This is a genomic window from Microlunatus sp. M237 (genome assembly GCF_056896895.1).
Window position 1 is genome coordinate 111146 of sequence record NZ_JBXHBL010000003.1, and the last position, 57671, is coordinate 168816.

General features: G+C 70.4%; 49 protein-coding genes (2 of these 49 running past the window's edge). 30 read left to right on the plus strand and 19 right to left on the minus strand.

Translation table 11 applies throughout. The annotated features are described in order from the left end of the window. Together AC1XX3_RS11640 and AC1XX3_RS11645 are read left to right on the plus strand one after the other, a co-directional pair. A protein-coding gene (locus tag AC1XX3_RS11640; RefSeq protein WP_483321307.1) for a sulfatase-like hydrolase/transferase crosses the window boundary here: on the plus strand, positions 1-111 show its final stretch. The gene continues 1344 nt to the left of window position 1, outside the view; the window shows 111 of its 1455 coding nt (coding positions 1345-1455); its start codon lies beyond the left edge, outside the window; it ends in the stop codon at positions 109-111. Next, positions 108-2006, plus strand: coding sequence for a glycoside hydrolase family 2 protein (locus AC1XX3_RS11645; RefSeq protein ID WP_483321309.1), 1899 nt, complete (start codon positions 108-110; stop codon positions 2004-2006). Before AC1XX3_RS11640 ends, AC1XX3_RS11645 begins: the two co-directional genes overlap by 4 nt. Here AC1XX3_RS11645 and AC1XX3_RS11650 read toward each other — a convergent pair. From AC1XX3_RS11650 to AC1XX3_RS11675, 6 genes are all read right to left on the minus strand, one after another. Further along, positions 2003-3043: a LacI family DNA-binding transcriptional regulator gene (locus tag AC1XX3_RS11650; protein WP_483321311.1), complete on the minus strand. Its 1041-nt coding sequence runs from the start codon at positions 3041-3043 to the stop codon at positions 2003-2005. The two genes, AC1XX3_RS11645 and AC1XX3_RS11650, sit on opposite strands and share 4 nt — an antisense overlap. A gap of 242 nt (positions 3044-3285) precedes the next feature. Then, complete coding sequence (locus tag AC1XX3_RS11655; protein WP_483321312.1) at positions 3286-4185, minus strand: class I SAM-dependent methyltransferase; 900 nt, start codon at positions 4183-4185, stop codon at positions 3286-3288. A gap of 83 nt (positions 4186-4268) precedes the next feature. Further along, complete coding sequence (locus AC1XX3_RS11660) at positions 4269-5693, minus strand: glycoside hydrolase family 32 protein (RefSeq protein ID WP_483321313.1); 1425 nt, start codon at positions 5691-5693, stop codon at positions 4269-4271. A gap of 125 nt (positions 5694-5818) precedes the next feature. After that, positions 5819-6130: a hypothetical protein gene (locus AC1XX3_RS11665; protein WP_483321314.1), complete on the minus strand. Its 312-nt coding sequence runs from the start codon at positions 6128-6130 to the stop codon at positions 5819-5821. A 29-nt stretch (positions 6131-6159) separates the two neighbouring features. Beyond that, the gene (locus AC1XX3_RS11670; protein ID WP_483321315.1) at positions 6160-7848 is read right to left on the minus strand and encodes a sodium:solute symporter family protein; all 1689 of its coding nucleotides are present in this window, start codon (positions 7846-7848) and stop codon (positions 6160-6162) included. Positions 7849-8000: 152 nt separating this feature from the next. Then, complete coding sequence (locus AC1XX3_RS11675; protein WP_483321316.1) at positions 8001-8417, minus strand: hypothetical protein; 417 nt, start codon at positions 8415-8417, stop codon at positions 8001-8003. A gap of 149 nt (positions 8418-8566) precedes the next feature. On the opposite strand from AC1XX3_RS11675, the gene AC1XX3_RS11680 reads away from it, so the two are divergent. After that, the gene (locus AC1XX3_RS11680; protein ID WP_483321317.1) at positions 8567-9067 is read left to right on the plus strand and encodes an EVE domain-containing protein; all 501 of its coding nucleotides are present in this window, start codon (positions 8567-8569) and stop codon (positions 9065-9067) included. Between the two features lie 21 nt (positions 9068-9088). Here AC1XX3_RS11680 and mgrA read toward each other — a convergent pair whose 3' ends face one another. After that, entirely contained in the window at positions 9089-10093 is a 1005-nt protein-coding gene (gene mgrA / locus AC1XX3_RS11685) for an L-glyceraldehyde 3-phosphate reductase (protein ID WP_483321318.1), read from the minus strand. Between the two features lie 98 nt (positions 10094-10191). Between mgrA and folP the strand changes: the two genes are divergently transcribed. The 9 genes from folP to AC1XX3_RS11730 all read left to right on the plus strand — a co-directional run bounded on the left by folP (position 10192) and on the right by AC1XX3_RS11730 (position 20806). Further along, positions 10192-11085, plus strand: coding sequence for a dihydropteroate synthase (gene folP, locus AC1XX3_RS11690; RefSeq protein WP_483321319.1), 894 nt, complete (start codon positions 10192-10194; stop codon positions 11083-11085). Positions 11086-11166: 81 nt separating this feature from the next. Continuing rightward, the gene (locus AC1XX3_RS11695; RefSeq protein WP_483321320.1) at positions 11167-12477 is read left to right on the plus strand and encodes an SWIM zinc finger family protein; all 1311 of its coding nucleotides are present in this window, start codon (positions 11167-11169) and stop codon (positions 12475-12477) included. After that, the gene (locus AC1XX3_RS11700; protein WP_483321321.1) at positions 12478-13476 is read left to right on the plus strand and encodes a DUF5691 domain-containing protein; all 999 of its coding nucleotides are present in this window, start codon (positions 12478-12480) and stop codon (positions 13474-13476) included. Continuing rightward, positions 13473-14597, plus strand: coding sequence for an ATP-binding protein (locus AC1XX3_RS11705; protein ID WP_483321322.1), 1125 nt, complete (start codon positions 13473-13475; stop codon positions 14595-14597). Before AC1XX3_RS11700 ends, AC1XX3_RS11705 begins: the two co-directional genes overlap by 4 nt. Then, positions 14594-17002, plus strand: a complete 2409-nt coding sequence (locus AC1XX3_RS11710) for a DUF5682 family protein (RefSeq protein ID WP_483321323.1) — start codon at positions 14594-14596, stop codon at positions 17000-17002. The genes AC1XX3_RS11705 and AC1XX3_RS11710 overlap by 4 nt, the downstream gene beginning before the upstream one ends. Further along, positions 16999-18357: a VWA domain-containing protein gene (locus AC1XX3_RS11715; RefSeq protein ID WP_483321324.1), complete on the plus strand. Its 1359-nt coding sequence runs from the start codon at positions 16999-17001 to the stop codon at positions 18355-18357. The genes AC1XX3_RS11710 and AC1XX3_RS11715 overlap by 4 nt, the downstream gene beginning before the upstream one ends. A gap of 13 nt (positions 18358-18370) precedes the next feature. Beyond that, positions 18371-19792, plus strand: a complete 1422-nt coding sequence (locus AC1XX3_RS11720) for an NAD-dependent malic enzyme (RefSeq protein ID WP_483321325.1) — start codon at positions 18371-18373, stop codon at positions 19790-19792. Positions 19793-19796: 4 nt separating this feature from the next. Beyond that, the gene (locus tag AC1XX3_RS11725; RefSeq protein WP_483321326.1) at positions 19797-20246 is read left to right on the plus strand and encodes a VanZ family protein; all 450 of its coding nucleotides are present in this window, start codon (positions 19797-19799) and stop codon (positions 20244-20246) included. Next, positions 20243-20806: a YqgE/AlgH family protein gene (locus AC1XX3_RS11730; RefSeq protein ID WP_483321327.1), complete on the plus strand. Its 564-nt coding sequence runs from the start codon at positions 20243-20245 to the stop codon at positions 20804-20806. The genes AC1XX3_RS11725 and AC1XX3_RS11730 overlap by 4 nt, the downstream gene beginning before the upstream one ends. 28 nt (positions 20807-20834) lie before the next feature. Here AC1XX3_RS11730 and AC1XX3_RS11735 read toward each other — a convergent pair whose 3' ends face one another. Genes AC1XX3_RS11735 through AC1XX3_RS11755 form a run of 5 tightly spaced genes read right to left on the minus strand, consistent with a single transcriptional unit; the run spans position 20835 to position 26331 of the window. Beyond that, positions 20835-22127: a DUF58 domain-containing protein gene (locus tag AC1XX3_RS11735; RefSeq protein WP_483321328.1), complete on the minus strand. Its 1293-nt coding sequence runs from the start codon at positions 22125-22127 to the stop codon at positions 20835-20837. 28 nt (positions 22128-22155) lie between these two features. Further along, positions 22156-23106 (minus strand): AAA family ATPase, encoded by a 951-nt coding sequence (locus AC1XX3_RS11740; RefSeq protein ID WP_483322090.1) that lies wholly within the window; start codon positions 23104-23106, stop codon positions 22156-22158. A gap of 32 nt (positions 23107-23138) precedes the next feature. Then, entirely contained in the window at positions 23139-24323 is a 1185-nt protein-coding gene (locus AC1XX3_RS11745; protein WP_483321329.1) for a DUF4350 domain-containing protein, read from the minus strand. Further along, entirely contained in the window at positions 24320-25039 is a 720-nt protein-coding gene (locus AC1XX3_RS11750; protein ID WP_483321330.1) for a DUF4129 domain-containing protein, read from the minus strand. Before AC1XX3_RS11750 ends, AC1XX3_RS11745 begins: the two co-directional genes overlap by 4 nt. Then, positions 25036-26331 (minus strand): hypothetical protein, encoded by a 1296-nt coding sequence (locus AC1XX3_RS11755; RefSeq protein WP_483321331.1) that lies wholly within the window; start codon positions 26329-26331, stop codon positions 25036-25038. The genes AC1XX3_RS11750 and AC1XX3_RS11755 overlap by 4 nt, the downstream gene beginning before the upstream one ends. Before the next feature lie 194 nt (positions 26332-26525). Between AC1XX3_RS11755 and mtrA the strand changes: the two genes are divergently transcribed. From mtrA to AC1XX3_RS11805, 10 genes are all read left to right on the plus strand, one after another. Further along, a complete protein-coding gene (gene mtrA / locus AC1XX3_RS11760; protein WP_483321332.1) occupies positions 26526-27272 on the plus strand; it encodes an MtrAB system response regulator MtrA in 747 nt (248 codons plus the stop codon). Positions 27273-27392: 120 nt separating this feature from the next. Continuing rightward, positions 27393-29030 (plus strand): MtrAB system histidine kinase MtrB, encoded by a 1638-nt coding sequence (mtrB, locus tag AC1XX3_RS11765; protein ID WP_483321333.1) that lies wholly within the window; start codon positions 27393-27395, stop codon positions 29028-29030. Continuing rightward, a complete protein-coding gene (locus tag AC1XX3_RS11770) occupies positions 29030-30838 on the plus strand; it encodes an LpqB family beta-propeller domain-containing protein (RefSeq protein ID WP_483321334.1) in 1809 nt (602 codons plus the stop codon). Before mtrB ends, AC1XX3_RS11770 begins: the two co-directional genes overlap by 1 nt. 127 nt (positions 30839-30965) lie before the next feature. Continuing rightward, a complete protein-coding gene (locus AC1XX3_RS11775; RefSeq protein ID WP_483321335.1) occupies positions 30966-31727 on the plus strand; it encodes a ComF family protein in 762 nt (253 codons plus the stop codon). A gap of 22 nt (positions 31728-31749) precedes the next feature. Then, positions 31750-32538: an SDR family NAD(P)-dependent oxidoreductase gene (locus tag AC1XX3_RS11780; protein ID WP_483321336.1), complete on the plus strand. Its 789-nt coding sequence runs from the start codon at positions 31750-31752 to the stop codon at positions 32536-32538. Then, positions 32538-33497 carry an aldo/keto reductase gene (locus tag AC1XX3_RS11785; protein WP_483321337.1) on the plus strand — a complete coding sequence of 320 codons (960 nt, stop codon included), beginning with the start codon at positions 32538-32540 and terminating at the stop codon, positions 33495-33497. Before AC1XX3_RS11780 ends, AC1XX3_RS11785 begins: the two co-directional genes overlap by 1 nt. Positions 33498-33823: 326 nt before the next feature. Further along, positions 33824-34465 (plus strand): ribosome hibernation-promoting factor, HPF/YfiA family, encoded by a 642-nt coding sequence (gene hpf / locus AC1XX3_RS11790; protein WP_483321338.1) that lies wholly within the window; start codon positions 33824-33826, stop codon positions 34463-34465. A 110-nt stretch (positions 34466-34575) separates the two neighbouring features. Continuing rightward, positions 34576-35820 (plus strand): winged helix-turn-helix domain-containing protein, encoded by a 1245-nt coding sequence (locus tag AC1XX3_RS11795; protein WP_483321339.1) that lies wholly within the window; start codon positions 34576-34578, stop codon positions 35818-35820. A 149-nt stretch (positions 35821-35969) separates the two neighbouring features. Further along, positions 35970-38954 carry a preprotein translocase subunit SecA gene (gene secA, locus AC1XX3_RS11800; RefSeq protein WP_483321340.1) on the plus strand — a complete coding sequence of 995 codons (2985 nt, stop codon included), beginning with the start codon at positions 35970-35972 and terminating at the stop codon, positions 38952-38954. A gap of 135 nt (positions 38955-39089) precedes the next feature. Then, complete coding sequence (locus tag AC1XX3_RS11805; RefSeq protein WP_483321341.1) at positions 39090-40127, plus strand: DUF3048 domain-containing protein; 1038 nt, start codon at positions 39090-39092, stop codon at positions 40125-40127. 69 nt (positions 40128-40196) lie between these two features. On the opposite strand, the gene AC1XX3_RS11810 is transcribed toward AC1XX3_RS11805, so the two are convergent. Continuing rightward, positions 40197-40829: an Rv3235 family protein gene (locus AC1XX3_RS11810; RefSeq protein ID WP_483321342.1), complete on the minus strand. Its 633-nt coding sequence runs from the start codon at positions 40827-40829 to the stop codon at positions 40197-40199. Between the two features lie 152 nt (positions 40830-40981). On the opposite strand from AC1XX3_RS11810, the gene AC1XX3_RS11815 reads away from it, so the two are divergent. Further along, the gene (locus AC1XX3_RS11815) at positions 40982-41470 is read left to right on the plus strand and encodes a phosphoribosyltransferase (RefSeq protein ID WP_483321343.1); all 489 of its coding nucleotides are present in this window, start codon (positions 40982-40984) and stop codon (positions 41468-41470) included. A 33-nt stretch (positions 41471-41503) separates the two neighbouring features. On the opposite strand, the gene AC1XX3_RS11820 is transcribed toward AC1XX3_RS11815, so the two are convergent. The 3 genes from AC1XX3_RS11820 to AC1XX3_RS11830 form a co-directional block, all read right to left on the minus strand. Further along, positions 41504-42259: a GntR family transcriptional regulator gene (locus AC1XX3_RS11820; protein ID WP_483321344.1), complete on the minus strand. Its 756-nt coding sequence runs from the start codon at positions 42257-42259 to the stop codon at positions 41504-41506. A gap of 74 nt (positions 42260-42333) precedes the next feature. Next, positions 42334-43659, minus strand: coding sequence for a hypothetical protein (locus AC1XX3_RS11825; RefSeq protein ID WP_483321345.1), 1326 nt, complete (start codon positions 43657-43659; stop codon positions 42334-42336). Between the two features lie 13 nt (positions 43660-43672). After that, positions 43673-44197, minus strand: coding sequence for a hypothetical protein (locus AC1XX3_RS11830; RefSeq protein WP_483321346.1), 525 nt, complete (start codon positions 44195-44197; stop codon positions 43673-43675). Between the two features lie 225 nt (positions 44198-44422). On the opposite strand from AC1XX3_RS11830, the gene AC1XX3_RS11835 reads away from it, so the two are divergent. From AC1XX3_RS11835 to pruA, 4 genes are all read left to right on the plus strand, one after another. Beyond that, a complete protein-coding gene (locus AC1XX3_RS11835) occupies positions 44423-46552 on the plus strand; it encodes a WS/DGAT/MGAT family O-acyltransferase (protein WP_483321347.1) in 2130 nt (709 codons plus the stop codon). Beyond that, positions 46549-47031 (plus strand): DUF6912 family protein, encoded by a 483-nt coding sequence (locus tag AC1XX3_RS11840; protein WP_483321348.1) that lies wholly within the window; start codon positions 46549-46551, stop codon positions 47029-47031. The genes AC1XX3_RS11835 and AC1XX3_RS11840 overlap by 4 nt, the downstream gene beginning before the upstream one ends. A gap of 26 nt (positions 47032-47057) precedes the next feature. Then, positions 47058-47861 (plus strand): non-homologous end joining protein Ku, encoded by an 804-nt coding sequence (gene ku / locus AC1XX3_RS11845; protein WP_483321349.1) that lies wholly within the window; start codon positions 47058-47060, stop codon positions 47859-47861. Between the two features lie 81 nt (positions 47862-47942). Further along, positions 47943-49562 (plus strand): L-glutamate gamma-semialdehyde dehydrogenase, encoded by a 1620-nt coding sequence (gene pruA / locus AC1XX3_RS11850; protein WP_483322091.1) that lies wholly within the window; start codon positions 47943-47945, stop codon positions 49560-49562. A 22-nt stretch (positions 49563-49584) separates the two neighbouring features. On the opposite strand, the gene AC1XX3_RS11855 is transcribed toward pruA, so the two are convergent. Then, entirely contained in the window at positions 49585-50055 is a 471-nt protein-coding gene (locus AC1XX3_RS11855; protein WP_483321350.1) for a DUF2505 domain-containing protein, read from the minus strand. Positions 50056-50171: 116 nt separating this feature from the next. On the opposite strand from AC1XX3_RS11855, the gene AC1XX3_RS11860 reads away from it, so the two are divergent. Continuing rightward, positions 50172-55049, plus strand: a complete 4878-nt coding sequence (locus tag AC1XX3_RS11860) for an NAD-glutamate dehydrogenase (protein WP_483321351.1) — start codon at positions 50172-50174, stop codon at positions 55047-55049. Between the two features lie 33 nt (positions 55050-55082). Beyond that, entirely contained in the window at positions 55083-55916 is an 834-nt protein-coding gene (locus tag AC1XX3_RS11865) for a PHP domain-containing protein (protein ID WP_483321352.1), read from the plus strand. Here AC1XX3_RS11865 and map read toward each other — a convergent pair. Next, on the minus strand, positions 55913-56707 hold the full coding sequence (map, locus tag AC1XX3_RS11870; RefSeq protein WP_483321353.1) for a type I methionyl aminopeptidase: 795 nt from the start codon (positions 56705-56707) through the stop codon (positions 55913-55915). The two genes, AC1XX3_RS11865 and map, sit on opposite strands and share 4 nt — an antisense overlap. 67 nt (positions 56708-56774) lie before the next feature. Between map and AC1XX3_RS11875 the strand changes: the two genes are divergently transcribed. Beyond that, positions 56775-57077 (plus strand): helix-turn-helix transcriptional regulator, encoded by a 303-nt coding sequence (locus tag AC1XX3_RS11875; protein WP_483321354.1) that lies wholly within the window; start codon positions 56775-56777, stop codon positions 57075-57077. Between the two features lie 2 nt (positions 57078-57079). Here the strand turns inward: AC1XX3_RS11875 and AC1XX3_RS11880 are convergent, their stop codons facing one another. Next, positions 57080-57671, minus strand: the 3' portion of a protein-coding gene (locus AC1XX3_RS11880; protein WP_483321355.1) for an alpha/beta fold hydrolase. Its footprint extends 260 nt past the window's final position; the window shows 592 of its 852 coding nt (coding positions 261-852); its start codon lies off the right edge, out of view — the gene reads right to left on this strand; the stop codon is at positions 57080-57082.

Sequence of the window (57671 nt, forward strand, 5' to 3'; positions counted from 1 at the left end):
CTGTGGTCCGACCCGGAGCACCGGCTGCAGCGGGCCGAGCTGAACGAGATGCTGGTCGACGTGCTGGTCGCCACCGAGGACCGCGGCGCGCCGCGGCTGGCGGACTGGTGACCGGGCCCGCGGTGGTCCCCAGTGCGGCGTCCAGCGAGATGGACCCCAGCGAGGTGGACCCCGGCTATCCACGTCCGCAGCTCGTCCGCCAGCAGTGGCATGATCTGGGCGGCACCTGGCGGTTTGCCTATGACGATGCTGACCGGGGCCTGTCAGAGCGCTGGTTCGAGCGCGACGAGCCCTTCGACCGCGAGATCACGGTTCCGTTCCCGCCGGAAAGCAGCAGGTCGGGTATCGGCGACACCTCCCAGCACCCGGTGGTCTGGTATCGGCGGTCGCTGGTTCTGACCCGCCCCATTGACGGCAACCGTGTCCTGCTGCACTTCGGTGCCGTGGACTACGCCGCCTCGGTCTGGGTCGACGGCGCGCTCGCCGGCAGTCACGAGGGCGGCCACACGCCCTTCTCGTTCGATCTCACTGACCTGTTGGCGGACGGCGACACCCATCAGCTCGTCGTACGGGCTGAGGACCGCAGTGACGATCCGAGCCAGCCGCGCGGCAAGCAGGACTGGCTGCCGCGCCCCCACGGGATCTGGTATCACCGGACGACGGGGATCTGGCAGCCGGTCTGGTGGGAGCTCGTGCCGGCCGCCCACCTGATCGACGTTGTCTGGTCCCCGGACATCGCCGCGGCCCGGGTGGGTCTGCAGGCCCGCTTCTCCCTCCGGCCGCCGGATGGGTCGCTCCTGCGGGTCCGGCTGTCGACCGGCTCCGAGGTGCTCGCCGAGCAGAGCATTGCTCTCAGCTCCGACGACGCCCGGCTCGACCTTTCGCTGGCCGCCGCCCGGCACGGCCAGGAGCGGGCTCGCCTGCTGTGGTCGCCGGAGAACCCGGTGCTGATCGACGCCGAGCTCGCGCTGCTGGACCGCACCGGCGCTGTGCTGGACCTGGTCCGGTCCTACTTCGGTCTGCGCCAGGTGGGCCACGGAGATGGACGATTCCTGCTGAACAACCATCCGTACTTCCTGCGCCTGGCGCTGGAGCAGGGCTACTGGCCGGACTCTCTGCTCGCCGCACCCAGCATCGAGGCGCTGCGGCAGGAGGTCGAGCTCACCAAGGCGCTGGGGTTCAACGGGGTGCGAGTGCACCAGAAGGTGGAGGATCCCCGCTTCCTCGCTCTCTGCGACCGCCTCGGGCTGCTGGTCTGGGGAGAGATGCCCAGCGCGTACGCGTTCGAGACGCGAGCTGTCGAGCGGGTGGTCAAGGAGTGGTCGGAGGTGGTGCTGCGCGATCGAAGTCACCCCTGCGTGGTGACCTGGGTGCCGCTGAACGAGAGCTGGGGGGTGCCAGACATCGCCACCAGTGCCCGTCAGCAGCACTACGCGACGGCGCTGTATCACCTGACGGCCGCGCTGGACCCGAGCAGGCCGGTGATCTCCAACGACGGCTGGGAGCACACCGAGAGCGACATCTGGGGCGTGCACGACTACGCCGGAGCGGGTGAATCGCTGCGGGATCGGTACCGCGACCCGGACGCCATCGGTCGCGCATTGCGCGAGAGACGACCGGGACGGCGCCGGGTCCTGCTCGGGAATCCCGAGGACAGGGGACAGCCGGTGGTGCTGACCGAGTTCGGTGGGCTGAGCTTCGCGCCGGAGGAGGGTCAGCAGTGGTTCGGCTATGCGACGGTGACGTCGCTGGAGGAGTTCGAGCAGCGGCTGGCGGACCTGGTGGGGGCGGTCCTGGACAACCCAGAGCTGGCTGGCTTCTGCTACACCCAGCTCACCGACACGGAGCAGGAGCGTAACGGGCTGCTGACTGAGGACCGACAGCCGAAGCTGCCGCTCGAGCGCGTCCACGCCATTCTGTCCCGGCCCGCCCGTGCCGTGCCGTCCGAAGAGATCGACGCCAGCCGCCGGGCCGCGCGCACGCTGGCCGAGGGAGGGACCGGCTAGTCGCCGCGGGCGGTGGTGACCGTAGCACCAGCCGCGCTGCTGTCGCGGATGACGAGCTGATGGTCGACGATGACCTCGGTGCCTTTGCCGACGAGATGGCCTTCCAGCCTGCGAATGAGGAGGTCGACGGCCGCCTCGGCGATGTGCGCCTTGTCGGGCGAGACCGTGGACAGCGGCGGATAGGAGTACTGGGTCTCCTCGATGTCGTCGAAGCCGACGACTGCGAGCGCGCCCGGGACGTCGATGCCCCTGAGCCGGGCGGCGTGGAGCGCGCCGAGCGCGAGCAGGTCGTTGCTGCAGAAGACAGCGTCCGGTGGGTCGGCCAGGTCCAACAGGCGGTCCATCCCCTGGCGGCCCTGAGCCCGGTGGAAGTGCTCGCTGGCGACGACGAGCTCGGTGTCGACGACCAGACCCGCCGCAGCCATTGCCGCCCGGTACCCGGCCACCCGCGGGTCGCCGGTGCCGGACCGACCTGGTATCTCGGCCCCGATCAGGGCGATACGACGTCGACCGACCGCGATGAGGTGATTGGTCGCTTCGCGCGCGGCCGCGACATTGTCGATGGTGACGTGGTCGATCTGCGGCGGGTGTTCGCGTTCGCCCAGCAGCACCATCGGGGTCCGGCTGGCGGCGGTGGCGATCTCCTGCACGCCGAGCGCCAGAGGACTGAAGATGAGTCCGTCGATGGCCTGCGGTCGCAGGCCGCCGGCGACCGTCCGCTCGCGTGACTCCATCCCTTCTGTCTGGTCCATCAAGATGGTGTAGCCGCGTTCCTCCGCCGCACTGGTGATCAGCCGGGCCAGCTCCGCGAAGTAGGGCACGGCCAGGTTGGGCAGGGCCAGCGCGATGATGCCGGTCCGTCCGCCGCGCAGTCCTCGAGCCGCACTGTTCGGGGCGTAGTTGAGGGTCGCGATGGCTTCGAGCACACGCTGGCGCATACCCGGAGACACGTGCACGTAGTTGTGCACCACGTTGGAGACCGTCTTGACCGAGACCCCCGCGAGTTCGGCGACATCGACCAGCCGGGCGGCGCGCATGCCGGGGATCGTATCGCAGCCCCGGCGGCGACCACCGACCATCAGTCGGCGCGCGCCGCGGCTGGTGCTTCGCCAGCCGGCCGACCGGTCGTTGGAGCTGCTCGGCGCGGTCGGCCACGACCGAGTTGGGAGAATGCTCGGACGGACAGCGGCCGAGCTGGTAGCCCCGTTGTCACCGCGGGAACGCGGCGCAGGTGTCTTTAGAGAAGGCCTGGGATCTGGTCCGTGACGCGCTGCTGGTCTCAGTCCAGTTGGAGGTGCCAGACCACCACGGCCGGGTTGTCCCAAGCGGCACGAGAGGCTTCGGGAACCAGCCCGAGCAGGGACCAGGGCCACCCATCCCAGTCGCCGATCTCGCCCGTCGGCTCCGGTGGCGGCCCAGCGGGCTCGGGCTCGGGCTCGGGAGAAGATTGTTGTTCCTCGAAACGCCGGACCGAGAAGCCCACCGCGAGGCAGGCCCGGAGAAGATCACCGATACGGTGTCGGTTCGCCGTCGCCCGCTGCGGTTGTCCGCGGTCACCGAAGGTTGTTGGCACCGAGCCACGCAGCACCAGTTCGGGGTGTACGTCAGAGATGATCAGGTGCCCACCGGTGCAGAGCACGCGGGCGAACTCCTCGATCACCGGTGCCAGCACGTCGACGTGAGTCAGGGCCAGCCCGCAGACGACCAGGTCCATCGAGCCCTCTCGGAGGGGAAGCCGCTGCAGATCACCGAGGACGAGCCGAGCGCCGGGGACGCGCCGACGCGCCTGTGCCAACATCTCAGGCGACGTGTCGACCCCGATCACCCGATGGCCGCGCTGCATGAGATGCGCGGCAAACCGCCCAGTCCCGCAGGCGGCATCCAGTACAGTGCCGATCGGCAGCGCGTCGGTGATGCCATAGACGATCGGCTCATCGAGATCGAACAGCCCATTGCCCGGCTCGTCGTAGCTCGCCGCCCATCGTTGGTAGGCGGTGCCGGTGGCATCCGGTTCAACCAGCACACCTGGGTGCCCAGCCAGCGCCTCGTCGTCGAGCAGCCGTCGCACCTCATCCAGCCGGCGGCGAACGAAATCCTCGTCGTAGTCGCCCGCCCACGCCCGCAGGAGGGCAAGACCTTCCATCCCCATCAGGTAAGCCAGCGGATGCTGATAGATCATGCGGGCTCCTTTGGCCATGGCGCGATCGTGTCCGGGGCTGTCCCTGGTGTCAATCGAGTTATCCGCCGCCGTACGCAGCCTGCTCAGCGGTTCGGTGACAGAGCCACCACGGTGAGCTTGCAGCTGTCCGGGGTGAGCGGACTCAGCGCCACAGTGGTGATCGGGCCCAGTGAGAGATCACTGGTGCTGCAGACCCGGCCGTCGTCGCCGAAGATCTCGATCAGCCCGCCGTCCACCATGATGCTCACCCGCGTGGTGTTCGGGGGCTCACCCACCCAGTCCCGTCCCCGGCGACTCCAGATCGAGGTATCGGCGAACCGCGCCAGGCTCACCGTGGTCACCTGCGCTGCGTCATCAGTGAGAACGATCTGCGCCGCGGCGAGATCCGTCGTGGACCCAGCAGTGAGGGCCAGTTCCAGGGTGGTGGACGGGTGCATCGTGACGCTCGTCCTTCCTGCCTGGAGCTGTCCGAGCTGGATCCGCGGCAGCGCAGCCAGCTCAGCGACCGGGCGCTGGGTCAGGCGGCCGTCGAGGAGCTCCAGCGAGCGGGGCAGTGATCCCGCTCCCACGGCCGGCTGGCCGGTCGAGCCGGGGTCCAGATGGGTCCGCAGCCAGCCGATCATGATCCGGCGACCATCTGCGGCGGTGTAGGACTGGGGGGCGTAGAACAAGCGGTCGCCGAGGTCGAGCTGCCCGTAGCGGGTGGGGGTGAAGCGACCGGCCGGATCGAACGTGCCGCTCATCCAGAGGACGTCGTACGCCGCGTCCGTGGCGTCGGGGTCCGTGGGGCGGGTGTACCACGACATGATGATCACCGTCTCGTCCGGCGCTGCACCGGGCGGGGTGAACACGTCCGGGCACTCCCAAACCTCCCCGGGGATGCCGGTGTGGCGACCGTCGACCACGACGCCTTCGTACGTCCATGAGCTGAGGTTGTCGCCGTCGGAGAGGAAGCTGATCAACGAGCCACCGAAGCCGTCACCGCCGGCTTGTCCCGGGATTCGCGTACCAGTGGTGACGGTGTCGACTCCCGCAGCCAGGATCTGGCGCCACCGATTGCCGACCCGCATCACTGTGTGGTCGCGGTGATCGGTGAGTCCGAGGGCCACCGGGATGTCGGCGACCGGGTTCGCCGGGGACTTGACCCAGCGGTTCAGCGCCCGATCGGTGCTGGTCGCGATGGCGGGAAGCTGGCGGTTGTCCAGATTCGCTGAGTAGAGGAGCACCACCTCGCCGTTGTCCAGCGTGATGGCGCACCCCGAGTAGACCCCGTCCCGGTCGTAGTCACCGGCATCGCCGGGGAAGAGGGCGATCGGCTGCTCGGCCCAGGTGAGGAGGTCGGTGCTGATCGCGTGGCCCCAGTGCATGTTGCGGTGGAACGGGGCGTCGGGGTTGTGCTGGAAGAAGAGATGGTGCACACCGTCGCGTTCGAGCAGACCGTTCGGGTCGTTCATCCAGCCGCGGGCCGGGCTGAAGTGAAAGGCATAGCGAGGCCCGGCGCCGGACATGGAGTTCTCCTCTCGGCGCCGAACTTTCGATCAAGACGCCGGCGCACGGCCGAGGTTACGGGACATCGGCATGGCGCGGTCAGGTGCCGGGGAAAACCGCGAGCGTACTGAGCAGGCGTGGAGCATCAGTCGGTCGGGGCGATGTCCTTGGGCACCTCGGCGCCCTCCTCGTTCTTCGCCACCACGATCCGGATCGGGCGGAGTCGGGACCACAGGATGAATGCGGCGGCGAAGAGGATCATCACGATCCCGGCCCAGAGGTTGGCGTTCACGCCACCGGTCTTGGCAGCCTCGGCGTCGTTGAAGAAGAACAGGCCCCAGACCACCAGCACCACCCCGTACAGCCCGATCAGCAGGCCGATGAAGTTACGGATGTCGAACCCGCCGACCTTCTCCACGTGCGCCCCTTCAGGGACGGTGGGGACTTGCTCGCTCACGTCTGGCTCCTCTTGATCGGCGTGCGGGTTCAGGCGAAGGCCACGTTGAGGACGATGATCAGCCCCAGGGCCAACCCCGCCATCGGCAGCGGACGTCGCCACGGCGGCAACGACTTCTCGTCGGGGTCGACCAGGTCGGCCCGAGGTGTCTCGGAGTAGACCAGACCGCGTAGCTCGGCCACCGGCTTGGGCTGGGTGACCAGCGAGACCACCACCATCAACACTATGTCCACCACGAACGCGGCACCGGCGGCGACGAACGCCGCGCCCTGGCCGGGCAGCGAGATCACACCGGTCTCGGCCAGGATGAAGATGAACACAGCTGACAAGGTGCCGGCGACCAGCCCGATCCAGCCGGCCGTGGGTGAGGCGCGCTTCCAGAACATGCCCAGCAGGAAGGTGGCGAACAATGGCGCGTTGAAGAACCCGAACAGCGTCTGCAGATAGTCCATCAGGTTCGAGAAGTTCGAGGCGATCAGCGCAGTGAAGATGGCGATGATGCAGGCCGCAAGGGTGGCCAGCCGGCCGACCTTCAGATAGAAGTCGTCGGGCTTGTCCTTCTGGATGTATTGCTGCCAGATGTCGTAGCTCATCACGGTGTTGAAGGCGGAGATGTTGGCCGCCATACCGGCCATGAACGCGGCCAGCAGACCGGCGATGGCCACGCCGAGCAAGCCGTTGGGGAGGATGTCGCGCATCAGCAGCAGAAGGGAGTCGTTGTACGTCAACCCGGTGGCGGCGGCGGCAGCCTCGTCGGTGACGGACAGTCGCTTGAACTCGGCCAGCTCACTCACCAGAACCGCCGCCAGCATGCCGGGGATGATCACGATGAACGGGACGAACATCTTCGGGAACGCGCCGATGATCGGCGTCATCCGCGCCGAGGTGATGTCCTTGGACGCCATCGCCCGTTGCACCTCGACGAAGTTGGTCGTCCAATAGCCGAAGGACAGCACGAAGCCAAGACCGAAGACGATGCCGATGACGCTCAGCACGCTGTTGCTGAATCCGGACAACGCCGTACCCGGCCAGGCGTTGAGCTGCTCGGCTCCTCCCGCGCCATCGTTGGCGACCCGGTCCAACATGCCCTGCCAGCCGCCGACCTTGTGCAGGGCGATCAGGGTCAGCGGCAGCAGCGCAGCGACGATGACGAAGAACTGCAGCACCTCGTTGTAGATGGCCGCACTCAGACCGCCCAGAGTGATGTAGGCCAGCACGATGGCGGCGGCCACGACCAGTCCCAGCCACAGCGGCCAGCCCAGCAGCCGGTTGACGATGGTGCCGAGCAGATAGAGGTTGACGCCGGCGATCAGGAGCTGCGCGACCGCGAAGGAGATCGCGTTCACGAGGTGGGCGCCGGTGCCGAATCGGAGCCGCATGAACTCCGGTACCGATCGAACTTTGGAGCCGTAGTAGAACGGCATCATCACCACACCCAGGAACAGCATCGCTGGTACGGCGCCGATCCAGAAGTAGTGGAAGGTGGGATAGCCGTACTGAGCACCGTTGGCTGACATGCCCATCACCTCGACGGCGCCGAGATTGGCCGAGATGAAGGCCAGACCGGTGACCCAGGCCGGCAGCGAACGCCCGGAGAGGAAGAACTCGATCGAGTTGGACACCCCCCGCTTGGCATACCAACCCACCCCGAGGACGAAGAGGAAGTAGAGGGCAATCAGGAGATAGTCGATCAGGTTGGCGTCGAGCCGGATCTCCACGAGGAACTCCCTGTCCCGGCCACAGGCCGTCAGTAGCGACCGAACCGGTCTACTCCTCGCTCGGTACGCCCGTCAACCCACCGGGCGGGCGGTGAGCACCAGTCGCCACGTCGGACGGCGGTCCCGGAACGCCCGAGCAGGTGCTCAGTCGTTCACCCGAACGCCAGCAGATCTCCGCGCCCGTCGCCCGTCACCGGTCCATGGACCTTCACCAGCGCGCTGACCGTACGACCCTGGAGGTCGACCAGGCGCATCATGTCCGGCTCGTAGTCGCTGCGGTCGCCCACCCGGACCAGACCCGGTGGCCGGGGAAGACCAGGCTGCCGTCGCGGAGCCAGCCGGCGGGGGGTTGTGCCCGCCCGCCGTCGGGCACGAACCACCCCGGCACCACGTCCATCGGACATATCACCGCGCCGGTCCAGCACCACCGACAGCACAAGGAGGGCGACAACAACGGCGGCGCAGACCGCGACCAACCGCGGCGACCTGGAGCGGCCGGGTCCGGTGCGGCCTTCCGGGCCGGCGCCCAGCCACTCCGGTTCGCCGGCGTCGTCGCCTGGTGACGTCACCCTCGCATTGTGCAGCGCCGGGCCGGGTCCTGCAGGCACGGCGGTCCGCCGCCGGACGCGGAGATCACCCGATAGCCTCGACCCAGCGCGGTGGCGGGACGCGACCGCAGGTGCAGGACCCGGAGATCAGTTGTGGGCAAGGAGATGCTGTGGCACTGGCCGTGACCCGAACGAACCTCGGTGCGTGGGTGCTCAAGTGCAACCCCAGCACCTGGGATCTGGCGGCCTATTGGGGGTCGGGGCAACGGCTGATCGATTCCTGGGGCGTGTTCGGCAACTACCGCAGCGAGCTGGTCCAGGTCGGTGACAAGGCGCTGTTCTGGGTCTCCGGGAACGGCAGCACCGGCTTCGCCCGGGGGTTCTGGGGTGCGGGTCATGTCACCGCGCCGGTCCGGCAGCTGCCCGACGTCGACGAGCCGGGGTTCTGGACCTCTCACGGCGCTCGGCTCAAGCTGCGGTTCGCGCTCGGCCTCGACGTGACGCTGTTCGAGGAGCCGGTCACGGTCGCGGAGCTGCGCTCCCACGGGCTCGGCGAGCTCGAGGTGATCCGGCAGCCGCAGATGGCGAACCCGTCCTTCGTTTCGGTCGACCAGCTGGGCGTGATCGACACCCTGCTGCCCGACTGGCCGGAGCAGCCGGGACGCTCCTGAGCTCCCGGCTGCCCCGCGGGGTCAGCGCCCGGTGCCGGTCACCGCGTACGGCTCGATGGCGGCGATCTCGTCGTCGGAGAGCGGGTCGAAGCTCAGCGCAGCCACGTTCTGCTCCAACTGCTGCACGCTGGATGCCCCGATGATGGCCGAGGTGACGCCCTCGTGCCGCAGCACCCAGGTCAGCGCCAGCTGGGCCAGCGTCTGGCCGCGCTGCTCGGCGATCGACTGCAACGCCTTGGCCCGCTCGAGATAGGTGGCGCTGATGGCCGCCTCGGACAGGAAACGGCTGGTGGCGGCACGGGAGTCGCCGGGCACGGTCCCGCCCAGGTAGCGGTCGGTCAGCAGCCCTTGCGCCAGCGGTGAGAAGACGATGCAGCCCGCGCCGACTTCCTCGATGGCCGGCAGCAGACCGTCCTCGAGGCCGCGGTTGAACATCGAGTACACCGGCTGGTGGATCAGCAGCGGCACCTTGTGCTCGGCGAGCGCGGCCGCCGCCGCCCGGGTCTGGTCGGGGTCATAGCTGGAGATGCCGACGTACAGCGCCTTGCCCGAGTGCACGGCCGTCGCCAGGGCACCCATCGTCTCCTCGATCGGGGTGCTGGGATCGGGGCGGTGGGAGTAGAAGATGTCGACGTAGTCCAGGCCGGTCCGCTTCAAGGACTGGTCGAGCGAGGCGAGCAGGTATTTGCGCGAGCCCCACTCGCCGTACGGGCCGGGCCACATGTCGTAGCCGGCTTTGGTGGAGATGATCATCTCGTCGCGGTACGGGTGCAGGTCGTCGGCGAAGATCCGACCGAAGTTGGTCTCGGCGCTGCCGTACGGCGGACCGTAGTTGTTGGCCAGGTCGAAGTGGGTCACCCCGAGGTCGAAGGCCCGGCGGAGGATGGCCCGCTGGGTGTCGATGGGGCGCTCGTGGCCGAAGTTGTGCCACAGGCCCAAGGAGAGCTCGGGGAGCAGCAGGCCGCTCCGGCCGGAGCGGCGGAAGGTCATGTCGGAGTAGCGCTGAGGATCAGCGGCGTAGGTCATGGCTGTGCATCCTACGAGAGGCCGAACCACCGGCCGGCGGTGTCTTGGCACCTCGCACGTCCAGCGGTGCGCTGCGCTACGCCGCCTACGATCGGCGGGTGACCATCTATCTCCCTGCGCTGCGCCATCCGGTCCGCCGGATCGGGCGGCGTACGTTCGACTTCTCCCGCCAGGTGATCGTGATGGCCATCGTCAACCGGACCCCCGACTCCTTCTTCGACCAGGGCTCGACCTTCGCCCTCGACCGGGCAGTCACGGCCGCCCTGGCCGCGGCCGAGGCGGGAGCCGGGTGGGTGGACGTCGGCGGCGTTCCGTTCTCGCCCGACACCCCCGAGGTCAGTGCCGCCGAGGAGCTGGACCGCGTCCTGCCGGTGGTGGCGGCCGTCGCCGAGGCCAGTGATGTGGTGATCTCCGTCGATACGTTCCGGCCGGAGGTGGCGGCCCGTGCGATCGAGGCCGGCGCCGCTGTGGTCAACGACACCACCGGGCTGCAGGATCCGGCCATGGCCGAGGTGGTGGCGTCCTCGGACGCGACCGTGGTGATCACCCACAGCGTGGCGCCGGCGCGCCAGCACCTCCGGCGGCCGACGTACACCGACATCGCGGTGGAGGTCCGCGACTTTCTGCTGGCCCGGGTCGAGCTGGCGGTGAACGCCGGCATCGGTGAGGAACGGATCGTCATCGACCCGGGCCACGACCTGAACAAGAACACCCTGCACACGCTCGAGCTGACCCGACGACTCGACGAGATCGCAGCGATCGGGCTGCCGCTGCTTGCCGCGGTGTCCAACAAGGACTTCATCGGCGAGTCCACCGGTCTGGCCAAGGACGATCGGATGGCCGCATCGATCGCCGCCGCGACGGCCTGCGTGCTGCAGGGCGCCCGGATCCTGCGGATGCATGACGTCGCCGCGGCCGTGCAGGCCGCGGCCATGGCCGAGGCGATGCTGGGCATCCGGGAACCGGCGTACCTGCAGCACAACATGTCCTGAGCCCGCCGGCTCCCGTGGCCGGTCGGTGAAACGCCGCGCCGGCCTCGGTCGGTGTCGGCGCCGCGAACTACGCTGACCGCCATGGCGGTGTGGGAACTGGAACGGGTGGTCGCTCTCGCCCCCGACGCGGCCGCCGCCACGGCAGCGCGTCGCCTGGCCACCCCCCGGCGGTGGAGCGGCCACGGTGCGACTGCGACCGCGGTCTGGGGCCGGTGCCAGGGGAGTGGGACCAGCCCGTACCGGGTGGTGGTCGACCTCCGTGGCGAGAGCCCCGTGGCCCACTGCAGCTGCCCGAGCCGCAAAGTGCCGTGCAAGCACGCGCTCGGGCTGCTGCTGTTGTGGTCGGCCGGTCGGCTGCCGGCGGCCGAGCCGGAGTCGTGGGCTGCCACCTGGCTCAGTGGACACGCAGACCAGGCCGGGCCGGCGGCTGCGGCACCGCCCGATAGCGAGGCTGCGGCCAAGCGCGCAGCGGCTCGCCGACAGCGAGTGAGCGACGGACTGGACGACCTCGACCGCTGGCTGGCGGACCAGGTCCGGCACGGACTGGCCGGGCTGGAACGGGCCGGGTACGCCCACTTCGACGCGATCGCCGCCCGGATGGTCGACGCGCAGGCCCCCGGCGTCGCGAGCCTGCTGCGCGCGATCCCGGCCACCATGGCGGCGCCGGACTGGCCGTCGACGGTGCTGGAGCAGCTGGCCGCGCTGCGGCTGCTGGTCCAGGCCCATCGACGCCTCGATGAGCTGCCGGCGGCGCTGGCGGCGACGGTACGCTCCCGGGTCGGCTATCCGGTCAGTAAGGAGACGGTGCTGGCCGAGCCCGGGGTGGCTGACCAGTGGGCGGTCCTCGGCGGGGTGGACACCGTCGAGTCCCGGCTGCAGACCCGTCGCGTCTGGCTCCGTGGCCGACACACCGGCCGGTACGCGCTGTGGCTCACCTTCGCCCCGCCCGGACAGGCACTTGACGCCTCGATGCGGCCGGGCACCACCGTGGACGCAGACCTGCACTTCTATCCGGGCTCGGGTCAGCTGCGCGCGCTGCCCGGCCAGGTCAACGCCACCGAGCCCGACGTCCTCGCCCCGCGGGGCGGCACCTTCGCCGAGGTTCGTGCCGTCTTCGCCACCCTGCTGGCCGAAGACCCCTGGGCGGAACGACTGCCGGCAGTGGTCGCGCTGCAGCCGGTGCCGGCGGCGCAGCCGAACCAGCCGTGGTTGGCCTACGACGATGCGGGGGAGCACGCCGCCCTGGTCGGACTGACCGCTGACCCGTGGCCGCTGCTCGCCCACGCCACCGAAGCCTGCGTGTCGGTGTTCGGGGAGTGGGGGTCTCGCGGCTTCCGCCCGCTGAGCGTGCTGCCCGACCACGCCCGCCGGTTCAGCCAGGAGGTGGTGTAGATGAGCGGCTGGAGCGAGCTGGTGGCCGTCGCGCTGCTGGGCACCGACCGTCGGCCGCTGCCCCGCGACCTGTCCGAGCCGTGGCGCGTCGTCGAGGCGCGGCTGGACGACGCCGACCCGCCGGCCCGGTTGCTCGACCTCGCCGCCATCCATCACGCGACCCAGCACCGAGCCGTCCACCCCGAGCCGTCCCACCCCGGGCCGTCCCAGCCCGGGGCTGCGCTGCCGCGCGAGCTGGAGCAGGACCCGCCGGCCCCACAGCCGGCGCAGAATCTCCTCGCCGAGCTGCTGACGGGCGACCTCGAGCTGGTCGATCTGTGGCTGCGGCGCTGTGTGGCGGCCGGCCTTACCGCCGCGCCGGCGACGTGGACGACACTGGCCACCCGTTGCGCCCGCAGCCGGACCGGGAGCGGCGAGGCGCCCGAGCCGGCGCTGGTCCGCGCGGCGCTGGGGGCGCGCGGGCGCTGGTTCGTGGCGCAGAACCCGCAGTGGCGACGACTGGCCCGACCGGTCACCGGGGCCGCGGACCAGGCATCGCGCTGGCGCGAGACGGTCGGGGGTCTCGACCTCCCGGCGGCGGAGCGCACGGCGCTCGCGGCAGCCACCGGCGACGAGCGACAGCGACGGCTGGCCGAGCTGCTGACCGCCCGGCTGCTGCCCCCGGCCGCCTGGTGGGAGCTGGCCCTGGCCTGTGAGCCGCCGTGGTCGGTGGAGGTTCAGGTGGCGGCCTTGGGCGTGCTCGGGTCGGGCCAGCTCGGACGGGGGACCACCCGGTCCGCCCGCCGGCTGGGGTGCCGGCTCCCGCTCGCGTCGCGCCTCCGGGTGGCGGCTGCCGCCGACTACTTCTTGTCCGGCCAGGCGCGCCCGCCCGCCGGCCCGCTCAGTGGTGTTCGGGAGGCGTTCGACGCCCTGGACCGTACGCTGGCCGCGCGCGAGGAGATCGAGCGGGCCTTCGCCTCGCCGCCAGACGATCCAGTGGAGCCCGAGGAGCACCGATGACCGACGCACCAGCACCAATCGCCAGTCCGAGCGTGGGGTCGAGTGAGCTGCTCCGGCCGCATGCCGAGCAGCTGTTCGCCGCCGAGCTGACCGCGCTGGCCGCGGCTGACGACCGGCCGCGCCCGCCGCACTGGCGGCTGTCGCCGTGGGCGGTGGTGGACTATCTGGTCGGAACCACGCTGCCCGACGGCACCGTGATCACCCCGAAGTACGTCGGGTCGCGGCGGCTGATGGAGGTGGCGGTGGCCACCATGGCGACCGACCGGGCCCTGCTCCTGCTCGGGGTGCCGGGGACCGCCAAGTCGTGGGTCTCCGAACACCTCACGGCGGCCATCTCCGGCGACTCGACGTTGATGGTCCAGGGCACCTCGGGCACCGCCGAGGAGGCCATCCGCTATGGCTGGAACTATGCCCGGCTGCTGGCCGAAGGACCGAGCGAGCGCGCCATGGTGGCGTCGCCGGTGATGCGCGCCATGCGGGCCGGCTCGATCGCGCGGATCGAGGAGCTGACCCGCATCCCGGCCGACGTGCAGGATGCGCTGATCACCGTGCTCTCGGAGAAGACACTGCCGGTGCCCGAGCTCGGGATCGAGGTGGCCGCGGTGAAGGGCTTCAACGTGGTGGCGACCGCCAACGACCGCGACCGTGGGGTCAACGAACTGTCCTCGGCTCTGCGTCGCCGGTTCAACACCGTGGTGCTGCCGCTGCCGGCTTCGGAGGAGGACGAGGTCGCCATCGTGTCCAGTCGGGTGCAGGAGCTGGCTCGGTCACTCGAGCTGCCGGCCGTGCCGACCGCGGTCGACCAGATCCGCCGCGTGGTGACGGTGTTCCGCGAGCTGCGTTCCGGGTTGACGGCCGACGGGCGTACCAAGATCAAGTCGCCGTCTGCCACGCTGTCCACCGCCGAGGCGATCTCGGTGATCACCAGCGGAATGGCTCTGTCCGCACACTTCGGCGACGCGACGCTGCGCGCCAGTGACATCGCGTCCGGCATCGTCGGTGCGGTGATCAAGGACCCGGTGGCCGACCAGGTCGCCTGGGATGAATATCTGGAGATCGTGGTCCGCGAGCGTCAGGACTGGTCGGAGTTCTATGCCGCCTGCCGAGACGTGTCCGGATGAGCGTGACGCTGGAGTCGAGCGCCCCACAGCTCGAGGTGTTCGGCATCCGACACCATGGGCCCGGTTCGGCCCGCTCGCTGCTGGCCGCGCTGGCGGCGTACGAGCCGGATGTGGTGTTGATCGAGGGACCGGCCGACGCAGACCCACAGCTGGGGTGGGTGTCGGAGGCGGGGATGGAGCCGCCGGTGGCGCTGCTCGCCTATGCCCCGGACCGCCCCAGCACCGCCGCGTTCTGGCCGTTCGCGGTGTTCTCGCCGGAGTGGCAGGCGATCCGCTGGGCGCAGCAGCACCAGATCGAGGTGGGCTTCTGCGACCTGCCGGCGGCGATGACCCTGGCCGGACCCGGTCGGGTCGACAGCTTCCCGGCCAAGCCGGACCCGGCAACGGAGGAGGAAGCTGATGATCATCCGGCAGCGGGCGGTGACGACCATCTGCTGACCGAGACACCCGATGATCATGGCCGGACCCGGCAGGACCCGTTGTCCGCGCTCGCGGCGGCCGCCGGCTATGACGACGCGGAGCGCTGGTGGGACGACGTGGTGGAGTCACGGACCGACGGCAGCTCACCGTTCCCCGCGCTGGTGGAGGCGATGGCGGAGCTGCGGCGCGAGCTGCCGGAGACCGATCGGCGCCATGCGGCGCAGGAGGCGCGCCGCGAGGCGTACATGCGTTCGGTGATCCGCGGTCGGCTGAAGGCCGGCCGGCGCCGCGTCGCTGTGGTCTGTGGCGCCTGGCACGCTCCGGTCCTCACCTGGCCGTTGCCACCGGCGGCCGCTGACGCTCGGACCCTGCGGGGGACACCGAAACGCAAGGTGACGCTCACCTGGGTGCCGTGGACCCACCAGCGGCTCGCCTCGGCCAGCGGCTACGGCGCCGGCATCACCTCACCCGGTTGGTACCACCATCTGTGGACCGCCCCGGACCAGCCGGTGGTGCGCTGGCTGACCAAGGTGGCGACCGCTCTGCGCCGGCAGGACCTGATGGTGTCCAGCGCCCACGTCATCGAGGCGGTCCGGTTGGCCGAGACGCTGGCCGCGCTGCGCAGCCGGCCACTGGCCGGCCTCAGCGAGGTGACCGAGGCCACCCGGTCCGTGCTCTGCGACGGCGACGACCGCGCCCTCGGTTTCGTCACCGACGAGCTGGTGGTGGGCCAGGCCCTCGGGTCGGTGGCCGACGGGGTTCCTACCGTGCCACTGGACGCCGATCTGGCTGCCCGGTGCAAGACGCTGCGGGTGCGTCGCGAGGCTTCGGTGCGGGTGCACGACCTCGACCTGAGAACGCCGCACGACCAGGCGAAGTCGCAGCTCTTCCACCGGCTCCGGCTGCTGGAGCTGGACTGGGTGATGCCGGCGGAATCGGGCGTCCAGGGACGGGGCACCTTTCGGGAGACCTGGCAGTCACAGTGGCGCCCGGAGCACGCCCTCGCCCTGGTCGAGGCCTCGGTCTGGGGCACCACCGTGGAGGCGGCCGCGACGGCCATGATCGACCGGACCGCGGAGCGTGGTTCGCTGGCCGATCTCACCCGGGCGGTCGGCAGCTGTCTGCTGGCCGGGCTGCCCGAGGCACTGGACCGGCTGCTCACGGCGCTGACCGCCAAGGCGGCACTGGACGCCGACGTGGTGCACCTGATGGAGGCGCTGCCGCCGCTGGCCACAGCGCTGCGCTACGGCGACGTCCGGCGTACTGACACCTCGGCGCTGCGCCAGGTCAGCGAGGTGCTGACGGTCCGGATCTGCGCCGGTCTGGGTCAGGCGGTCAGCGGGCTCGACGAGGATGCGGCCGCGGCACTGCGGCGCCACCTCGACGCGGTGCACAGCGCAGTCGGTCTGCTGGCCGCCACCGGCGAGGACGCGCCCCGGGACCGCTGGCTGGCCACGCTGGCCTCGGTGGTGGAGCGGGGAAACGTTCCCGGCCTGCTCGCCGGACGGATGCTGCGGATCCTCTCCGACGCCGAACGGCTGCCGGATGTCGCCGTCCGGGTGGAGCGCGCGCTCTCCCACGGTGTGGCCCCGGCGGCCAAGGCGGCGTGGGTGGACGGGTTCTTCGCCGACGGCGCCCTGCTGCTGGTGCACGACACCGCGCTGCTGCGGCTGCTGGACGACTGGGTCAGTGGTCTGAACGAGGCTGAGTTCACCGACGTGCTGCCGTTGGTCCGGCGTACGTTCGGCACTTTCGCCGACCCCGAGCGACGAGCCATCGCCGGCCGGGTGGCAGCAGTACGCTCCGGCGGCCGAGGACGCGACGGACGTCACCACCCCGGCGGCATCGACCCTGGCGGCATCGCCCTGGGCGGCACCGACGCGGGCGGCACCGACCCGGGCGGAGGCGACCTGGACGGGCCCGACTCCGCACTGACCGGTCCCGCGCTGGCGACGGTGCTGCAGATCCTGACGGGTCGCCGATGAGCACCGCCAGTTCGGACGCATCGTCGACGGGCACCGACCGTTCTGGCGGGTCGCCGGCCGACGCCGCAGCGCGCCAGGGCGCCGACGACCTGGAACCCGCCGCGGCCGGCCAGGCGCGGCTGCGCCGCTGGCGGCTGCTGCTGGGGGAGCCTGCTGCCGAGGAGCTCGGCGCCGCGCTGACGGCACAGGAGCAGGCGATGGACGCCGCCCTGGCCGCGCTGTACGACCCCGACGCCGAGGACGGTTCGTCATCGCGGCGGGCCGGCGGGCTCGGGTCGTCCGCGCCGCACCTCGCCCGCTGGCTGGGCGACATCCGGAGCTACTTCCCCACCGGGGTGGTGCAGGTGATGCAGCGGGACGCGGTGGAACGGCTGGATCTGACCTCGCTGCTGCTCGAGCCGGAGCTGCTGGAGTCGGTGCAGCCGGACGTCAACCTGGTGGCCACGCTGGTCAGCCTCAGCTCGGTGATGCCAGAGACCACCAAGGCCACCGCCCGGATGGTGGTGGGCAAGGTGGTGGCCGAGATCGAACGCCGGATCGCCACCCGGACTCGGGCCGCGGTGACCGGCGCCGTGAACCGGGCCACCCGTACCCGGCGACCCCGGATGCGCGACATCGACTGGAACGCCACCATCGCCAAGAACCTGGCGACCTATCAGCCGGAGCTGAAGACGGTGATCCCCGAGCGGCTGGTGGGTTATGGCCGTAGCAGCCAGGTGATGGGCAAGGAAGTGGTGGTGGCCATCGACCAGTCCGGCTCGATGGCCGAGTCCCTGGTGCACGCCGCCGTGTTCGGGGCGACGCTGGCCTCGATCCGCGCCATCCGCACCTCACTGGTCGCCTTCGATACCCAGGTGGTCGACCTTAGCGATCGGCTGCACGACCCGGTCGAGCTGTTGTTCGGCTGCCAGCTGGGCGGCGGCACCGACATCAACCGGGCGGTGGCCTACTGCCAGCAGCTCATCACCCGGCCGGAGTCCACCTTGCTGGTGCTGATCTCGGACCTGTTCGAGGGCGGCATCGCCGACGAGCTGCTGCGCCGGGTGGCCCAGCTGCTGGCCGACGGGGTCACCGTGGTGGTGCTGCTTGCGCTGTCGGACTCCGGCGCTCCCGCGTACGACCACGACCACGCGGCGGCGCTGGCCGCCCTGGGGATTCCCGCGTTCGCCTGTACGCCCGACGCCTTCCCCGACCTGCTGGCCGTCGCGCTGGCCGGCGAGGACGTGGCGGCGTGGGCCTCTCGGACCGCCGCCGAAGCCTCGTCCGCGGGGACCGCCGCTGGGCCCGCTCCGCGCTGGCGCGGGACCGCCGGAAGCGCGCCGGATGGACCATCGGTGAGCACGGGTCAGCCGTGAGAGTATCGACGCTGTGACCCCCCTTCCTTCCGTGTCCTACTCGATCACCGTTCGGCTGGAGGTGCCCGCCGGTGGCGCCGCGGTCAGCCAGCTGACCACGGCTGTCGAGGGTGCGGGTGGCGCCGTCACCGCGCTGGACGTGACCGCCTCGGGTCACGAGCGGCTCCGGATCGATGTCACCTGCGCGGCCCGGGACACGACCCACGCGGACGAGCTGGTGGAGGCCATGCGCGGCGTGCCCGGCGTCGACATCGGCAAGGTCAGCGACCGTACCTTCTTGATGCACCTCGGCGGCAAGATCGAGATGAACTCCAAGCACCCGATCCGCAACCGTGACGACCTGTCGATGATCTACACCCCCGGCGTGGCGCGGGTCTGCCTGGCCATCGCCAAGAACAAGGAGGACGCCCGGCGGCTGACCGTGAAGCGCAACAGCATCGCGGTGATCACCGACGGGTCAGCCGTGCTCGGGCTCGGCAACATCGGACCCGAGGCGGCGCTGCCGGTGATGGAGGGCAAGGCCGCGCTGTTCAAGCGGTTCGCCGACATCGACGCCTGGCCACTGTGCCTCGACACCCAGGACGTCGACGAGATCATCACCGTCGTCAAGGCGGTCGCGCCCGGGTTCGCCGGCATCAACCTGGAAGACATCTCGGCGCCGCGCTGTTTCGAGATCGAAGCCCGGCTGCGTGAGGCGCTGGACATCCCCGTCTTCCACGACGACCAGCACGGTACGGCGATCGTGGTGCTGGCCGCGCTGTACAACGCGCTGCGGGTGGTCAACAAGAAGATCGAGAACGTGCGCATCGTGATGTCCGGTGCGGGCGCGGCCGGCACGGCGATCATCAAGCTGCTGTTGACCGCCGGGGTGCAGCATCTGGTGGTCGCCGATATCGCCGGCGTGGTGCACGCCTCCCGTCCCGGGATCGCCGGCGAGCTGGCCTGGCTCGCCGAGCACACGAACCGGCTCGGCGTCACCGGCACGCTGAAGGAGGCCGTTGTCGGTGCTGATGTGTTCATCGGTGTCTCGGCTCCGGGAGTGATCGAGGCCGAGGACGTGGCGAAGATGGCCGATGACGCGATCGTCTTCGCACTCGCCAACCCCGAGCCCGAGATCGACCCGGCCGAAGCCACCCGGTATGCGGCCGTGGTGGCGACCGGCCGGTCGGACTTCCCCAACCAGATCAACAACGTGCTGGCCTTCCCGGGAGTGTTCCGGGGACTGCTGGACGCCCACTCGAACCAGATCTCCTCCTCGATGCTGTTGGCGGCGGCGCAGGCGCTGGCCTCGGTCGTCACCGACGAGGAGCTCAACGCCTCCTACATCACCCCGAGCGTGTTCCACGCCGAGGTGCACCAGGTGGTGGCCGCTGCGGTTCGCCGAGCCGCGGGCGGACCGGCCGAGCTGCCGACCGACACCGAAGTCGCCCTGTAGGCAGATGTCGACGACCTCTTCGACGACGCCCATCGGCGTCCGGTCCCGGACCCGGCGCGCCCGGGTCCTCAGTGCCCTCGCCGTGCTGGCGATCGCGATCCAGCTCTGGGGTCTCTATCGGACGGCCGGACCGCCGCAGCCGGTCGCGTTCCCCGGGCTGGACAAGCTCGAGCACGCCGCCGCCTTCGCCGCGCCGGTGCTGCTGCTGCTCGCCGCTCGGCAGGCGGCCCGCGGCGCCGTCAGCCGCCGGTTCGTGACCATCGTGGTGGCGGTCTTCGTCGTCCAGGCCGTGGTCAGCGAGCTGGCGCAGGGCAGCTTCTATCGCTATCGCAGCCAGGACCCGTTCGACGTGGTCGCGGACCTGGTCGGCATCGTCCTCGGACTGCTGGGTTATCGCCGGCTGGTGCGGGGTCGGCGCGATCGGGAACGAACGAGCACCGAGCGGCAGCCGTGAGCGCAACCGAGCCCGGCCCCGGCGAGATCCTCATCTCCAGCGTGCTGCTGGCCGACGGGGTGTTCAACTCGACAGTGGTGCTCATCCTCGACGCCGACGAGGATGGGGCGCTGGGCGTGATCTTGAACGAGATCTCGCAGACCCCGCTGGAGTCGGTGCTGCCGGATTGGGTCAGCGCCGTGTCGCCGCCGCCGTTGCTGTTCCACGGCGGACCGGTGTCGCCCAACGGCGCCATCTGCCTGGCCAGCGTGGCCCGGTTGGGCGAGGAGCCGCCAGGTTGGCGACCGCTGTTCGCCAACGTCGGCCTGCTGCACCTGGACACGCCGATCGAGATCGTCACCGGGGCCTACCGCGACCTGCGGATCTTCGCCGGCTACGCAGGCTGGGACCCCGGCCAGCTGCAGAGCGAGCTGGCGGAAGGGATGTGGCACGTGGTGCCCGCCGAGTATGACGACGTCTTCGGCAGCCGGCCGTTGGATCTGTGGCGGACCGCGCTGCGCCGGCAGCGGTCCGAGCTGGCCCTGTTCTCCACCTGGGTGGAGGACCCGGACCTGAACTGAGCGCCGGTCTCGTTGTGGTGCGCTGCGCTCAGAGCCGGCCCGCCCGCTTGAGGGCCAGGTAGTGGTCGGCCAGCTCGGGCGCGAACCGCTCGGGCGGGGCCTGCACCACCGACAGCCCCAGGTCGGTCAGGGTCTGGGCCGTATGCGCTCGGCGCGCGCGGTCGACCTGCGCCGCTGCCGCGGCGTAGACCTCGCCCGCGTCACCGCGTAGCTCTGCCAGCTCGTCGATCCGCGGGTCCGACACCGCCGCCACCACGATCTTGTGCTTGCGCCGCAGCGGCCCCAGGACCGGCACCAGGCCCTCGGTGACCACGGCAGCATCCAGCCCGGTGACGATCACCACCAGCGATCGCTGGGAGACTCGTTGGAGGATCTCGGCCACCATCAGCCGGTGGTCGGTCTCGGCCAGCACCGGTTCGATGTCGGCCATCGCGTTGACGAAGCTGTTCAGCACGGTGGCGGCCGACGAGCGCAGCACACTGGCCCGGACGTCACGGTCGACCACCAGCAGGTCCACCCGGTCCCCGGCCCGGGAGGCGAGGGTGGCCAGCAGCAGGCAGGCGTCCATGCTGTGGTCGAGGCGCGTCTCGTCGCCCACCCGGCCGGCAGACGTACGCCCGGAGTCGAGCACGATCAGCACGTGCCGGTCCCGCTCCGGTCGCCAGGTCTTGACCACCACCGTGGTCGAGCGGGCGGTGGCGCGCCAGTCGATGGAGCGTACGTCGTCGCCTGGGACGTACTCCCGCAGGCTGTCGAACTCGCTGCCCTGGCCGCGCTGCAGGATGGCCGACCGCCCATCCAGCTCCCGCAGCCTCGCCACGCGGCTGGGCAGGTGCTTGCGGGAGTGGAACGGGGGCAGCGCCCGGACGGTCCAAGGCGCGCTGCGCTGCCGCTGTCGTCCGGCGACGCCCATCGGGCCGATCGCCCGCAGGACGACGGGGCCGGCGGCCCGGTCACCGCGCCGGGTCGGGTGCAGCACCGTGCTGAGCCGTCGCCGGGACCGGGCCGGCACCGTGATGGTGCTGACGCCGTTGCGGGCCCCGGCCGACGGCGTCCAGGCGTCTCGCACCCGGCAGGTGATCGACCGCCGCCCGTTGTTGACGAGCTCGACCTCGGTGACTGCCTCCTCACCGAGGCGGACCGAGGTGTCACCGCTGCGCCGCACCCGCACGGCCGCGGGGGAGGGACAGAGCAGCACGTCGACCACGACGACGGCGAGCAGCACCCCGGTGGTCAGCAGCACCCCGGTCCAGGTGCCGACGACGGCGGCGACCACCACGCCGACCAGGGCCAGCGCGGCGGCGCGCCAGGTCAGCACCACGGGCGGGTCCCCGCGCTGGCAGGCGTGCTCACCGGGGCACGGCCACGGTGGCCAGGATGGACTCGATCACCGAGTCCGCCGTGACGCCCTCCAGCTCGGCCTCGGGCCGCAGGCTGACCCGGTGCCGCAGGGTCGGGAAGGCCAGCGCCTTGACGTCATCGGGGGAGACGTAGTCGCGGCCCGACAGCCAGGCCCATGCCTTGGCGGTGTTGAGGACCGCGGTCGCACCCCGCGGCGACACCCCGATCTGCAGCGACGGGGACACTCGGGTGGCTCGGACGACATCGACGATGTAGGCCAGCACCTGGGGGTGGACGATCACCGCGCCCATCTCACGGCGCGCCTGCTGCAGGTCCGCCACGCCGGCGACCGGCGTCAGCCCGGCCGCGTCGAGGTCGCGCGGGTCGAACCCGCGGGCATGCCGGCTGAGCACCTCGATCTCGGCGTTGCGCTCCGGCAGGTCGATCCGCACCTTCATCAAGAACCGGTCCAGCTGCGCCTCGGGCAGTGGGTACGTCCCCTCGTACTCCACCGGGTTCTGGGTGGCGGCGACGATGAACGGGTCGGGTAGTGGTCGGGGGGTGCCGTCGACCGAGACCTGCCGCTCCTCCATCGCCTCCAGCAGCGCTGCCTGGGTCTTCGGCGGCGTCCGGTTGATCTCGTCGGCCAGCATCAGGTTGGTGAAGACCGGCCCCTCGCGGAAGGTGAACTGCGAGGTCCGGGCGTCGTAGATCTGGGAGCCGGTGATGTCGCCCGGCATCAGGTCCGGAGTGAACTGCACCCGCTTGGTGTCGATCTGCAGCGCCTTCGCGAAGCTGCGGACGAGCAGCGTCTTCGCGGTGCCGGGGACTCCTTCGAGCAGCACATGGCCACGGCAGAGCAGAGCGATGACCAGCGCCGTGACGGCGGCCTCCTGGCCGACGACGGCCTTGCCGACCTCCTGGCGCAGCGCGCTCAGCGACTGCCGGGCGGGGGACATCGAGGTGCGGGGAGTGGTGCTGGCGTACTGGGTCACGGTTGGCGAGCCTCCTGCTCGAGTTGGTCAAGCTGTCGGGCGAGTTCGACGAGGTCCTCGTCGGTGGTGGGAGCGGGCCCGGCCAGCAGCGCAGCGATGTGCGGGGCGGGTCGGCCGGTGCGGTCGGCGAGGGTCTGGGCCAGCAGGTCGACGTCGCTGCGGTGCCCGAACCGGGCAGCCAGGCGTTGGGTGGCCCCCTCGCGCAGGGCGCGGGCAGCGCGGTCACGGGCCCGTAGCCGGTGGTACAGCCGACCGTGGCCCTCGACAGTCTCGGCGGCGCGGACCACCACCGGCAACCGCTCGGACATGATCGGCCCGAGCCGTCGGCCGCGCCACAGTCCGAGCACGAGGACGGCCACGAACCCCTGTGCCACGCCCACCTGCCACCAGTCGGGCAGTATCGTCGGCCGCTCGGCCGCCGGGCCGTCGGTGCGATCGGACAAATCCGGTCGCGGCACGGTGAGCCAGACCAGCCGCTCGGTGCTGCCGAGCCGGGCCGTGACGAAGGAGGCGTTGCCCGCCTCCGCCAGCTCAGCGTTGCTCCAGCCGCCGGCCAGGACGTCGACGTCGCCGCCGGTCCCGGGCACCCGGAGATAGGCGTAGGCGTCGGCGGCGGCGAAACAGGTGGCGGCCGGAACCGCCGCGGTGACCCGATAACCGCGGGCGTCGGTCTGCAGTGAGCCGGCCCGGGTGGCGTCCGGCTCCGGGCAGCCGGCCGCCCGGGAGGCAGCGGAGGAGCCGCCGGCCCGCAGGGGCAGCCCGAACGCCGCCAGCGCGGAGCTGTTGGGCTGCAGCAGGACCAGCCGGGCGCGGGGCGCGGTGAGCAGCCGACCTGCCTCCGCAGCGGTCAGCCACTGGCTCTGCGCCACCACCAGCGTCGTGGTCGGATCAGTCTCGGCTGCGGCCTGCGCCACGTCGTTGACCCGGCGCAGGTCGACACCCTGGTCGCGAACCAGCTGGGCCACCGCCGCGGCCCCACGGTCGGTCGTCGAGCGTGGGTCGTCGGCGCCGCGGCTGCCGGCCCGGCCGAGGAATGTCAGCACCGTGACGAGAAGGAGGAGGACCACAGCCAGCACCGCGAGGGCCCAACGGGTGGACCGGGCTCGCAGCACCCGACGCCAGCCGGGTCCGGCGGTGCCGGTGCTGGGTCCGGAGGGCTGCTGGTCGGCGGGCCGGGTCATCGGGGAACCCCGCTTGCGGTGAGGTCGGGGCGGTCGGAAACCGCGGCATCATCGATCGCCAGATCCGCCGCCGTCGCCGCAGCGACGACCGCCGAGTCCAGGCCGACCAGCCGGGCGTACGTCTGTTCGTCGGCGGCCACGTCGCCATACATCACGGCGGAGAAGATGTCGGCTGCGGTGACCAGCTCGTCCTGTACCGCGGGCAACGCCGCACCTGCCAGCCGGGCCGCCTCGAAGGCGGTCCGGGCGGGGCGGACGCGCAAGATGGTGCGTTCCTCGAGGTCGCGGACCAACCCGCGGAACCGATCCCGGACGGCGAGCTGCCAGCTGCCGACCGCGGCATGGCCGTCGGCCATCGATCGGTAGTCGGCCGGGGTGGCCAGCGCGTCCGCCGCCACGGCGACGTCGCGGCGGCCGGTACGCCAGCGGGGAACGCCGACCTTCCAGGCCACCAGCGCAACCGCCCCGAGCAGCAGCAGCACGGCGATCAGGAACGCCCAGTTGATGCCCGAGTCGTCGCCCGGCTGACGACCGCCCAGGAGCGCGTCGATCAGCTCGAGCAGCCGGGTCACCGCCGCCTCCGCACGTCGAGCCAGATCAGTCAGCCAGGCCGGGGTGCCGCCGTACTTGGCCTTCGCCAGCTCCTCCTCGGCGAGCCGGCGGGCGGTGTCGGGGTCAAGGCCGATCGGCACCTCGAGCGGCATGGGCCAGGTCATGGCCGCACCTCCGGTGTCGGATATGCCGGCTGCCCAGACGGGGGCGGATATGCCGGCTGCCCAGACGGGGGCGGATATGCCGGCTGTCCCGGCGGGGGCGGATATGCCGGCTGTCCCGGCGGGGGCGGATATGCCGGCTGTCCCGGCGGGGGCGGATATGCCGGCTGTCCCGGCGGGGGCGGATATGCCGGCTGTCCCGGCGGGGGCGGGTACGGGTAGGACATCATCGGCGGATAGTCCGGCTGTGGGATCGGGACGCAGTCGAAGCGCAGCGCCAGGTCGAGTCCCTCGCGACGCATCCGCAGGTCGAGATAGAGCAGGGTGTGCACGGCTGAGACGTACGCCAGCAGCGCCGACATGGCCGCGAGCACAGCGAAGGCCAACACCCCGACGATCGTCCACGGACTGGTGAGCACGGTGACCAGGTCACCGCCGATCGACGTGGCGAACAGCAGCACGACCAGCAGCGCGCCGATGCCCAGCACCGAGACCACAGCGATGGCAACCAGACCTGCACCGCCGAGCACGGCGATCACCCGAGGGATCTGGCGCAGCCCGATCAACCGGAAGGAGCGGATGAACGATCCCAAAATGGTGGTCGGTACCGCCGGCTTGCCGATCCAGGCCGGAGCGCGGGCGCCCTCGGTGGCCAATGCTGGCACGGTGAGCGCGAGGTAGCCGTAGGTCAAGAGGGACAGCGCAACGGTCAGCAGCGACACCAGCACCGCGGCCACCACGGACAGGACCGGGTTACCGACCAAGGTCACGCCCAGCAGGGCGGTGGAGCCGATGCTGAGCGCAGACTGCAGCACGACCAGGGCGACGTACTGCAGTGCCGACAGACCGAGCACCGGCCAGAACAGCCGCAGCGACGAGCGCAGGTCGACCGGGGTGCTGCGTGGGGCGAAGCCCTCACCGAGGACGGTCTGGAGGCTGACCCTGGAGAGGATGGCGGTCATCCACACCAGGCACTGGGTCAGCAGGAAGAACCCGAGCAGCCCCATCAGCACCAGCACCAGGATCCGTCCCACCGGGCCGGACGTATTGCCGAGGACGACCGACAGGCCGAGGCCGATCAGGACGTAGCCCGCGGTACCGCCGGCGATCACCAGCGGCAGACCCACCATGCTCCGGGCGTTGATCCGCACCACCAGGAAGGCTCCGTCGAGGATCTCGCCGATGGTCAGCGGACGCATCGGGATCAGTGCGGTGCGGGCGGCGTCGAGGACGCCCGGTCGCCGCCCGGCGGGCGAGGCAACTCGCAGCCCGGGGAGCGGTCCGTACGGTGGCACGGGCGACAGTCTTGCACCCGCGACGACCACCGGGAGCACTTCGGCCAGCAGGCGCGGCGGGTCGGGCGCAGGCACGTTGACAGCGCGGCAAGGACGCCGCTGCGGCGAACCAGCCCTGCGGGGGATCGCGCGAGGTGTTGTCTAGCCAGACTTTCCTTGGTCGCGATATTAAGATGATCAGGCACCGTCGGAGCATGTCCGACCAGTCGAAGGGGAACACGTTGTCAGACGTAGCCAGGACCGCAGGGGGGCGCGGTCGCGTCCTCGTCGTCGACGACGACGCCGCCCTGGCCGAGATGTTGTCGATCGTGCTTCGCAACGAGGGCTTCGAACCGATCTGGTGCTCCCACGGCGACAAGGCGTACGCCGCCTTTCGTGACTCCAAGCCGGACCTGGTGCTGCTCGATCTGATGCTACCGGGGCGAGACGGTGTCGACGTGTGCCGCGACATCCGCGCCGAGTCCGGGGTGCCGATCGTCATGCTGACTGCCAAATCCGACACCATCGACGTGGTGGCCGGGCTCGAGGCTGGTGCCGACGACTATGTCGCCAAGCCGTTCAAGGCCAAGGAACTGATCGCCCGGATCCGGACCCGGCTGCGTCGGCTGCCGGAGGAGTCCGATCTGGAGACACTGCAGATCGGCGACCTGGTGATCAGCGTCGACGGGCACTCGGTGAAGCGCGACGGGCAGCCGATCCAGCTCACCCCGCTCGAGTTCGACCTGCTCCTCGCGCTGGCCCGGCGTCCGTGGCAGGTGTTCAGCCGCGAGGTGCTGCTGGAGCAGGTCTGGGGTTATCGGCACGCGGCTGACACCCGGTTGGTCAATGTCCACGTCCAGCGGCTGCGCTCCAAGATCGAGCGCGATCCTGAGCACCCGGAGATCGTGGTCACGGTCCGCGGTATCGGCTACAAGGCCGGCGACCCCGACCGCCGCCGTTAGAGGTCGCCTCCTCTCGCTCAACCCCCGCCATCCCCGAGCCGCTGTCGCCAAGGTCGTTCGCGACCACCTGCCGCCCCTCCGACCACCGTTGCCCCGATCACCCTGACGAGATGAAGCCCGATGTCCATCCCCAGCCCCAGCCGCTCACCGTGGTGGAAGTTCCCGGTGAACCTGTGGTGGCGCTCGCTGCCGTTGCGCGTCATCGCGTCGGTGCTGCTGGCGTCGGTGCTGGTGCTCGTGCTGGGTGGCTTTCTGCTGATGCAGCAGGCGGTGAACGGTGTTCTCGACGGCAAGCAACGCTCCGTGGTCACTCAGGCGCGAGCGGTGGTGGACAACGCGCAGCAACAGCTGAACAGCGCGGACCAGTCGATCAGTCTGAATCCCGACGAGCTGTTGACCGACCTCGCCACCAACGTGGTGAAGCGCCCGGGCGGCGGCGACGAGTATGAGGTGGTGCTGGTTGCGCGTGGCCAGACCATCCGCTCCGGGCGGATCGACACCGCCAGCATCCCGCAGTCGCTGAGGGATCAGGTGTCGGCGGGCAGCGACATGTACGTCACTCCGACGCTGATCATCTACGACGACGGCCAACCGCCGGTGCAAGGGCTGGCGGTCGGCTCATCACTCGAGCTACCCGGCACCGGCCGCTATCAGATCTATCTCGCCTTCCCGTTGCAGCAGGAGGTGGAGACCCTCGACGTGCTGCAGACCTCGGTGATCAGCACCGGTGCGTTGCTGGTGGTGATGTTGACCCTGATCGCGGCCCTGGTCAGTCGGCAGGTGGTGACGCCGGTCCGGGCAGCCCGCCGCGCGGCGGAAAGTCTTGCCTCCGGCAACCTCGATGACCGGATGATCGTCCGCGGTCAGGACGACCTGGCCCGGCTGGCGACCTCGATGAACTACATGGCGTCCGAGCTGCAGAAGCAGATCAACCAGCTCGAGGAGCTGTCGCGGGTGCAGCAGCGGTTCGTGTCCGACGTGTCACACGAGCTGCGGACCCCGCTGACCACCGTCCGGATGGCCGCCGAGGTGCTGCACGAGGGCCGCGACCAGTTCGACCCGATCGCTGCCCGGTCGGCCGAGCTGCTGCAGACCGAGCTGGACCGGTTCGAGTCGTTGTTGACCGACCTGCTGGAGATCTCCCGGTTCGACGCCGGCGCGGCCGTGCTGACGATCGAGGAGGTCGACCTGCGCGATGTGGTGAACCGGGTGGTGTCCTCGCACGCCCGGTTCGCCGACTCGGCCGGAGCGCCGGTGACGGTGCATGCGCCGGGACCCATCAAGGCCGAGGTCGACGCGCGCCGGATCGAGCGGATCGTCCGCAACCTGCTGGTCAACGCGATCGAGCACAGCGAGGGCCGGCCGATCGACATCTTGATGGACGCCGATGAGTCCGCCGTGGCCATCGCTGTCCGCGACCACGGTCTCGGCTTCGAGGCCGGACAGGCCCGGCAGGTGTTCCACCGGTTCTGGCGGGCCGATCCGGCCCGGGCGCGCACGATGGGAGGCACCGGGCTCGGTCTGTCCATCTCGATGGAGGACGCCCGGCTGCACGGCGGCTGGCTGACGGCGTGGGGACGGCCCGGCCTCGGCGCGCAGTTCCGGCTGACGCTGCCCCGTCGCGCCGGCGACATCCTTGAGCAGTCCCCGCTGCCACTGGTGCCGCGCGACCTCGTCCTGCCGGCCGCACCGGTGAACGACGCCATCGAACCGGCACCACCGCTGGTCGGCAGCTCGAGCGAGAGTGGAGGAGCTTGATGACCACGCCACGCGCGCAGGGACCCCGGCGGCTGCCGGCCGGCCGCCGGCGAGGGCGGTCCTCGGCTCTTTCCGCCCGCACCTCGGCGTGGGTCGCGCTGCTCGTCGTCACCGCGATGATGGCGCTGAGCGGCTGCGTCTCCGTCCCGGTCAGCGGTCCGGTGGTCAAGGCCGGCGGCGAGGCGCCGGGCTGCCTCAAGTGCGTCGACGTCGATGTGGCTCCGCCCAGCCCGGGCGACGAGCCCAAGCAGATCGTCGACGGCTTCCTGCTGGCCATGTCGAACTTCCAGCCGAACTATGCGGTGGCCAAGCAGTTCCTGACCACCAGCGCGGCCGAGACGTGGAGCCCGGAGGAGAGCACCTCGATCTACTCCGGCACGACCACCTCGACCGGACCCGACTCGGTGTCGCTGAACGCCGACCTGGTCGGGACGCTGGACCGCAGCCGTACGTTCACGGCGCGGGCACAGAAGCTCGACGTCGACTTCCGGCTGGTCCAGGAGGCCGGCCAGTGGCGCATCAGCGCGCCACCGAACGGCCTGCTCGTCGCGCAGTACTCGTTCGCCAACTTCTACCGGCCCTACAACGTCTACTTCGTCGGCAACGGCCGTACGTTGGTGCCCGACCCGGTGTATCTGCCGCCGCGGGTCAACGAGGCATCGGTGCTGATGCAGTCGCTGCTGGCCGGGGCCTCCGTCTGGCTGAAGCCGGCGGTCACCTCGGCCATTCCGCCCAAGACCTCCCTCAAGGTGGCGGTCACGGTGCGCGACGGCGTGGCCGAGGTGGCGTTGAGCGACACGATCGTGCCGCTCAACGGAGAGCAGCGGTCGCTGATGGCCGCCCAGGTGCTGTACACGCTGCTGCAGGCCGACGGGGTCCAGCGGGTGCTCTTCACCGTCGACCAGCAGCCGTTCCGGATCCCGGGAGCCGACCCGTCGGACTTCACCGTCTCGTTGGACGACCTGTCCGACACGGTCGCGCCGGTGCCGTACAACGCGACGGAGGCCTATTACGGAGTGGCCGCGGACGGCGTCAAGATCTTCGACACCCGGTCCGACGTCGTGGGGGTGGAGCCTGCTCCCGGACCGTTGGGCACTGACACCTACGACATCAGCTCGCTGGCCGTGTCGATCTCGAACACCACGCTGGCCGCGGTCACCGACGGTGGCACGACGTTGCGGGAGCAGAACGGCGACGCCGTGACGACCGTGCTGAGTGGGGTGACGGGACTGCTGCGGCCGCAGTTCAGCCGCTACGACGAGCTGTGGGCGATCGGTCGCCAGAAGGGCCAACAGCGGCTGTGGCTGCACGACGCCGCGAAGGCGAAAGCGGTGAACACCCCGATCCTCGGCGGAGGTGAGGTGACAGCGTTCAAGATCTCACCGGACGGGGTCCGGATCGCGCTGATCCGCACGGTCGGCTCCCAGACCCAGCTCGGCGTCGCGCGGATCACCCGCGGCGACACGGTCAGCGTCGACGGCTGGCGCCAGATCGACACGCAGATCAGCAGCACCGAGACGCTGACCCGGCTGGTCGACCTCGCCTGGTCGGATCCGACCACGTTGATCGTGCTGGGTGCCACCACCAAGGACGGCCAGGTGACGCCCTACCGGGTGAGCCAGGACGCGTACCGGATCTCATCGATGGGACAGGCAGAGAAGTGGGACGCCGAGGAGGTCGCGGTCAGCATCCGCAACTCCAACAACATCGTCGTCGTCGGCCGCAGCGGTCAGACCTGGCGCGACGACGGCAGCCAGCGCTGGCCGCAGTTCGTCGGCAAGCTCCGCTCGGTGGCCTTCCCCGGCTGACGGCCCTGCCGGGGGGCCCGGGGCCTGTGCACCCGGGCCCTGTCCACCCGGCCCCCGTCGGTGACTGTCGGTCCACAGATGTCCGGTCCCGGGGTGTGCCGGCAGCCGCGGCGCGCCACCCTAGGGTGTGCCTGCCGCCGACGCGCCAACAACCCGCTGGCTGGCGGCCGGTGGCGATCTGCTGCTCGGTTCGACCTGCCCGGGCTGCGACCTGGCCTGGTGGGGTCTGTGCCCGGACTGCAGCGCGGCGCTGGCCGCCTCACGGTGTCGGCTGACCCGACCCGACCCCTGTCCGCCCGGTTTCCCGCCGACGGCCACCGCGGGGGCGTACGACGACCTCCATCGCCGCCTGATCAGCGCCCACAAGGAGCGGCAGGCGCTGCAGCTCACCGCGGTGCTGGCCGAGCGACTTGCGGCGGCCATCAGCCATCTGCTCGACGCGGCCGTCGGGAGCACGGGCGAGACCGACCTGTTCGTCGCTGCGGGGGTGCTGCCGCCACTGGTGCTGGTGCCGGTGCCGTCGGCGGCCGCGGCGGTCCGCCGGCGGGGTTTCGACGCAAGCGGCGCTCTCGCCGCCCGGGCCGCGCACCGGCTCCGGCAGCGGTTCCGGGCCCGAGCGGTTCGGCTGCTGGTGCAGCGACGCGGGGTGCTGGACCAAGCCGGGCTGACGGCGGCGCAACGGCGCGACAACCTGACCGGACGGCTCACCGTGCGAACGAGTCCCCGTCGGATCGAGGCGCTGGGCGGGCGGCTGGTGGTGCTCGTGGACGACGTGGTGACCACCGGAAGCACCCTGACCGAGGCGACTCGAGCTCTCGCTATGGCCGACATTGGGGTCCTCGGTGCAGCTACGGTGGCGGCGACCGTAAGATCGTCTGCAAAGATCTGATGATTCAAGGGAGAGTTGCTCGATGTCGAATGAGTCGCCCGCGTCCGGCGGGTACGCGCCACTGGCCGGTCTGACCGCCGTGGTCACCGGAGGAGCCAGCGGGATCGGTCTGACCACCGCCGTGCTGCTGGCCGAGCAGGGAGCCCAGGTTGCCGTGTTCGACCTGGGCCGGGCCATCGCGGACCTGCCCGCGCCGCTGCACGGCTATCCCGTCGACGTGACCGACGACGACTCGGTGGTGCGCGCCGTCGCCGCGGTGGTGGACCAGCTCGGTGGGCTGGACATCGTGGTCAACAACGCCGGCATCGGAGCGATCGGCACGGTGGAGGACAACGACATCGCCGAGTGGCAGCGGGTGCTGGACGTGAACCTGCTCGGGCTGGTCCGGGTGACGCGCGCGGCGCTGCCGCACCTGCGCCGGTCCCGGTCCGCCGCGGTGGTCAACACCTGTTCGGTCGCCGCCACCGCGGGTCTGCCGGCCCGCGCTCTCTATTCCGCCTCCAAGGGCGCGGTCCAGGCGCTGACCCTGGCCATGGCCGCCGACCACGTGCGGGAGGGGATCCGCTTCAACTGCGTCAACCCGGGCACCGCTGACACCCCGTGGGTCGGCCGGCTGCTGGCCAAGGCCGACGACCCGGCGGCAGAGCGTACGGCGCTGGAGGCACGACAGCCGCACGGACGGCTGGTGGCGCCCGAAGAGGTCGCGGCGGCCATCGCCTACCTCGCGGGACCGTCGGCGGGCTCCACCAACGGGGTGGCGCTGCCCGTCGACGGAGGCATGCAGGGCCTGCGACTACGGCCGGTGAACTGATGACTCTCGACTATGCCGACCGTGGGCTGGTTCAGGGCTGCGCAGCCATCGCCGGGCTCTACGAGCCGGTGTCGAACGACACGGCCGCCGCCGCCTTGGAACGTGCCTGGGAACTGGGCGTCCGCGCCTTCGACACCGCCCCGCACTACGGTGTCGGGCTGTCCGAGGAGCGGCTGGGTCGCTTCCTGCAGGACAAGCCGCGGGAGGAATATCTGCTGTCCACCAAGGTCGGCCGGTTGCTCGTGGATGACCCGTCGGCACCGGCGGACGCCGACGGCTTCGTCGACACCCCGCATCGGCGCCGGGTGCGCGACTACTCCGCAGCCGGTGTCCGGCGCTCGGTGGAGGAGTCGCTGGCGCGGATGGGCCTGGACCGGGTCGATCTCGTCCTGGTGCACGACCCGGAGGACTACCTGGACGCTGCGCTCACCGAGGCGGCCGGCGAGCTGGCGGCGATGCGCGCCGAGGGCACGATCGGCGGCTTCGGTGTGGGCACCAACTACGCCGACGTCGCGACCCGGTTCGTCACCGAGACCGACGTCGACCACGTGCTGATCGCCGGACGCTACTCGTTGCTCGACCGGCGAGCGGAGCGCGAGCTGCTGCCCGCCTGCCTGGAGCGGGGCGTCTTCGCGCTGGCCGCCGGTGTGATGAACAGCGGGCTGCTGGCCGACCCGAAGCCCGGTGCCAAGTTCAACTACGCAACCGCCCCCGAGCCGCTGGTCACCGCCGCTCAGCGGATGCAGGAGGCCTGCGCCGAGCACGGGGTCACCCTTCGAGCCGCCGCGCTGCAGTTCCCGCTCCGGCACCCGGCGGTCAGTGCGGTGGTGATGGGCGGCCAGACAGCCGAGATCGTCACCGACTGCGTGGAGCAGCACGCCGTCGAGATCCCCGAGGAGCTCTGGGCAGCCCTGGACGCCCTGGTGCCCGACGTGTCGGCGTTCGAGTCCACGACCTAGTCGCACGGGTCCGACCAGGCACCTCTCGATCCGCCGTGGCGCGGGCGCAAGGTGCGCTCGGCGCTGCCCCGACGGCTGCCGCGGACGAACCTGTGCGAGTCCGAAGAAGGTGCCAAGGACTCCGTCGGAGGCTGGCTTTCGGGCAGCACCAGGGCTAGCGTCAGGTCATGGAGCTCCTGCCCGAGAGTCCGACCCGGCCCGTCCGGACGGACTCGCGCGGCAGGGGCTTCTTGTTCATTCCGGCCCCTTCCCCCGAGCCCGGTCCCAGGACCGCGGCGTCATCCTGACACGGGCCAGGAACCCACTAACACATCACGGAGGTTGACATGGATGTTGTCGTCAAGAGCCGGCACTGCAGCGTGTCGGATCAGTTCCGCAGCTATGTCGAGGAGAAGATCACTCGACTCGAGAAGCTGGACGACCGGGTGATCCGGGTCGAGGTGGAGGTCTCCGCCGAACGGAACAGGCGACAACACAACCAGGCCAGTCGGGTGGAGATCACCGTCCGCAGCAAAGGACCGGTGATCCGGGCCGAGGCCGCCGCCGAGGACAAGCCGGCCGCCTTCGACATCGCCTTGGACCGCCTGATGGCTCAGCTGCGCAAGGCCGCCGACCGCCGCCGGGTGCACCGCGGCTCTCGTACGCCGACGTCGTTGCATGACGCGACCGCGCAGCTGCCGCCGCCGGTGCCCGAGACGGAGCCGGAGACCGACGGGGCCGAGGTCCATACCGTGGCCGGCATCGAGGTCCAAGGAGACGGGCCGCTGATCGTCCGCGAGAAGACGCACACCGCCGTGCCGATGACCCTGGACCAGGCCCTGGACGCGATGGAGCTGGTCGGGCATGACTTCTATCTGTTCATCGACGCCGAACGCGGTACGCCGAGCGTGGTCTACCGTCGCAAGGCCTACGACTACGGCGTGATCCGGCTGGAGCCCGAGGAGCAGCTGGTCGGCAGCGGCGCCTGAGCCCAAGGCGCCTGAGCCACGACTCCCGAGCCGGCGCGGCTACCGCGCGGCGCCGGTTCGGGAGCCGGTGACCGGTGTCGTTGTCGGTGGTGGGCGATAGCCTGCCGCGCGTGGCTCGTGAACAGCTGTCCTTGGCTCAGGCTCGCCGCGTCGCTCTCGCGGCGCAGGGCTTCGGCGTGGCGCGACCCGACCGACCGGTCGGCATGCGTGACGTCCAGGCGGTGATCAACCGGCTCGGGCAGTTCCAGATCGACTCGGTCAACGTGGTCACCCGGGCCCATCTCACCCCGCTGTACTCCCGGCTCGGCCCGTACGACACCGGGCTGCTGGCGCGAGCCACGGCGGAGCATCCGCGCCGGTTGTTCGAGTACTGGGGCCATGCGGCCAGCCTGATCGACATCCGGCTGCAGCCGTACCTGCGGTTCCGGATGGCCGCCGGCTACCGCGACGTCTGGGCAGAGGTGGAACGGGTGGCGCGGGAGCGGCCCGACCTGGTGGCCTGGGTCCGCGCGGAGGTGGCCACGCGCGGACCGATCAGCGCGCGCCAGATCGAGCACGACGAGGTGCGTGACCGGAGCAGCTGGGGCTGGAACTGGTCGTCGGTGAAGACGGTGCTGGAGTGGCTGTTCTACGCCGGCGAGGTCACGTCGTCGCACCGGAACAGTCAGTTCGAGCGGGTCTATGACCTGCCCGAGCGGGTGATACCGCCGGCCATCTGGGCCCAGCCGACGCCGACGCCTGAGGACTCGGTCCGCGAGCTGGTCCGGGTGGCGGCACGGGCACTCGGGGTGGCGAGCGAGCCGTGTCTGCGTGACTATTTCCGGACCCGCTCGTCAGGAACGCGGGTGGCCATCGCCGAGCTGGTCGAGTCCGGTGAGCTGATGCCGGTCACGGTCCGCGGCTGGGACAGCCGGCCGACCTACCTGTGGCACGAGGCCCGGGTGCCTCGGCGGCTCGACGCCCGCGCGTTGGTCTCACCGTTCGACTCGGTGGTGTTCGAGCGGGCCCGGTTGGAGGCACTGTTCGACTTCTTCTATCGGATCGAGATCTATGTGCCCGAGGCGAAGCGGGTGCACGGCTACTACGTCTATCCGTTCCTGCTGGGGGAGGAGTTCGTCGCCCGGGTCGACCTCAAGGCTGACCGGGCCGCCGGGGTGCTCCGGGTCAATGCGGCCTGGGTCGAGCAGCGGTGCGAGCGAAGCGCCGGCGAGGTGGCCGAGCACCTGGCGGCGGAGCTGGCCAGCATGGCCGGCTGGCTCGGACTCGGGGAGGTGACGGTCAGCCCACGCGGTGACCTTGCCCCGGCACTCACCCTCGCTGTGGGCGGGGCCACGGCGGCCCGGGTGCTCACCTGAGGCGTGGCCCGCGTGGACTGGCCTACCATGGGACGTGCGCTGTCCCGGGGTGAACGGGTTGGCTCGCGCAGGAACCTGCGCTACTTTTCACCGGTTATCCCAGGTGGGACCAACCGTACGTGCGTCGACGAGGGAAGAAGAGCAATCCCGTGGCTTTAATGGACAAGTTGCTTCGCTTCGGCGAAGGCAAGATCCTCCGCCAGCTGAAGGACATCTCCAACCGGGTCAACGCCATCGAGGACGACTTCGTCGCGATGAGCGACGAGGAGCTCCGCGGCCAGACCGGCGACTTCAAGGCCCGGCTGGAGAAGGGCGAGACGCTCGAGCAGCTGCTGCCGGAGGCCTTCGCGACAGTGCGCGAAGCCAGTTCGCGGGTGCTGGGCAAGCGTCACTTCGACGTTCAGATCATGGGTGGCGCCGCGCTGCACCTCGGCAACATCGCCGAGATGAAGACCGGTGAGGGCAAGACGCTGGTCGCGACCGCGCCGTCGTACTTGAATGCGCTGACCGGCGACGGTGTCCACATCGTCACCGTCAACGACTATCTGGCCAAGTTCCAGTCCGAGCAGATGGGCCGGGTGCACCACTTCCTCGGTCTCGAGGTCGGGGCCATCTTGTCCCAGATGGACTCGGCCGAGCGCCGCCGGGCCTACGCCGCCGACATCACCTACGGCACCAACAACGAGTTCGGCTTCGACTACCTGCGCGACAACATGGCGCTCAGCCTCGAGGACTGCGTCCAGCGCGGCCACCACTTCGCGATCGTCGACGAGGTCGACTCGATCCTGGTGGACGAGGCCCGGACCCCGTTGATCATCTCCGGCCCGGCCGAGGACAGCCACGCCTGGTATCCCGAGATGGCCAAGCTGGTGGAGCGCCTGCAGCGTGACGTGCACTACGAGGTGGACGAGAAGAAGCGGACCGTCGCGATCTTGGAGACCGGCATCGACCTGGTCGAGGACCGGCTCGGCATCGACAACCTCTACGAGTCGGCCAACACCCCGCTGATCTCCTACCTGAACAACGCGCTGAAGGCGAAGGACCTGTTCCGCAAGGACAAGGACTATGTCGTCATCGACGGCGAGGTGTTGATCGTCGACGAGCACACCGGCCGTACGCTCACCGGCCGCCGCTACAACGAGGGTCTGCACCAGGCGATCGAAGCCAAGGAGAAGGTGGAGATCCGCGACGAGTATCAGACGCTGGCCACCATCACCTTGCAGAACTTCTTCCGGATGTACGACAAGCTCGCGGGGATGACCGGCACGGCGATGACCGAGGCCGCGGAGTTCCAGAAGATCTACGGGCTCGGCGTGGTGCCGATCCCGACCAACAAGGACATGATCCGCAAGGACCAGCGAGACCTGATCTATCGCACCGAGGAGGCCAAGTTCGCCGCCATCGTGGCCGACGTGGCTGAGCGGCACGAGAAGGGTCAGCCGGTCCTGATCGGCACCGCGTCGGTGGCGAAGTCGGAGATCCTGTCCGGCCTGCTGAAGAAGGCGGGCGTCAAGCACGAGGTGCTCAACGCCAAGCAGCACGACCGCGAGGCCGCCATCGTGGCGATGGCCGGCGCCAAGGGTGCGGTCACGGTGTCGACCAACATGGCCGGCCGTGGTACCGACATCATCTTGGGTGGCAACCCCGAGTTCCTGGCCGACCTGAAGCTGCGCAACGCAGGCATCGACCCGGTGGAGCGCTCGGACGAGTACGAGGAGCAATACCCGCAGTTGCTGGCCGAGTTCGAGGCGCAGACCGCGGTGGAGCACGAGGAGGTCGTCGAAGCCGGCGGTCTCTACGTGATCGGCTCGGAGCGGCACGAGTCGCGCCGGATCGACAACCAGCTGCGTGGCCGGTCGGGGCGCCAGGGTGACCCCGGCGAGAGCAGGTTCTATCTCTCGCTCGGCGACGACCTGATGCGGCTGTTCAAGTCAGACATCGTCGAGTGGGTGCTGCACGCTCTCAAGGTGCCCGACGACCAGCCGATCGAGAACAAGCGCGTCTCAGCCTCCATCGCCAGCGCCCAGTCGCAGGTCGAGGCGCAGAACTTCGAGACCCGCAAGAACATCCTCAAGTACGACGATGTGATGAACCGGCAGCGCCATGCCGTCTACGGCGACCGGCGCAAGGTGCTCGAGGGCGCCGATGTGGAGCAGCAGCTGCGGCGCACCGTTGAGACGGTGGTCGAGCAGTATGTGCGCGGCGCCACCGAGGGCTTCAACGAGGACTGGGACCTCGAGCAGCTGTGGACGACGGTGAACACGCTCTATCCCGTGTCGCTGAAGCGCGAGGACTACGAGGAGCGCGAGGACCTCGACCAGGCCGAGCTGGTGGAGGCGTTCAAGCAGGACGCCCAGGCTGCGTACGACAAGCGCGAGGAGTCGCTCGGCGCGGAGGTGATGCGCGAGCTGGAGCGGCGCGTGATGCTGACCGTGCTGGACCGCAAGTGGCGCGAGCACCTCTACGAGATGGACTACCTGCGCGAGGGGATCGGCCTGCGGGCCATGGCCCAGCGCGACCCGCTGGTCGAGTATCAGCGCGAGGGCGGGGCCATGTTCAACGCCATGATGGAGGCGTTCATGGAGGAGGTCGTCGGCTTCGTGTTCCACCTTGAGGTCGAGGTGGAGCAGGCCCCGGCGGTGGGCGTGGTCGCCGGCGCCGACGGTCGGGCCGTGCAGGTCGGTGCAGGGGCCAACGGCGCGACTGCGACCAGGGCGGGCCGCGGCCGGCGCAAGCCGCTGGTGGCCTCGGGTCCCGACCCGGACGGACCCGGGGTCGAGGTGCACACCGTGGACTCCGACACCGCGGACGTGGCCGAGCCGAGCGATGAAGAGCTGGCTGAGCTGGTGGCCCGGCACGAGGACCCGCTGACCGCCGGCGATGCCGCCGTGGACGTGGACCTCGACTCCGGTCGCGAGTCGGTGTCGGTGCGGCCGAAGGTCAAGGCCAAGGGACTCGCCCCGTCCGGCGGGCGCAACCTGTCCTACACCGCCCCCGGCGAGGACGGCTCAGTGAAGACGACCGGCAAGCCGCAGGCCAGCACGGCAGACGCGTACGCCGGCGTCGGCCGTAACGCGCCCTGCCCGTGCGGCTCGGGCAAGAAGTTCAAGATGTGCCACGGCCGCAATGGCTGATGTGCGTCTTCGACGCACTGGCTGATGTGCGTCGTCGACGCAACGGCTGATGTGCGTCGTCGACGCAACGGCTGATGTGCGTCGTCGACGCAACGGCTGACCTGCGTCTTCGAACTGTAGAGCTGAGGTATCCGCATGAGCAGACCCGTATGGAGACGGGCCCACACCCTCGTCGCCGTCATCGTGGCCGTGGTGCTCATCGGTGTCGGTGTGGCGGTGGCGGTGCGCTCGGGCTCCGAGGACACCGCCGCCCCATCCGCTCCGGCGTCCACCGCGGCGACCCGGTCGCCCGCGCCGGCCACCAAGCCGACACCGAAGCCGACGGCGGCCGACCCCGAACCCGAGATCACCACCGACCCGCTCACCGGCGGCAAGAAGTCGGCCAACGGGGTGTTCGCGGTGAAGATCGAGAACACCGCGGAGGCGCGTCCGCAGGTCGGTCTGACCGATGCCGACCTGGTGGTGGTCGAGGAGGTGGAGGCGTCGATCACCCGGATGATCGGGGTGTTCCATACCAGCTTCCCCGGTCGGGTCGGCCCCGTCCGTAGCGCGCGCAACACCGACGTGGAACTGCTGCCGTTGTTCGGCAAGCCGGGCCTGGTCTACTCCGGCGCCAACGCGAAGGTGCAGGCCAACCTGCGCTCGGCGTCCCTGGTGCCGATCGAGCGCTCCGACCGCGATCGCCGTCGGGTGGCGCCGCACAACGTGATGGTCGACCTGAAGAAGATCGCCGCTGATCACAAGGTGGGCAAGGCGCGCGACATCGGCTTGCGCTTCGCGGTCCGAGACGACCGGTGGACCAAGGCCGACAAGATGAGCACCGTGAAGGTGAAGGTGGGCCGGGACACCACGAGCTTCGCCTACCGCGACGGACGGTACGCCGTCAGCTGGAACGGGCGGGCCAACATCGACGGGGACAGCAATGCGGCGGTCCGTACCGACAATGTGGTGGTCATGTCGGTGAAGAACCACCGAGACCGCGACTCCACTTCCAAGATCTCCGTGGTGTCCGAGACCGTCGGCACCGGCAAGGTCACTCTCTACCGCGACGGCCGGAAGGTGACCGGCACCTGGTCGCGCGCCTCGGTCTCGGCCCCGTTGCGGTTCACCGACGCGGCGGGTAAGGACCTTCCCCTCAAGCCCGGGCAGTCCTGGCTGCTGCTGCAAGGCTGAGCCCGCCCAGGCGGCGCTAGTCCGCCCGCCGATATGGGCGGCGGTCACCCGCTGGTCGATGAGGAGCGGTCACCTGCTGGCTGAGGCGGTCACTCGCCGGGGGACCGCAGCGTCCGGCTCGGCCAGCTCAAGGGCCGTACACAGCCAGCGCCCGGACTGTGCCTCCAGCCGCAGTGCCAGCGCCCCACTGCGCCGGTCCCAGTCGACCCGAGCCACGGTCTCCACCACGGTCTCGGCCGGGCACTGCCACCGCAGCGAGCGGACCACCGGCGGCGCGACATTCCGCTCAGCGCGCGGGCGTCGCCCGCGGACCTGCCGCGAGATCGATGCCAGCACCTGCTGGTCCAGCCAGCGGTTCAGCTGGCCCACCGGACGTCGCCCGTGCAGCGTCTCCAGCAGGGCGTAGGTCAGCGCGGTAGCCCACGCACCAGGATCGGGCAGTCCTCGCGACGGTTGCACACTCCAGCTCCGCCCGGTCCGCCGGGCGAGGAGGGGCCCGGCCGCGGACCCCGGCCGCGACAAGGCGGGATCGCGCAGCTCAAGCACCGGCTGGCTGGCCGGCGCACCGGTCTCGCCCGGCTGGCCGACCCAGCACTGGGCCGGCGGACGGCTGTCGACGGCAGGCCGGGCCCACAACGGACCCGGCAAGCTGGTCAGGCCGGGCTGGACGGGCTGGACGGGCGGGACGGTTCGGGCGGTCATGGTTCTCCTGGATCGGGGCAAGCACCAGCCTCGCCGCCGTCCGCGGCCGGCAGAAGGAGGCGCTGCGGTTCTGTGGACAGGCGACCAGAGGTGCCGGCTCGTCGGCCGCACGCGTAGGCCAGAATGGCCTGACATCGCCGGAGGAGGAGTTCATGGACAGAGAGATCCTGACCTGGGAGACGTTCGGCCAGGCGAACCGGGCGCTGGCGCAGCAGGTGGCCGACTCCGGCTATCGTCCCGACATCCTGCTCGGCATCGCGCGGGGCGGACTGATCCCGGCCGGCGGCCTGGCGTACGCCCTGGACATCAAGAACCTGTTCACCATCAGTGTCGAGTTCTACACCGGGGTGGACGAACGGCTGGACGTCCCGGTGATGCTGCCACCGTTCCTCAACGCGGCTGACCTGGACGACGCCAAGGTGCTCATCGTCGACGACGTGGCCGACACCGGCAAGACCCTCGAGCTGGTGCACCGGTTCTGTGCCGGCCACGTGGCCGAGGCCCGCACCGCGGTGCTGTACGAGAAGTCGCACACGATCATCCACGCCGACTTCGTCTGGCGTTACACGGACCAGTGGATCAACTTCCCCTGGTCGTCCGAGCCGCCGGTTCTCACCCGGACAGGTGTGGTCGACGCCTGACCACCAGCCCCCGGCCCACGGTGCCGGTGAGACTCACACTACGAGGAACGACTGGATCGAATAGCCGGACGAGCGGTAGATGTGTCGCCCGAACTCGACGAACTGGCCGGTGTCGCCGTAGGCGACGCGGGCCACGGTGAGACAGGCCGCCGGCGTTTCCTCCGCCAGCAGGGTGGCCTCCTCGTCGGTCATCAGCCGGGCTCCGATCCGCTGATGGGCGATCTTCAGGTGAACGCCGGCGGCCTGCAGCAGCCCGTAGAGGCTGCCGTCGCGCAGGCTGTCCTCGGTGATGCCGAACCGCACCGGCAGATAGTTGGTCAGCACGGCGAGCGGTGCACCGTCGGACAGCCGCAGGCGCCGCACCTTCACGAACTCCGCGTCGGTGTCCTCCGAGGAGTCGATCGAGTCCTTGATGTCTTGGTCCAACGGGCCGATCTCGTACGACAGCAGCCGGGTGCCTGGCTTCTTGCCCGCTTTGGCCAGGTCCTCATACAGACTGGTGAGCCGTTCGTCGCGGTTGAACTGCGAGTGCACCACCTGGGTGCCCACACCGCGCTTGCGGACGAGCAGCCCTTTCTTGACCAGCTCCTGGATCGCCTGGCGTGCGGTGGGCCGCGACAGGCCGAGGCGCCGGGTGAGCGAGATCTCGTTCTCCAACCGGTCACCGGGGACCAGCGAGCCGTCCCCGATGGCCCGCTCGATGGCCTGAGCCAGCTGGTAGTACAGCGGCACGGAGGAGTTGCGGTCGAGCGTGATGTCCAGCTCGGGCGTACGGGGGACGTCGCTCATGCGGACATGCTATTCAGTTCCGACCTGCTGCTCCGATCTTCGGATGTCGCTCTGCCCACCCACATACGGCCCGGTCAGGGAGAGAACAGCAGCACCAGGCCCGAGCAGGTGTAGAAGACCATCACCAGCAGCATCGGCCACTGGGCGCGGAGCGCCGCTTCGGGTCGGACCAGCGCCAGTGACTTCTCGTGCGCGGCCACGATGCCGATGAGGTGGCCGAGCACGATCGCCCCGAGCTGCACCCAGGCCACCAGGGTGGGGTGGTTGAAGACGGCCGCGTTGACGCCCATCTCCGCTGAGCCGAAGACGTTCCACCCCCGGCCCAGGGGGTCGGAGAACGCGATGGCGGTCCGCTGCCCCTCGACGATCAGCAGGGTCGCGTAGTGGGCCACCGCGTAGCCGATGGCGATCGGCACCACCGACCCGGCCATCCTCGCCGGAAGGCTCCACGCCCGGACCGCCGGGTCGCGGCGGTAGCGCGCCATCCAGATCGCGGCCAGGCTGAAGGTGAGGATGACGATCAAGATCATGGCGAGCAGGCCGCCGGTGCCCCACCAGATCGGCGACACCGAGGAGCTCTGCACGGTCTGGATCCACCAGCTGGTGTTGGCGAAGCTGTCGTAGGCGGTGTTGCCGAGCAGCACCGCCACCACCGCGGTCGCGCCGGGCGGTGGGCGGAAGGCGTTGAGACCGGCCAGCGGGTTCACCAGCCGCAGCACCCCGTCGACGCGCCGCCACGGCGACAGTTGGGCGACGGCGGTGGCGTAGACCTCGAACGGGTCGGCGGCCCCGATCCACCGCCGGCCGAAGACCACTGCGCCCAGGATCAGAACGACCAGCCAGGCCAGAGCCCAGACCCGGAGCACGGCGAGCGTCGTCCGATCGGGCTGCACCAGCTCCAGCCAGCCGAAGGCGAACAGGCCGAAGGCGGCCGGCCACCAGCCGACCCGGGGGGAGAGCTGCAGCAGCCCTTCCGCTGGATCGGTGCGCGCCAGCAGGCACAGCCCCCGGTGCAGCGTACGCAGGGGGTTGGTGGCCCGCCAGACCTGACCCAGCAGCAGCGAGAGCGGGACCAGGCCGACCCACATCCACACGTAGACGAAGCCGAACACCGGGTTGGTCAACCTGTCCTGGCCGGCGAACATGGCCAGTCCCACCCAGGCGTACACCGCCAGGACCAGAGCTGAAGCCGCCACCCGCACCGCCGGGGCGTCGACCACCGCGGTCAGCCGCGGCAGTGCCAGACCACCGACCTCGGCGTAGCGGGGGCGCCGCCAGGCCACGAACAGCACCACGAACGACACCACCAGCGCTGCGGCCGCGCCGGCGACGACGAACGAGAAGGGCAGGGGCAGGTCGTGCCGGCTGGCGATGCCGTGCAACGGCACCAGGGTTCGCACGGCTGGGATGCTCTCAGCGGACGTTCAAGATGACGATGATCTTTTCGAGGTGGTGGGACTCGACCTCGAAGCTGCCGGCGTCGGTGGCGACGAACTCGGTGCTGGCCGGAACACCTGCCTTGACCTCCAGCTCGATCCCGTCGCCGGCGGTGTGCACGTGCACCTCGTCGTCGACGTCGCTGGTCACGTTCAAGATCACCTTCTGGCCGCGGGCGACGTCGACCTTCTTCCCGTTCGGACTGACCTGCCCCTCGGTGATCGTGATGTCGATCGTCACCGCGTCGGTCTCGGCGGACGCGCTGGGCGACGGGGTGGCCGAAGCGGCGCCGGTCGAGTCAGGGCTGGTCGAGTCAGGGCTGGTCGAGCCGGGGCTGGTCGACCCGGGGCTGGACGAGGTCGCGGTGCTCGGCGACGCCGGGGCGGACGAGCCGGGGGGAGCCGCAGGTGAGGTGTCGTCGGCACTGGTGCAGGCACTGAACGACAGCGCCGAGCCGAGCAGGACGGCGGTAGCCAGCAGACGGCGGGGGGAGGGGAGCATGACGCCCTTTCGTCGGAGACTGTCTGGGTGCGGCAGCGGGCGCGAACCCGCAGTTGAGATCCGGTACGGTCCCGACCTCAACCTTCGACCACGAACCACGATGCCTGCAGGTTCCCATCAGTCGGGTCTGATCGGTCACACCGCAGGTCCGAGGCCGGGTAGTACCGTATACGCCCTGGCCGAAGTGCCCTTCGACCGACGTCCGTCTGGATGGTAGGAGCTCCGATGCCTCAGCGCCTGACCCCTCTCGAGGTGTCCCTGCTGGCCCTGGACACCACCCACACCCCTGGCCATGTCGGCACCGTGGACGTGTTCGACGCCGGCCCGGACGGGTTCGACTACGAACGCCTGGTGAGCCTGATCCGGGAGCGGATCGCGTTCGTGCCCCGTTATCGGCAGCGGGTCCGGTCGATGCCGGCGAGGCTCGCCGGACCGGTCTGGGTCGACGACGAGGATTTCGACCTGACCTTCCACGTCCGCCGCTCGGCACTGCCGCGGCCGGGCACGATGGAGCAGCTGCGGGAGTTCGTCGGCCGGGTGATGGCCCGGCGGCTGGACCGGTCCCGCCCCCTGTGGGAGATGTATCTGGTCGAGGGCCTGGAGGACACCCGGTTCGCGCTGGTGGCCAAGTCGCACCTGTGCCTGGTGGACGGGATCGACACCGTCGACATCGGTCAGGTGCTGCTCGACGCGGACGCCGATCTCCAGCCCGCCCAGACCGACACCTGGCGGCCACTGCCCGAGCCGGGCTCGGTGGAGCTGCTGGCCGGTGCCCTGTGGGCCGGCGCCCGCGACCCCGGGCTGGCGCTGGAGAACGTCCGCGGCACCCTGACCGGTGCGCTCGGGGTCGCCGTCGCCGTCGGTGAGGCGGTCGGCGGGCTCGGTGGCACCCTCGGCGAGCTGGCCAGCACGGCCCTGCGCGGTGGTCGCGCCCCGGCCGACTCGCCACTGGCCGGTGCGGTCTCAGAACAACGACGGGTGGCCACGGTGGCCGCCTCCCTGGCTGACTTCAAGGCGGTCCGCGACGAGCACGACCACACGATCAACGACGTGGTGCTGGCGGTCATCACCGGCGGGCTGCGGTCGTGGCTGCTCACCCGGGGGGAGTCGCTCAGTCCCGGCAGCTCGGTCCGCGCCCTGGTGCCGATGAGCGTGACGGAGGACGACGGCGGCGTCACCTCGCTGGGCAGCCAGGTCGCTCCACACCTGCAGAGTCTGCCGGTCGGCGAGCCGAACGCGCTGATGCGGCTGCACCAGGTGGCGTACGGAACCCAAGCGCACAAGGACACCGGGCGGGCGGTGGGCGCGCGTACCCTCGCCGACATCGCGGGGTTCGCTCCCACCACCTTGCACGCGCTGGGCGTCCGGGTCGCCGGCGAGGTCGTGCGCCGCCAGCACGACCTGGTGGTGACCAACGTGCCGGGACCGCAGGTCCCGCTCTTCGCCGCCGGGTCACAGATGGTGGCCAGCTATCCGGTGCTGCCGCTCAGCGCCGGCCACCTGCTCGCCATCGGTGTCACCTCCTACGACGGGGCCGTGTTCTTCGGACTGACCGCCGACCGGGACGCGGTACGCGATCTCGACGTGCTGGCCCAGTGCCTGCGCGACGCGCTCGAGGAGCTGCTGGACACCACTGGCCGCGGCACGGTGACGCGGCAGCCGACCCGCAAGGCCTCCGAGGCCGCCAAGCGCGCGGCCGCCCTCAAGTCGGCCGCCCGGATGGAGGCCTCCCAGCGCGCGGCCGCGCAGAAGCGCGCGGCGGTCCGCAAGCTGGCTGTCCGGGCCGCCGAGCTGGGTGCCAGTGGCCTGGCCGGTACCCGGGTCCCGGGTCGCCCCGGCCGACCGCGGCCGGACCAGCAGGGCGATCCCGTCGAGCCGACGTCGTCCGCGCCGACACCGCGTCGGACGTCATCGCCGTCGCCCAGTCGCGCCCTGGCGAAGAAGGCCGCCGCGAGGAAGGCCGCCGCGAAGAAGGCTCCGACGAAGACCACCCCGACGAGGACCGCCCCGACGAGGACCGCCCCGACGAAGACCACCCCGACGAGGACCGCCCCGACGGAGACCACCCCGACGAGGACCGCCCCGACGGAGACCACCCCGACGGAGGACGCTCCGGCGGAGAACGTCGGCGCCGCCGCGAAGAAGTCGGCTCCGCCGACAACCGCCAGCAAGAAGGCGGCGGCGAAGAAGACGGCGACCAAGAAGACCGCGACGAAGAAGACGGCCACGAAGAAGACAGCAGCGCAGAAGACAGCAGCGCAGAAGACAGCAGCGAAGAAGACAGCAGCGAAGAAGACAGCAACGAAGAAGTCGGCTGCCCCGAAGCCAACGCCAGCCCCGGGGGAGAGCACATGAGCCGGATGATCTTCGTACCGCTGACTCCCGAGCAGGCGCGGTCGCTGCGGGCCGAGGGCTCGCTGGCTGGCCCGCTTCGCGCCCACACGGTCACCGCCGAGCTGCTCCGCAGCCACGATCTCGACGACTCCCTGGTCGAGGACGCGGAGTTTCAGGCTCTCACCTACGCCGGCGTCGCCGCCCTGGCGCTCGACACCGGCGGTCCCCGGCTGGTGGTTGCCGCCGACGTCGCCGAGGATGCCGTCCAGATCGGCGGGGACGACCCGTACGGGCTGGCGACGGTGAGCGCCCTGCACTGGCGCGAGGTGACCGCCCTGTTCAGCGACGAGCCACCGGTGCGCGCCACGGTCGGCTCGGTGCGGGCGATCGTCGCCGGTCGGGGCGTGGCCGAGGCCCTCACCTTGGCCGAGGTGGACCGGCTGGTCGACGACGCCGACCTGCTCTGGTATGCCCCCGAGGAGCTCGACTTCCTCCTCTGAGGGGGCGGATACGGCAGACTGGGGTCATGCCACGCTCAATCTGGAAGGGCGCCATCTCCTTCGGCCTGGTCACCATCCCGGTCAAGCTCTACTCGGCCACCGAGGAGAAGGACATCAGCTTCCGCCAGGTCCACCCCGAGGACGGGGGACGGATCAAATACAAGCGCGTCTGCGAGAAGTGCGGCCAAGAGGTTCCGTTCGCCGAGATCGCCAAGGGCTACGAGATGGCCGACGGTCGTCTGGTGATCTTGGACAAGGCCGACTTCGACCAGCTGCCGCTGGCCACCACCAAGGCGGTCGAGGTGGTCCAGTTCGTCGACGAGGACGAGGTCGACCCCACCTACTTCGCCAAGTCCTACTTCCTCCAAGCTGAAGGGCCGGGCACCAAGCCGTACGTTCTGCTGCGCGACGCGCTGGTCAAGACCGGGCAGTGTGCGGTGGTCAAGGTCGCCCTGCGCTCCCGCGAGGCGCTGGCCCTGATCCGTCCGAAGGACGGCGTACTGCTGATGCACACCATGCTGTGGCCCGACGAGCTGCGTGACGGTGCGTTCGCCGCACCGCCGGAGACGGTGACCGTGTCCGACGCCGAGGTGACCATGGCCGAGTCGTTCATCCACGCGCTGGCCGGCGACTTCCGTCCCGAGGACTTCACCGACGCCTACCGTGAAGCGGTCGAGACGCTGGTGGAGTCCAAGGCCTCCGGTGTGGACCTCCCCGAGGACGCTCCGGTGCCCGAGGAGGCCGAGGTGGTCGACCTGGTCGCGGCCCTGCGTGCGTCGGTCGAGGCGGCCAAGAAACGGCGGGAGGCGGCTCAGGCTCAGGCCATGTGAGCGGCCGGACCGCCGGCCGCGGCAAGGTCCGCACGTCTGGTCACCGCAGTGGGTGCGAGTAGCCTCGCAGGCGTGGATGCCATGACCAATGTCCCGACGCCCATCAACGAGCCAGTCCGCAGCTATGCCCCCGGAAGCGCCGAACGCGCTTCGCTGGAGTCCCGGCTGGCCGAGCTGGCCGGCGCCGACCCGCTCGAGCTGACCGCCGCCGTCGGCGGCCGCCGACGGCTGGGGGGCGGGGACTGGTTCGACGTGACGATGCCGTCCGACCACCACCATGTCCTGGGTCGGGCTCGGTCCGCCACCGCTGCGGACGCCACCGAGGCCATCGCTGCGGCCCGCGCGGCGGCACCGGCCTGGTCGGCCATGGCCTTCGACGACCGCGCCGCCATCTTCCTCCGCGCCGCCGAGCTGCTGGCCGGGCCGTGGCGCGACACCCTCAACGCAGCGACCATGCTCGGTCAGGGCAAGACGGTGCAGCAGGCGGAGATCGACTCCGCCTGCGAGCTGATCGACTTCCTCCGGTTCAACGTGGCCTTCGCCCGGCAGATCCACGCCGTCCAGCCGCTCTCCTCGCCCGGCGTCTGGAACCGCACTGACTATCGCCCGCTGGAGGGCTTCGTCTACGCGATCACGCCGTTCAACTTCACCGCCATCGCCGCCAACCTGCCGTGTGCTCCGGCGTTGATGGGCAACACCGTGCTCTGGAAGCCGAGCCCGACCCAGCAGTTCTCCGCGCACTTCACCATGGACCTGCTCGAAGCCGCCGGCCTGCCCGCTGGTGTGATCAACCTGCTGCCGGGCGATGGCCTCGCGGTGTCGGAGGTGGCGCTGGCCGATCCGGACCTGGCCGGCATCCACTTCACCGGCTCGACGGCGACCTTCCAGCACCTGTGGCGAAGCGTCGGCGCCGCCGTCACCCGCTACCGCGGGTATCCGCGCCTGGTCGGGGAGACCGGCGGCAAGGACTTCATCGTGGCGCACCCCAGCGCCGACCCAGACGTGGTCCGCACGGCGCTCATCCGCGGCGCCTTCGAATATTCGGGTCAGAAGTGCTCCGCCGCCTCCCGCGCGTACGTGGCCCGCAGCGTCTGGGACACCATCTCCGCCGACCTGGTCGATCAGACCGAGGCGCTCAGCATCGGCGACGTCCGGGACCTGTCGCACTTCAGCTCGGCGGTGATCGACCAGCGCTCCTTCGCCAAGCAGCGCGACGCCATCGCCCGGGCGAAAGCGGCCTCCGCGACCGAGATCATCGCCGGCGGACGGACCGACGACCGCGAGGGCTGGTACGTCCGGCCGACGTTGATCCGCTCCGACGACCCCCGCGACGAGGCCTTGACCACCGAATACTTCGGCCCGCTGCTGGGCATCCACGTCTACGAGGACGCGGACTTCACCGACATCCTCACCGTGGTCGACGAGGCTGCTCCCTACGCCCTGACCGGCGCCATCCTGGCCGATGACCGAGCCGCGCTCAACCAGGCGGCTACGGCGCTGCGCAACACGGCCGGCAACTTCTATCTCAACGACAAGCCGACTGGAGCCGTGGTGGGCCAACAGCCGTTCGGCGGTTCGCGGGCATCGGGGACGAACGACAAGGCCGGCTCGATGTGGAACCTGATCCGCTGGACCAGCCCGCGGTCGATCAAGGAGACCCTGGTGCCGCCCACCGCTCACGCCTACCCGTACATGGGCTGACCGAGCGGGTGGGCGGAACGCCTCAGCGGCTCAGCCAGGTGTTGCCGACCGACTGATGGGTGCGAAAGCCCGAGGTGATGGCCGGTGCCGCAGCCTGCTCCATCTTCTTGCCGAGCAGCGGGATGGCGACCTTCAGGTTCGCGGCCAGCACCAGCCGGGTGCCGGCGCCGCCGGGGCTGATGGTCATGGTGCCGTTCATCGTCAGCGGCTGACCTGGGACCGTCAGCTTCAACGCGCCGACCCGGGACCCGTCGGCCTGCGGCTCGCCCCAGGTGACCTCTTCCACGACCGTCAGGGTCGGGCCGGTGAAGCGCGCGGCGACGTCGGGTGCGGGCAGCGTACGGCTGGTGCGGGTGGTCGGCTCGGCGACCGAGGCGTCGTACTCCTGGGCGTGGCTGGCCTCGCACACCTGCTCGAGATACTGCTGGTCGGTCATCATCGCGTACACGGCACTGGGCTCGGCGGCGAACTCCGCCTCGGAGGATATGTCCATGGCGGCAGTCTGCCACCCCCGACCAGGCCCCGGATGCGGCGGCGGTGTCGCGGTGGGGACTATGGTCACAAGCAGGCGCACGACGACGTGCGAGGGCTCAACCAGGACAGGGTGCCGTGACTACATTCGAGGTCGAGCTCGAACGCGAGAAGTCGGCGAAGATCGCCTCGGTGGCTGCGCGGGGCGCGGCCCTGGCCACCGAGATGGGGCAGCGACCCGAGGTGGTGAGTGACTTTCTCACCCGCTACTTCCGCCATGTCGACGCCGCCGACATGGACCAGCGCACGGTCGAGGACCTCCTCGGCCTGGTGCGGAGCCACTACCAGCTCGCCCTGCAGCGCCCAGCCGGGCGGCCCACCATCGCCATCCGGACTCCCAGTCCATCCGCCGACGGGTGGACGGCAGGCGGCGCCACGGTGGTGCAGATCGTCACCGACGACCGCCCCTTCCTGGTCGACTCGGTCACGATGGAGGTCCTGCGGCAGGGCTGGACCATCCGGGAGGTGTTCCATCCGCAGTTCGGCGTCCGTCGCGACGTCACCGGAGGGTTGGGCGAGATCGTGCACACCGGCGACGCCACCGACGACCCCGGCGTGCTGGCCGAGTCGTGGATGCATCTGGAGATCCTGCCGCCGCAGCGCCCCGAGTCGCCCACACCGCCGGTCGAGGAGCTGCAGAACGGGCTGCTGGAGGTGCTCCGGCTGGTCGAGGAGACGGTGGAGGACTGGTCCCGGATGCGCGACCGCGCCTTGGACGCCGTCGGCTACCTCGACACGCTGCCGCACCCCGAGCGGAGCGGCGAGGTCGCCTCGGCCCGCGAGCTGCTGACCTGGCTGGCCGACAACCAGTTCACCTTCCTCGGCTATCGCCACTACGACCTCACCGGTACACCCGAGGCTCCCATCCTGCAGCCGACGCCGGCGACTGGGTTGGGCATCCTGCGGGCCGACGCAGACCCGCCCGGCGCGTTCCACGCCCTGCCCCAGCCGGGCCGTCCGGTCGAGCTGATGATCATCACCAAGGGCAACTCCAAGTCCCGGGTGCACCGGCCCACCTACCTCGACTACATCGGCGTCCGCGACCTCGACGCCAACGGCACCATGGTGGGTGAGCGGCGCTTCCTCGGCCTGTTCGCCTCGTCGGCGTACTCGGAGTCGGTACGTCGCATCCCGGTGCTGTGGCAGAAGGCCGAAGAGGTGCTGCGGCGCTCCGGCTACGACCCGCAGAGCCATGGCGGCAAGGCCGTCGCCGACGTGCTGGAGACGTTCCCGCGTGACGACCTGTTCCAGGCCTCGGTCGACGAGCTCGCCCCGGTGGTGGAGAAGGTGGCCCACCTCAAGGAACGGCGTCAGGTCCGGTTGTTCGTCCGGCTCGACGGCTACGGGCGCTATCTCTCCTGCTTGGTCTATCTGCCCCGGGACCGCTACACCACCGCTGTCCGCAATCGGATGGAGCACATCCTGCTGCACCGGCTGGCCGGAGCCTCGATCGACTACACCGCCCGGGTGAGCGAGTCGGTGCTGGCCCGGCTGCACTTCGTGGTGCGGATGCCGGTCGGTGAGTCGATGGCTGAGGTGGACCTCCGCAGCCTGGAACGCGAGCTGACGACCGCGACGCGCTCGTGGAACGACGAGTTCGCCGACCAGCTGGCCGGGGTGCCCGAACCGGACACCCTCGCCACCTTGGTCGGCGCACTGCCGGAGGGCTACAAGGAGGACTACACCCCGCGCCAGGGAGTCCAAGACCTTGAGGCGCTGACCGCGCTGCGGCACCACAACGACATGTCGATGGCCTTGTATGTGCCCGACCGGAGCAAGGACGAGGCCGACCTCCGGCTCAAGATCTTCCGCCGCGACGCATCCTTGTCGTTGTCGAAGGTGCTGCCGCACCTGTCGCTGCTGGGGGTCGACGTCATCGACGAGCGGCCGTACGAGCTGCAGCTGGCCCGCGACGAGCGAGCCTTCATCTACGACTTCGGGATCACCGTGCCCGGGGGCGCAGCGTCGGTGTCGACCCGGTGGAGCCAGGCGGCGCGGCAGCAGTTCATGGACGCGTTCGCGGCCTCCTACACCGGGCTGAGCGAGCCGGACGCCTTCAACGCCTTGGTGATGGGGGCCGACCTCGACTGGCGCCAGGTCGCAGTCCTGCGCGCGATCGGGCGCTACCTGCGCCAGGCGGGGAGCACCTACAGCCAGACGTACATCGCTCAGGCACTGGTCGCCAACGTGGATATCGCCCGTGGCCTGGTGCGGCTGTTCGAGGCCAAGTTCGACCCTGCTGCCGGAACCGGGCGGACAGCTCGCGCCGACCTGTCAGCGAGGAAGAAGCGGACCGAGGAGCTGCGGGAGAGGGTGCTGGACGCGCTGGCCGACGTGGCGAGTCTCGACCACGACCGGATCATCCGGTCCTACCTCGCGGTGGTCACCGCGATGGTCCGGACGAACGCCTTCCAGCCGGACCGCGGCGCGATCACGATGAAGCTGCTGCCGAAGAAGATCCCGGATCTGCCCGAGCCGCGCCCGGCGTTCGAGATCTTCGTCTACTCACCACGGGTGGAGGGCGTGCACCTGCGCTTCGGTGCGGTCGCCCGCGGCGGGCTGCGCTGGTCCGACCGCGCCGAGGACTTCCGGACCGAGGTGCTCGGCCTGGTCAAGGCGCAGATGGTGAAGAACACCGTGATCGTCCCGGTCGGCGCCAAGGGCGGGTTCTACGCCAAGCGGCTGCCGGACCCCGCAGTGGATCGCGACGCCTGGATGGCCGAGGGCATCGCCTGCTATCGGCTGTTCATCACCAGCCTGCTCGACGTCACCGACAACATCGTCGAGGGTGCGGTGGTACCGCCCACCGATGTGGTGCGCTACGACGCCGACGACCCCTACCTGGTGGTGGCGGCGGACAAGGGCACGGCGACCTTCTCCGACCTCGCCAACACCCTCTCGGTGGACGCGGGTTTCTGGCTCGGTGACGCCTTCGCCTCCGGCGGTTCCGCCGGCTACGACCACAAGGCGATGGGCATCACGGCCCGCGGGGCGTGGGAGTCGGTGCGGCGCCACTTCCGCGAGCTGGGTGTCGACTGCCAGACCTCCGACTTCACCTGCGTGGGCATCGGTGACATGAGCGGCGATGTGTTCGGCAACGGCATGCTGCTCAGCCGGCACATCCGGCTGGTGGCGGCGTTCGACCACCGGCACGTGTTCCTCGATCCCGACCCCGACCCGGCGACGAGCTTCGACGAGCGCGCCCGGCTGTTCGCCCTGCCGCGGTCCAGCTGGGCCGACTACGACGCCTCGTTGATCTCCACCGGTGGCGGGGTCTATCCCCGGACCCTCAAGGCGATCCCGATCACGCCGGAGGTGCGCGCGGTGCTCGGGCTGGCGCCCTCGGTGGTGTCGTTGTCACCGACCGAGCTGATCAGCGCCTGCCTGACGGCTCCCGTCGACCTGCTGTGGAACGGCGGCATCGGGACGTACGTGAAGTCCAGCGCGGAGAGCAACGCCCAGGTGGGCGACAAGGCCAACGACGTGCTGCGCGTGGACGGAGTCGATCTGCGGTGCCGCTGCGTCGGCGAGGGCGGCAACCTGGGACTGACCCAGCTCGGCCGGATCGAGTACGCCGCCGCGGGCGGCCGGATCAACACCGACTTCATCGACAACTCCGCCGGCGTGGACACCTCCGACCACGAGGTCAACATCAAGATCCTGCTGGCCGGCGAGCTGGCCGCCGGCCGGCTGACGGTGGCTCAACGCGACGAGCTGCTGGCCTCGATGACCGACGAGGTCGCCGAGCTGGTGCTGCGCAACAATCGCGAGCAGAACCTCGCGCTGGCCAACAGCGCCTTCCAGGCGGCGTCGATGGCCGGCGTGCACGAGGACTGGATGGACCGGTTGGCGGACCGCCGGCTGCTGGACCGCGAGATCGAGTTCCTGCCGTCGACAGAGGAGATGGCCTCGCGTCGTGCGGCCAAGCGCGGCCTGACCACGCCCGAGCTCGCCACCTTGCTGGCGTACACCAAGATCGCGCTGGAGCGGGAGGTGCTGCAGTCGGACCTCCCGGACGACCCCGATCTGGCCGGACTGCTGCAGGCGTACTTCCCGACGGCGCTGCGCGAGCGCTATGCCGACGTCATGCCCGCACACCGGCTGCACCGCGAGATCATCGCCACGGTGGCGGTCAACGGGTTCGTCAACACGGCCGGCATCAGCTGCTTCCACCGGCTCTCGGGCGAGACCGGCGCACCCCCTGCCGAGGTGATCCGGGCTCAGTTCGCTGCTCGGCTGATCTTCGACGCCGCCGACCTGGACCGCAGGATCGCCGCCTGCGACCACCAGGTCGACGCCGAGGTGCAGACGCAGCTGCGGATGGAGGTGCGCACCACGGTCGAGCGAGCCACCCGCTGGGTGATCAACAACCGGCGCCGCCCGATCGACATCAGCGCCGCGGTGGAGCAGTTCGCCCCGCTGGTACGCCAGCTGGTGGCCGCCATCCCCACCATCCTGCATGGTCGCGAGGCCGAGGCGTTCGCGGCACGGACCTCGCGCTACGTCGACGGCGGTGCCTCCGCGGAGCTGGCCGCGTCCGTGGCGGTGCTGCCGGCGGCGTACGCGGCGCTGACGGTGGTGCAGACCGCCAACCGGGACGGCATCGACGTGCTGCGCGCTGCCCAGGTTCACTTCGGCCTGGGTGAGCGGCTGGGTCTCGACCGGGTGCTCGGCCGAATCATCGAGCTGCCGCGCGAGGACCGCTGGCAGACGATGGCCAGGGCGGCGCTGCGCGACGACCTGCACGCGGTGCACGCCCAGCTGACGGCGGAGGTGCTGGCCGCGGGCGTCGGCACCGAGCCGGCGGCCGACCTGGTGGCGCAGTGGGAGAAGATCACTCCGGCGGTGGCCGACTCGGTCCGGATGCTGCGGTCGATCTGCGACGCCAAGCCGGACCTGGCCCGGATGTCGGTGGCGGTCCGGGTGGTGCGTGGACTGCTGCCCGCCACGGAATGAGGCCACCTCGACGAGGCGTGATAGGTGTTGATCATGCGAATCGACCTGCACACCCACTCGCGCGTCTCGGACGGTACGGACGCGCCCGCCGATCTGGTGCGGCTGGCTGCCCGCGCGGGCTTGGATGTGGTGGCGCTGACCGATCATGACACCTTCGACGGTCTGGACGAGGCCGTCGCGACCGGTGTCGAGGTCGGGGTGCGGGTGGTCCGTGGGATCGAGGTCTCCTGCGCCCGGGGTGGCCAGAGCGTGCACCTGTTGGCCTACGGCGCCGACCCGCAGAACCCGATGCTGGCCGAGGAGATGACGCGGGTCCGCAGCGGGCGGAGCAACCGGCTGTCGCCCGTGCTCGCGAAGCTGGCGGAGCTGGGGGTGCCGGTGACCGAGGACGCGGTGCGTGAGCAGGTCGGCACCAGCCCGTCGGTCGGTCGGCCGCACATCGCCGACGCCCTGGTCGCGGCCGGGCACGTCCGTGACCGGACCGAGGCGTTCGACAAGTTCCTGTCCGAGGGCGGACCCGCCCATGTGGCTCGCTATGCCATCGACATCGCGCGCGGGATCGAGCTGGTGCACGGTGCCGGCGGCGTCGCGGTGATCGCCCACCCGTGGGGCCGCGGCCGGGAGGCGGTGCTGCCGCCGGTCGTACTGGAGCAGCTGGTGTCGGAACAGGGACTGGATGGCTTCGAGGTCGACCACCAGGATCATGACGACGACGCCCGGGCGAAGCTGCGAGCCCTGGGGGAGCGGCTCGGCGTGCTCACCACCGGGTCCAGTGACTATCACGGGACCGGCAAGGTGGATCACGATCTGGGCTGCAACACCACTGATCCCGCCGTCTTCGTCGAGCTGCAGCGCCGGATCGCCTAGGGCGCGCCTTCCGCGGGCGGTTGCGACGCCAGGGTGAGGATCTCGGCACCGTCGCCGGTGATGGCGATGGTGTGCTCACTGTGCGCTGTCCGACAGCCCGTCGCACTGCGCAGCGTCCAGCCGTCGGAGTCGACGACCAGATCGGCGGTGTCGGCCATCACCCATGGTTCCAGCGCCAGCAGCAGCCCTGGCCGCAGCTGGTAGCCGCGGCCGGGTCGTCCGGTGTTCGACACGTGCGGGTCCTGATGCATCGTCGACCCGACGCCGTGGCCGCCGAACTCGGTGTTGATCAGATAGCCCGCTTCGGCGAGGGTCGAGCCGATGGCGTGGGAGATGTCACCGAGGCGCGCCCCGGGGCCTGCGGCGGCTATTCCGGCAGACAGCGCGCGCTCGGTCGCGCTGATCAGCGCGACACTCTCCGGCGGCCGTGACTCGCCGACGATGAAGCTGATGGCCGAGTCGGCGACCACTGTGTCGAGCGAGACCGCCAGGTCGAGGGACAGCAGGTCGCCATCGGCGAGCGGATAGTCCTGGGGCTGCCCGTGCAGGACGGCGTCGTTGACCGAGGTGCAGATGTAGTGCCCGAACGGTCCGCGGCCGAAGGATGGCGCATAGTCGACGTAGCAGGACTGCGCGCCGGCGTCGGCGATCAACACCCGGGTCCACTGGTCGATGTCCACCAGGTTGGTGCCGACTCCGATGTGGTTCCTCAGCCGCTGCAAGATGTCGGCGACGAGTGCACCGGTCTCGCGTGCTCGGGTCAGCTCCGTGGGGCTCAGAATCTCGATCATGCGGCACCTTCTCTGCTGGGAGCCAATAACTATCCCGGTCATACTATCCCGGTATTAGTATCGGAGCATGGTCAGATTGCCGCTCACATCAGCCGAGGTCGAGCGCGGACAGCGCCTTGGTGCGCTGTTGCGTCGCGCCAGGGGAGAGCGCCCGATGCTCAATACCGCCCTCGACGCAGGGATCTCCCCCGAGACGCTCCGCAAGATCGAGTCAGGGCGGGTGGCGACGCCGGCGTTCTCGACCATCGCCGCGATCGCAGACGTGCTCGGCCTGTCCCTGGACGTCATCTGGGCCGAGATCAGCCAGGCCGAGCGCGGGGTCGACCCCGCCGGCTCCGGCCGTCCCCCGCGGGAGCGGCTGGCCTCCTAGGGTCAGACGGCGTCGATCAGCGCGACCAGGACGTCGACACTCACCTGCGGCTGCTCCACGGCCGGGGAGTGGTCGGCGTCGGGGATGACCACCGACACGGTCCCGAGCCGGTCCGCCATGTCGTCCTGCAGGCTCTGCGGCCAGGCTGCATCCCGCTCGCCGTACACCACGTGCGCCGGCACGCCGCTGGCCAGGATGGCGTCGACGTGGTCCGGCGTGTCGATCAGGACCCGAGTCAGCTCGGCGAGCGCTTCGGGGTTGCCGGCGACGAAGCGCTGCTCGAGGAACGCCTCGACGGCCTCCTCCTGCGGGGTCGCCCCGTCAGCCAGCTCGAGGGCCCGCTTCCGGCGGTAGACCTCGGCCAGGTCGTAGCTGTCCAGGGCGCTCAGCATTCGCTGCAGCCGGGGCTGCTCGCCGTGTCCGCCCGGCCCCGAGCACAGCAGCGTCACCGACGACCACGGTGCCGGGTCGCGTTGCACGGCACGGGCGACCACCAGTCCGCCGAGACTGTGTCCCACCAGGTGCAACGGCGTCCCCGGACGGTGTCCGGGCAGCAGCGCCGCCAGCGCCGTCACATCGTCGGCCCAGCTGTCC

What these genes read in the sequence shown, in the direction of transcription:
- pruA (WP_483322091.1), top strand. Translation starts at nt 47,943, where the DNA reads ATGACCAATGTCCCGACGCCCATCAACGAGCCAGTCCGCAGCTATGCC.
- AC1XX3_RS11695 (WP_483321320.1), top strand. Translation starts at nt 11,167, where the DNA reads ATGGCGGTGTGGGAACTGGAACGGGTGGTCGCTCTCGCCCCCGACGCG.
- AC1XX3_RS11750 (WP_483321330.1), bottom strand. Translation starts at nt 25,039, where the DNA reads ATGACCTGGCCCATGCCGCTCGAGGTGCCGATCGGCCTTGACCCCGAC.
- AC1XX3_RS11745 (WP_483321329.1), bottom strand. Translation starts at nt 24,323, where the DNA reads ATGACCCGGCCCGCCGACCAGCAGCCCTCCGGACCCAGCACCGGCACC.
- AC1XX3_RS11815 (WP_483321343.1), top strand. Translation starts at nt 40,982, where the DNA reads ATGGACAGAGAGATCCTGACCTGGGAGACGTTCGGCCAGGCGAACCGG.
- mgrA (WP_483321318.1), bottom strand. Translation starts at nt 10,093, where the DNA reads ATGACCTACGCCGCTGATCCTCAGCGCTACTCCGACATGACCTTCCGC.
- AC1XX3_RS11705 (WP_483321322.1), top strand. Translation starts at nt 13,473, where the DNA reads ATGACCGACGCACCAGCACCAATCGCCAGTCCGAGCGTGGGGTCGAGT.
- AC1XX3_RS11725 (WP_483321326.1), top strand. Translation starts at nt 19,797, where the DNA reads ATGTCGACGACCTCTTCGACGACGCCCATCGGCGTCCGGTCCCGGACC.
- AC1XX3_RS11810 (WP_483321342.1), bottom strand. Translation starts at nt 40,829, where the DNA reads ATGACCGCCCGAACCGTCCCGCCCGTCCAGCCCGTCCAGCCCGGCCTG.
- AC1XX3_RS11780 (WP_483321336.1), top strand. Translation starts at nt 31,750, where the DNA reads ATGTCGAATGAGTCGCCCGCGTCCGGCGGGTACGCGCCACTGGCCGGT.
- AC1XX3_RS11805 (WP_483321341.1), top strand. Translation starts at nt 39,090, where the DNA reads ATGAGCAGACCCGTATGGAGACGGGCCCACACCCTCGTCGCCGTCATC.
- AC1XX3_RS11855 (WP_483321350.1), bottom strand. Translation starts at nt 50,055, where the DNA reads ATGGACATATCCTCCGAGGCGGAGTTCGCCGCCGAGCCCAGTGCCGTG.
- AC1XX3_RS11740 (WP_483322090.1), bottom strand. Translation starts at nt 23,106, where the DNA reads ATGTCCCCCGCCCGGCAGTCGCTGAGCGCGCTGCGCCAGGAGGTCGGC.
- AC1XX3_RS11785 (WP_483321337.1), top strand. Translation starts at nt 32,538, where the DNA reads ATGACTCTCGACTATGCCGACCGTGGGCTGGTTCAGGGCTGCGCAGCC.
- ku (WP_483321349.1), top strand. Translation starts at nt 47,058, where the DNA reads ATGCCACGCTCAATCTGGAAGGGCGCCATCTCCTTCGGCCTGGTCACC.
- AC1XX3_RS11650 (WP_483321311.1), bottom strand. Translation starts at nt 3,043, where the DNA reads ATGCGCGCCGCCCGGCTGGTCGATGTCGCCGAACTCGCGGGGGTCTCG.
- AC1XX3_RS11835 (WP_483321347.1), top strand. Translation starts at nt 44,423, where the DNA reads ATGCCTCAGCGCCTGACCCCTCTCGAGGTGTCCCTGCTGGCCCTGGAC.
- AC1XX3_RS11770 (WP_483321334.1), top strand. Translation starts at nt 29,030, where the DNA reads ATGACCACGCCACGCGCGCAGGGACCCCGGCGGCTGCCGGCCGGCCGC.
- AC1XX3_RS11830 (WP_483321346.1), bottom strand. Translation starts at nt 44,197, where the DNA reads ATGCTCCCCTCCCCCCGCCGTCTGCTGGCTACCGCCGTCCTGCTCGGC.
- mtrA (WP_483321332.1), top strand. Translation starts at nt 26,526, where the DNA reads ATGTCCGACCAGTCGAAGGGGAACACGTTGTCAGACGTAGCCAGGACC.
- AC1XX3_RS11710 (WP_483321323.1), top strand. Translation starts at nt 14,594, where the DNA reads ATGAGCGTGACGCTGGAGTCGAGCGCCCCACAGCTCGAGGTGTTCGGC.
- AC1XX3_RS11660 (WP_483321313.1), bottom strand. Translation starts at nt 5,693, where the DNA reads ATGTCCGGCGCCGGGCCTCGCTATGCCTTTCACTTCAGCCCGGCCCGC.
- AC1XX3_RS11875 (WP_483321354.1), top strand. Translation starts at nt 56,775, where the DNA reads ATGGTCAGATTGCCGCTCACATCAGCCGAGGTCGAGCGCGGACAGCGC.
- AC1XX3_RS11655 (WP_483321312.1), bottom strand. Translation starts at nt 4,185, where the DNA reads ATGATCTATCAGCATCCGCTGGCTTACCTGATGGGGATGGAAGGTCTT.
- hpf (WP_483321338.1), top strand. Translation starts at nt 33,824, where the DNA reads ATGGATGTTGTCGTCAAGAGCCGGCACTGCAGCGTGTCGGATCAGTTC.
- AC1XX3_RS11700 (WP_483321321.1), top strand. Translation starts at nt 12,478, where the DNA reads ATGAGCGGCTGGAGCGAGCTGGTGGCCGTCGCGCTGCTGGGCACCGAC.
- AC1XX3_RS11820 (WP_483321344.1), bottom strand. Translation starts at nt 42,259, where the DNA reads ATGAGCGACGTCCCCCGTACGCCCGAGCTGGACATCACGCTCGACCGC.
- mtrB (WP_483321333.1), top strand. Translation starts at nt 27,393, where the DNA reads ATGTCCATCCCCAGCCCCAGCCGCTCACCGTGGTGGAAGTTCCCGGTG.
- AC1XX3_RS11865 (WP_483321352.1), top strand. Translation starts at nt 55,083, where the DNA reads ATGCGAATCGACCTGCACACCCACTCGCGCGTCTCGGACGGTACGGAC.
- AC1XX3_RS11840 (WP_483321348.1), top strand. Translation starts at nt 46,549, where the DNA reads ATGAGCCGGATGATCTTCGTACCGCTGACTCCCGAGCAGGCGCGGTCG.
- map (WP_483321353.1), bottom strand. Translation starts at nt 56,707, where the DNA reads ATGATCGAGATTCTGAGCCCCACGGAGCTGACCCGAGCACGCGAGACC.
- AC1XX3_RS11715 (WP_483321324.1), top strand. Translation starts at nt 16,999, where the DNA reads ATGAGCACCGCCAGTTCGGACGCATCGTCGACGGGCACCGACCGTTCT.